The organism is Halorubrum sp. F4, assembly GCF_027257195.1.
GTDB lineage: Archaea > Halobacteriota > Halobacteria > Halobacteriales > Haloferacaceae > Halorubrum.
Genome location: NZ_JAPDFS010000003.1, coordinates 175,280 through 228,530, shown reverse-complemented (window position 1 = coordinate 228,530; position 53,251 = coordinate 175,280). Strand labels below are relative to the sequence as shown.

Genomic DNA, 53,251 nt, shown 5'->3' with positions numbered 1-53,251 from the left:
CCACTTCCCGATGCAGGTCGACGTGGACGGCGACGAGGTCGTCATCGAGAACTTCCTCGGCGAGAAGGCGCAGCGACGCACCCCGATCCGCGGGGACACGGACGTACAGATAGACGGCGAGACGGTCACGCTCTCGGGCTCCGACAAGGAGGCCGTGGGCCAGACCGCCGCCGACATCGAACAGCTGACCAAGGTGACCGACAAGGACACGCGCGTCTTCCAGGACGGCGTGTACATCGTCGAGAAGCCGACCGGAGGTGCCTGACATGGCCGAGGAACTCGAAGACATCAGCGGCGTCGGTCCCTCGAAGGCGGACGCCCTTCGAGCGGCCGGCTACGAGACGGTAGAGGACGTGAAGGCCGCCTCCCAGTCGGAGCTCTCCGAGGTCGACGGCGTCGGCAACGCGCTCGCCGCGCGTATCAAAGCCGACGTCGGCGGTCTGGAGGTCGACGAGGAGGCCGAAGCGGAGATCGAAGACGAGACCGACGAGGAGGCCGCGGAGGCCGAACCCGACGAGGAGGTCGAAACGGAGCTTCGTCCCCGCGGCCACGCCGACAAGACGCCGGAACTGGACGAGGAGACCGCTCGCGCGCTCGCACAGAAGCACCGCGAGGGGAAACCGCAGTTCAACCGGCAGGACTACCACAAGAAGAAGCGGATCCCGACGTCGTGGCGCAAGCCGCGCGGCGGGCTCTCCAAGCAGCGCCGCCGCATGAAGGCGAAGGGTCCCGTCGTCGAGGCGGGGTTCCGCTCGCCGACGGCGTCGCGCGACCTTCACCCGAGCGGCTTCGAGGAGGTCCGTGTCCACAACACGGACGACCTCGAGGGCGTCGACGGCGACACGCAGGCGGTGCGGATCGCCTCGAAGGTCGGCGGACGCAAGCGCGAACTGATCGAGGACGAGGCGGAGGAGCGCGACATCCGCGTGTTGAACCCGACCTACGTCGAGGTGGAGGTGGACGATGAGTGACCTGAAGGCCCAGAAACGGCTGGCTGCGGACGAACTCGACGTCGGCAAGGGCCGCGTCTGGCTCGACCCCGACGCCCAGGAGGAGATCGAGGACGCGATCACCCGCGAGGACGTTCGCGAACTCATCGACCAGGGCACGATCCGCGCGAAAGAGGCGAAGACGAACTCCCGCGGTCGGGCCCGCGAGCGCGCGGAGAAGCGCTCGTACGGCCACAAGACCGGTGCCGGCTCCCGGAAGGGGAAGGCCGGCGCGCGACAGAACACCAAGGACGACTGGAAGGCGCGGATCCGCGCACAGCGGGCGCGCCTGAAGGAACTCCGCGACGAGGAGGACGTCCTCGACGCCTCCGAATACCGCACGCTCTACAACAAGGCGAGCGGCGGGGACTTCGAGGACGTCGCCCGTCTGGAGGCGTACATCCGGACGCAGTACGGATACGAGGTGACGGAATAATGGCGACAGGACCACGATACAAGGTGCCGATGCGGCGCCGCCGAGAGGTCCGGACGGATTACCACCAGAGGTTGCGCCTGCTGAAATCGGGCAAGCCTCGCCTGGTCGCCCGGGTGAGCAACGCTCACGTCAGGGCGCAGCTGGTTACCCCCGGACCCGACGGCGACGAGACCCACGCGGCCGCCTCCAGCGAGGACCTCGCTGACTACGGCTGGGACGCCCCGACGGGCAACCTCCCCAGCGCGTACCTCACGGGGTACCTCGCGGGCGCCCGCGCCGTCGAGGCCGGCCTCGAGGAGGCCGTTCTCGACATCGGGCTCAACACGGCGACGCCCGGCAACAAGACGTTCGCGGTACAGGAAGGAGCGATCGACGCGGGCCTCGAGATCCCCCACAACGACGACGTGCTGGCCGACTGGTCGCGCACGCGAGGCGAGCACATCGCCGCGTACGCCGAGCAGCTCGACGAGCCGCTGTATTCGGGGGAGTTCGACGCCGGCGAGTTACCCGAGCACTTCGATTCCGTGCTCGACGAGCTACAGGAGGACCATGAGTAGACACAACGACGGCTGGGAACCGCGAACGCGGCTCGGCCGCAAGGTACAGGACGGCGACGTCACGTCGATGGAACAGGCGCTCGACTCCGGGCTCCCGCTGAAGGAGGCCGAGATCGTCGACCAGCTCCTTCCGGGGCTCGAAGACGAGGTGCTGGACATCAATATGGTCCAGCGCATGACCGACTCCGGCCGGCGCGTGAAGTTCCGGTGTGTCGTGGCGGTGGGCAACCGCGACGGCTACCTCGGCTACGCGCAGGCACGGGACGACCAGGTCGGCGGCGCGATCCAGAAGGCGATCGACGTCGCGAAGCTGAACGTCATCGAGGTCGACCGCGGCTCCGGGTCCTGGGAGGACCAGCCCGGCGGCACGAACTCGCTGACCCGGACGGCGAAGGGGAAGGCCGGCTCCGTCACCGTGGAGATCAAGCCCGCCCCGCAGGGACTCGGGCTGGCCGCCGCGGAGACGGTGCGGAACATCCTCGAGCTCGCGGGCGTCGAGGACGCGTGGACGAACTCCGACGGCAACACGCGAACGACGGTGAACCTCGCGAAGGCGACGTTCAACGCGCTGGAGAACGCGGCACAGTCCCGCACGCCCCAGCACGCACGGCAGGTCCACTACGACGAGGTGAGCGAGTGATGCAGGCGATCGTTCAGCTCCGCGGTGAGGTCAACGTGAACGAGGGCGTCGTCGACACGCTCGACATGCTGAACGTCGGGCGCGTCAACCACGCGACGTTCGTTCCGGAGACCGACTCCTACCGCGGCATGATCACGAAGGTGAACGACCTCGTCGCCTTCGGCGAGCCGACCGTCGAGACGGTGGCGGCCACCATCGAGCGGCGCGGCGAGCCCCTCGAGGGCGACGCCGACGTCGACGACGACTGGGTCGCGGAACACACCGACTACGACGACGTGGCGGCGCTTTCGGACGCGATCGTCGCCGAGGAGACGACGCTGCGCGAGCAGGGTCTCTCCCCGACGCTCCGTCTTCACGCCCCGCGCGGCGGTCACGACGGGATCAAACACCCGATCGTGGAGGGCGGCGAACTCGGTCGCCACTCCACCGAGGAGATCGACGCGCTTCTGGAGGCGATGCGATGACCGACAAGAAGCGCCGACAGCGCGGCTCCCGGACGCACGGCGGCGGCACGCACAAGAACCGGCGCGGTGCCGGTCACCGCGGCGGCCGCGGTGCCGCCGGTCGCGCGAAACACGAGTACCACAACTACGGACCGCTCGGCAAATACGGCTTCAAGCGCCCCGAGGACTCGCAAACCGCGGTCCTCGAGGTCAAAGCCCAGAAACTCGACGAGGACGCGGCGCTGTACGCCGCGGAGGGTCTCGCCGAGGAGGACGGCGACGCGTACGTCATCGACGCCCGCGACGTCGTCGACGACGGCTACGACGCGGACGTGGTGAAGGTGCTCGGCGGCGGACAGGTCCGCCGCGAGCTCCACGTCACCGCCGACGCGTTCACGGCCGGCGCGGTCGAGGGGATCGAGTCCGCCGGCGGCGAGGCGACGCTCTCCGAGCGCGCCGAGGAGGCGTCGGACGGATCAGAAAACACTTCCGACGACGAGACTGACGAGGCGTAACGATGAGTTGGAAGGAGGTCGCCGAACCGGTGCTCTCGCGGATGCCCGTCGTGGAGCGACCCGCGGGTCACGTCCCGTTCCGGCGCAAGCTCATGTGGACGGCGGGGATCCTGCTCGTCTACTTCTTTTTGACCAACATCAATCCGTTCGGCCTGGCGGCCGAACAGGGGAGCGACTTCTTCGGACAGTTCCGCTCGGTGTTGGCCGGGGAGTCGGGCTCGCTGTTACAGGTCGGTATCGGTCCGATCGTCACGGCGTCGATCGTGTTACAGCTGCTCGGCGGCGCGAACCTGCTCGGGCTCGACACGGACGACCCGCGCGACCAGGTCCTCTATCAGGGCCTCCAGAAGCTGCTCGTGATCATCGTCACCGCGCTCACGGCCGCTCCGATGGTGTTCACCGGCGAGTTCCTTCCAGCCGATCAGGCCGTCGGACAGGCGCTCGGGATCGGCGAGTTCGGCGTCGAGGTACTGATCTTCGCGCAGGTCTTCGTCGGCGGCCTCCTCATTCTGTTCATGGACGAGATCGTGAGCAAGTGGGGCGTCGGCTCCGGCGTGGGGCTGTTCATCATCGCCGCCGTGAGCCAGCAGATCGTCGGGGGCTTCTTCAGCTTCTCGGCGCTCGGCGCGCCCGGCTTCTTCGCGAGCTGGTACGGGATCGTCTTCGGTGACGTTCCCGTCTCACTGTCGCCGTTCACGGCCGAGGGGCTCCAGAACTTGCTTTTCGAGCCCGGAAACGTTCTGGCGCTCTTCACGACGGTGTTCATCTTCGGGATCGTCGTGTACGCGGAGTCGGTCCGCGTCGAGATCCCGCTGTCACACGCCCGCGTGAAGGGTGCCCGGGGCCGCTTCCCGGTGAAGCTCATCTACGCGTCCGTCCTGCCGATGATCCTCGTTCGCGCGCTCCAGGCGAACGTCCAGTTCCTCGGGCAGATCCTCTCCTCGCAGTGGGCGGGGATGCCGGCGTGGCTCGGTACCTACAGCGACCAGGGACAGCCTCTTTCGGGACTGTTCTACTACCTGAACCCGATCCAGTCGCGAACCGAGTGGATGTGGTTCCTCGGGGAGATCCCGGCGTCGGTCGAGCCGTGGATGATCGCCGTTCGGCTCGCCATCGACCTCACGTTCATGGTCGTCGGCGGGGCGATCTTCGCGATCTTCTGGGTCGAGACCACCGGCATGGGGCCGGAGGCGACGGCGAAGCAGATCCAGAACTCCGGGATGCAGATCCCCGGGTTCCGCCGGAACCCGCAGGTCGTAGAGAAGGTGATGGAACGATACATCCCGCAGGTGACCGTCATCGGTGGGGCACTCGTCGGGCTGCTCGCCGTGATGGCGAACCTGCTCGGCACCATCGGGCAGGTCTCCGGGACCGGCCTGCTGCTCGCGGTCTCGATCACGTACAAGCTGTACGAGGAGATCGCGGAGGAGCAGCTCATGGAGATGCATCCGATGATGCGCCAGATGTTCGGCAACGAGTAACGAACATCTACACTCCTTTACGTTCTTTCGCGGCACCGAGCAACCGCTTCGTCGTTGAGAGCCTCACCGGACTGGAGGGTCTTCGAACGGGGATCGGGTCGAAGACGAGGCGTGACTACGGACGTTCCAGAGATCCACGGGACCACCCGTGGAGGACGAATGACGCTCACCCGTCGAATCCGGAGCGCGGCCCTTTTGTCCCGCATCGACCAACTCGAAGTATGGACATCGAGGAGGGTGGGCTCACGGTGGAGGTCCCCGAGGCTCGCGACGGCGCGAGCGAGGGGACCGGCGGCGGCGTCTTCTTCAATCCCACACAGGAACTGAACCGCGACGTCACCGTCGCGACCCTCCGCGCCTACCGCGAGCGAGAGCCGCGCGCGGCGACGTATCTCGACGCGATGGCCGCCTCGGGGATCCGGGGCGTACGCGCGGCCGCCGAGGGGTACGACGTGACGTGTGCCGACGTCGACTCCGACGCGGTCGAGTTGGCCGACCGAAACCTCGCCGACAACGACCTCGAGGGCGAGGCCGTCCACCGCGACGTCAACGCGCTGTTGTACGACGACGGCCCGTTCGACGTGGTCGATCTCGACCCGTACGGAACGCCGATCCCCTTCGCCGACGCCGCGTTCGCGAACGCGCGGAACCTCGTCTGTGTCACCGCCACCGACACCGCGCCGCTCTGTGGTGCCCACCTGAAAAGCGGGATCCGCAAGTACGGCGCGGTACCGCGGAACACCGACTACCACCCGGAGATGGGGCTTCGAACGCTGATATCGGCGCTCGTCCGAACCGCCGCGCGGTACGACAAGGCCGCACGCCCGATCGTCTCGCACGTCTCGCGCCACTACGCGCGGACGTATCTCGAACTCGAGTCGGGCGCGCGCGCGGCCGACGACGCGATAGACGAGCTCGGGTACGTCGACGGCTGCGAGGACTGCCTCTGGCGGGAGCCGACGCACGGCCTGATCGCGGACCCGGTCGGGGAGTGTCCCGTCTGCGGGAGCGACCGCGTGCTGACGGCCGGGCCGCTCTGGCTGGGGCCGGTCGCCGACCCCGCGTTCGCCCGGTCCGTCCGCGAACACGTCACGGACGACATGGGCGAGGCGAAGCGCGCCCGGAAGCTGCTCGGAACCGTCGCGCGCGAACTGGACACGCCGACCCACTACGACCAACACCGCCTGTACAAGGAGTGGAGCGAGCCGGCGATCGGCATGGACGAGTTCGTCGACCGGCTTCGTGGAGCCGGGTACGAGGCGAGCCGCGCCCACTACCGCGGGACCGCCGTCAAGACGACGGCGTCGATCCCGGAGATGCGGGAGGTCGTGCTCGATAGCGAGACGTAGGTCCCGAAATCCCGCGCGTTTTTGTCTCCGTCGACCGAATCGATCCGCGTGACTCGACACCCGACATCCGGGCTCGCCAGGGCCCGTCTCGTCTTCGACGCCGCACGGGACCAGCAGGTGACGTTCCTGGCGGCCGGCGTCGCGTACTACGCGTTCGTCTCGCTCGTCCCGGCGCTGTTGTTGCTCCTCGTCGTCGCCACCACCGCTTTCGGGGACGCCCTCGCGACCGAGTTGCTCGAATCCGTGGGAGGGTTCCTGACCCCCGCGGGCGAGGAGGCGATCGGCGGTGCCGTCGCGTCCGCGCAGGGACGTGCGGGCGCCAGCCTCCTCGGGGTCGCCGTCCTGCTCTGGTCGACGCTGAAGGTGTTCCGTGGGCTCGACACCGCCTTCATCGAGGTGTACGGGATCGAAGAGCGGGTGGGCTTCCTCGAACAGCTGACCGACGCGGGGTCCGTCGTGATCGGGATCGGCGTCGGGATCACGGCCATGCTCGTGGTTGGAGCCGTCGCCGCAGCCGTCGACGTCCCGCTTCTGGCGTCCGCGAGCGTCCTCGCGCTGCCGGTGATACTCACCGTCGTCTTCCTTCCGATGTACTACCTGCTCCCGGACCCCGAGGTGACGCTCCGCGAGGCGCTTCCCGGCGCGGTCTTCGCCGCCGCGGGGTGGACCGTCCTCCAGGCCGGGTTCCAGGCGTACGCCGCGACCGCCGGGCAGTATCAGGTGTACGGCGTCGTCGGCGGGGTGCTCCTCCTCGTCACGTGGCTGTACGTCGCTGCGATCATCGTGATCGTGGGGGCGGTGATCAACGCCACGCTGGCGGACGGACCGACGGGGGGTCCGGCGGACGGTCGGGCCGCCGATTCGACGGACGGTTCGGCGGCCGGTTCGGCTCCCGACCGGAGCACGGACCGGCAGTTACAACACGGCCGCGGTCGACGCACGGATATGAACGGAGAGGCGGATCGCGGCGGGGGCGACGGCGGCGCGGAACGTTCCCCCGAGGAGTCCCGCGGCGACGGCGACGGGGACGAGGAGGAGTCTCCCCGCGGGGCGCCGGACGTCGCCGCCCTCGAGGCGGAGGTCGGTCGGCTTCGAGCGCGCCTCGAGGAGTTCGAGACCGACGTGGAGGAGCGCACGGTCGACAAGCCGGCACTGGAGTCGGAGCTGAAACGCTACGTCCGCTCGCGGATGCGGCGCGGCCACGCCCGCGGCTGGGGGCCGTACCTCGTCCTGCTGTACGGGACGGTGCTGACGCTCGGCGCGTTCACGTTCCTGAACGGGATCTACGCGATCGCCGCGATGATCGTCCTCGGGCTGTCGACGCTGGGGCTGTACACGCTCTTCGTCCTCGTCGGCGTCGGACTCAATCTGATCGAGACGCCCGGAAAGGCGCTCGACTACGCCCGTAACCGGGGGGACGACTGACCGGACCGTGACCGGGATCGTTCCCACGGAACGCGGCATCGGCGGGACCGCCGCCGCCGACGCGCTTCCCGAACTCGTCGTGGTGGTCTTCGCGGCCGTCACCCATCTCGCGGACCCGTGGTTCCTGTTCGCCGCCCTGGCGATCGCCTACTGGTTCGCGGGAGACCGGCTCGCGACCGCGCCGCGTCGGGCGGGCGCGGTCGCGATCGCGGCGGTCACCTGTGCGTACGCCGCGACCGCGCTCGGAAAGGCGTGGTTCGCGGTCCCCCGCCCGCCGGGCGCGATGCCCCCCGCGGACGTCCCCATCTGGCTCCCCGGACTGGTCGCCGGTTGGTACGAGGCGCAGGTGCTCTCCGACGGCTTCGGCTTCCCGAGCGGGCACGCGACGGGGGCGGCGGCGGCGTACGGCGCGCTCGCGTTGCTGTACGACCGGGTCTGGACCGCGAGGCGACGGCTGCTCGCGGGTGGCGGCGTCGCGGTCGCCGTGGCCGCCTCGCGGGTCGCCATCGAGGTCCACTACGTCGTCGACGTCGTCGCCGGCCTCCTCGTCGGCGCGGGCGTCGTCGTCGGGGTGCTGGGGCTCGCGGGCGACGCGCGGTTCCGTGGTTTCGGGGTCGACCGTGTAGTCGGCGGATCCGAAATCGACCCGACTCCGGCGTTCCTGCTGGCGGCGGCCCTCTCCGTCGTGGCGGCCGGGGTCGCGGCGGCGGGCGGTCACACCGGCGAGGTCGTCGAGGCCGGCATCGGGATCGCGACCGGCGTCGGCGGCGCGGTCGGCTGGCTGCTCGTCGACGGCGACGAGCCCGCGGTCCCCGTCCGGATCGCGGTCCCGGCGCTCGCCGTCACCGGGAGCCTGTGGGTCGGCGCGTACGCGCTCGCCGGTTCGCTCGCGGTCACGCTGATCGCGACGACCGCCGCCGTCGTCGCCGTCGTCGCGCTGCCGGCGCTCCCGGAACGGTTCGGCTGGACCGCTTAAGACGCCTCCCCTCGTCACACCGGACGATGGTCGGCTCATCCTTCGTCGACGTCGCGATCATCGCCGCCACCGTGTTCGGCCTGTGGGTCGGCGCACGGTCGCTCGTGGACGCGGTGGTCCGGCTCGCACGTCGGTTCGGCGTCTCCGAGCTGACGATCGGGTTGACGATCGTCGCGATGGGGACGTCGACCCCGGAGCTGGTCGTCTCGATCGACGCCGCGTTCGCGGGGCTCGGCGACGTCGCCGTCTCGAACGTGATCGGCAGCAACGTCTACAACCTCGCGTTCATCCTCGGCGTCGTCTCGCTCATACGGGTCGTCCCAGTCGAGCGATCGCTCGTCCACCGCGACGGGATCGCGCTGGTGATCGCGACGCTCGCGGGCGTCTGGGCCGTCGCCGACGGCGTCGTCACGCGTCCGGAGGGACTGGCGCTCGCCGTCGGGTTCGCCGCGTACACCGGCCATCTCCTCCGTGACGAACGGGGCGGTTCGTCGATCGACACGGTGTACCCGGACTCGCGCGTGACCGAGACGCTCGCCGGTCGCGCCCGCTTCCGCGGCCGCGACGCCGTTCTCCTGGTCGGCGGGCTCGCACTCGTGCTCGTCTGCGGTCACTTCATGGTTGAGGCGGCCACGTCGCTGGCGCGCGACGCCGGGATCTCGGAGTGGGTCATCGGCGGGACGGTCGTCGCCGCGGGGACCTCGACGCCGGAGCTCGCGGTGTCGCTCGTCGCGATGCGGGAGGGGCACGTCGGGATGTCCGTCGGCAACGTCGTCGGATCGAACCTGTTCAACGTCCTCGGAATCCTGGGCGTGGCGGCCGCGCTCCGGCCGTTGACGACGAGCGGTGCGGCCGTCGAGACCGGACTCTGGCTCGTGGTCGTGACGGTCCTGATGGTCGCCGCGCTGTGGACCGGCCGCCGACTCTCGCGGATCGAGGGCGCGCTGTTCGCGCTCTCCGAGGGTCTCCGATGGGTCCTCGGGCTACTGCGGATCTTCGGGTGACGCGGACGCGTCGCTGACGGGTCGAAAAAAGGAAAATCGGAGTCGGAGGTTCGACGCCCTCAGAACGTCTCCAGGTAGCGGTCCTCCTCCCACTCGGACACCTGGGTGAGGTACTCGCTGAACTCCTGGGATTTGGCCTCCGCGAACTTCTCGGAGACGTGCGGGCCGAGGGCGTCCTGGACGACCTCGTCGGCCTCCAGCGCCTCGACGGCCGCGCCGAGGTTCGGCGGGAGCGTCTCGATGCCGTACTCCTCGCGTTTGGCGTCGTCGAACTCGTAGATGTCCTCGCGCACCGGGTCGCCGGGGTCGGCGTCGGTCTCGATCCCGTGGAGTCCGGCGGCGATGAGCGACGCCATTCCGAGGTAGGGATTACACGACGGGTCCGGACTGCGGACCTCGAACCGGGCGGAGACGCCCGCGGCGTCGGGGACGCGGACGAGCGCCGAACGGTTCGTGTCGGACCACGCGACGTAGATCGGCGCCTCGTAGCCGGGCACCAGCCGCTTGTAGGAGTTCACGGTCGGGTTCGTGACGGCCGTGAACGCCTGTGCGTGGTTCAGGATGCCGCCCATGAACTGGTAGGCGGTCTCGCTCAGGTTGAACTCGTCGTCGTCGTCGGCGAAGGCGTTGCCGTCCTCGTCGAACAGCGAGATGTGGCTGTGCATCCCCGAGCCGTTGATCTCGGCGATCGGCTTGGGCATGAACGTCGCGTGGAGGTCGTGTTGGGCGGCGACCGCGCGGACGACCGCGCGGAACGTCGCGATGTTGTCCGCGGTGGTGAGCGCGTCGTCGTACTTGAAGTTGATCTCGTGTTGCCCCTCGGCGACCTCGTGGTGGGACGCCTCGATCTCGAAGCCCATCTCCTCCAGGGTGAAGATGATCTCCTTGCGGACGTCGCTCGCGAGGTCCTTCGGCGCGAGGTCGAAGTAGCCGCCGTTGTCGTGGGGGATCGTCGTCGCGTTCCCCTCGTCGTCGGTCTTGAACAGGAAGAACTCCGGCTCGGGACCGATGGAGACGGAGTATCCCATGTCGTCGGCCTTCTCGAGGACGCTCTTGAGCACCTGGCGTGGACCGCCGACGAACGGCTCGCCGTCCGTGTCGACGATGTCACAGATGAGGCGAGCGGCGGCGGAGTCGTCGTCGCCGTCGCTGCGCCACGGCAGCACCGTGAACGTCTCGGGATCGGGGACGAGCCGCATGTCGGACTCCTGGATGCGGACGAACCCCTCGATCGAGGAGCCGTCGAAGTAGATACCCTCGGTGAACGCCTTCTCGGCCTGGTGGGCCGGCACGGAGACGTTCTTGACGACGCCGAGGATGTCGGTGAACTGGAGCCGCAGGAAGTCGACGTTCTCCTCGTCGATCTCGTCGAGTACCGCCTGTTCTTCGGCCGTGAGGCCGCCGTCCGGTTTCGCGTGGTCGCCGGTCATGTTTTGGACAGTTACCTCGTTATCTGCCAGTATAAAGGCCTTGTCGCTTGACGCATGAACCGCCGAGTCCCCGAAAAGAGTGGACGTTCGTAAAATTCTAAACCCCCCAAACCGTGATCGAACCCAATGACGTACGAAAACCTCGACGCCAAACTCGTGAACTCGCTTCTCGGAAACGGCCGTGCCAGTCTCCGCAGCCTCGGTGACGAGCTCGACGTCTCCGTGACGACCGTCTCGAATCACCTCCGCGACCTCGAGGACGAGGGAGTCATCCGCGGGTACAGCCCGATCGTCGACTACGACAAGCTCGGCTTCGACGTGACCGCCATTCTCCAGCTGAAAGTGGAGGGAAGCGCGCTCCCGGACGTCACCGAGAAGCTGCGCAAGCAGAAACAGATGATAAGCGTCTACGAGGTCACGGGCGACTACGACGTGATCGCGATCGGGAAGTTCACCGACACCGACGGTATGAACGACCAGATCAAGGAGATCCTCACCGACGCCGACATCCGCGAGTCGAACACCAGCGTCGTGCTCAACGCGGTCACCGAGAACAAGCAGTTCGAACTCGACCTCAACGAGGAGTAGACGGACGATACGGACGGTAGACGCTCTTCGCGGGGCGCGATCGACGTGACGAAGCGGTCCGACCTAGCTCTCCGCGAGACGCCGGACCGCGTCCGTGATCACGTCGACGCCGAGATCGATACACGCCTCGTCGACGTCGAAGTACGCCGTGTGATGGCCGTCCGGGTTGCTCCCGCCGACGCCGAGGTACGCCGCCGTCCCGCCGCGCTCCTGGACGCGCCGGATCAGGTAGGAGGCGTCCTCGCTGCCGCCGAACTCCTTCGTTATCACCGACTCGACGCCGTCGGTCGCGTTCGCGGCCGACTCGACGACCTCGACGACCGCGTCGTCGTTCTCGAACGTCGTCGTCTTCCCGTAGAGGCTCGTCTCGTACGTCACGTCGTGCATCGTCGCCGCGCCGTCGACGACCTCGCGGGTCCGTCCGAGCATGTACTCGTTGAGGTCGTGGGTCTCGCCGCGGACCTCGACGCGCATCGTCGCCTCCTCGCAGATCACGTTCTGGGCGTTGTCGGCGTTGACCCGCCCGACGTTGATCCGCGTCGCGCCGTCGCCGTGTCTGGCGATGCCGTAGAGGTTGCCGATCGCCGCCGTGGCGGCCTGCAGGGCGTTCCGCCCCGCGTGGGGCTGGCCGCCGGCGTGGGCCGGCGCGCCCGAGAACGCCACGTCGAGCTTGGCGTTCGAGAGCGGTCCGTCGTAACTCGAGACGATCGTCCCGACGGACTCGTCGAGTCCGACGTGGACCGCGAGCAGGTGGTCGACGTCGTCGAGGTGGCCCGATTCGGCCATCGGCTTGCCGCCGCGGCCGCCCTCCTCGGCGGACTGGAAGAAGAGTTTGAGGGTGCCGTCGAAGTCGCCCTCGGTGAACGCGCGGGCGACGCCGAGCCCGATCGCGGCGTGGGCGTCGTGGCCGCAGGCGTGCATCTCGCCGGGATGGACGCTCGCGAACCCCTCGGCCGCCGGTCGGTGGTCGTCGTCCATCGCCTCCTGACGCTCCAGCGCGTCGATGTCCGTGCGGAGCCCGATCGTCGGTCCGTCGCCGAACGTCCGGGTCGCGATCACGCCGGTGACGTCGTCCATCCGATCGAGATACTCCTCGGGCGCGCCCTCCTCGCGTGCGCGCTCGCGAGCCGCGGCGACCTCGTCTGACGGGGGAACGCCCATCCGCGAGTCGAGGTCGACGGTCTCCTCGCCGAGGAACACCTCGTAGCCGAGCGCTTCGAGTTCGGCCGCGAGAAGCGCCGAGGTTCGGAACTCCTTCCAGCCGGCCTCCGCGTGTCGGTGGAGGTCTCGGCGGATCTCGGAAAGCGAACTGTCGGCGAACGTCGTCAGTGGCTCCATACCCGTCCCCTCCGGGCCGAGCGGAAAAAGCGTTGAGTAAACGGAGAAACGCGCCTCGGCGGGCGACGGCCGGCTCGCGGAAAGACGTTCTCGTAGAGAAAACGTTATGAAACGCTCGGAAGATCGATGTCGACGAATCCATGACACGCGCGCTGAAGGGTTCCGGATTTCTCGGACTGGCGGTCATGATGGCCGTCGGGTTACACCAGTTCGTTATCGTCGCGGGCGGCAGCCCCGTCCCGCCGTGGATGATCGGCGGACACGCCCACCTCGGGGTGCTCTCAATCCTCGCGATCGTGATGGGGTTCGCCGTCCCCGCGCTCGGCGTGACCGGGAACGTACGAACCGCCGTGACCGTGCTCTTCATCGCCGGCCAGTGGGGGATCCCCGGGATCGTCTGGCTCGGCGAGGGGTTCGGCCTGACGTTCCTCATGCCGACCGGGTTCCTCTGGGGCGGCGCGCTGATCGTCTCGATGCTGATCATGTTCTACTACTCGGTGACGGGGCCGGCCGACGCCGGGGGCGGCGGTTCCTCGAGCTTCGCGCCCGGGGACGACTGAAGCATCGGAAGAAGGGGATCGGTCGACTGCGGAGCCTCCGTCGAAACGACGTCAGGATCGCCGCGATTCGGGAGCGGACACGGAAACGACGAGTCCCATCGCCGTCAGGACGGTCGCATAGGCGAACGCGAGCAGGTACGACCCGGATAGTTCGATCAGTTCCCCCGCGACGATCGGTGCGCTGAACGCCCCCGAGATGCCCGCCGTCGTGACGAACGCCAGCGCCGTCCCGCTGACGTCGGCGTCGACACTCTCCTGAACGTAACTGTAGACGACGCCGAAGGTGAGTTGGATGACGAACCCCGCGACGACCAACGCGGCAACGATGAGCGCGAGCCATCGGGTTCCGGCGATGAGGACGACCAGCGGCAGGGAGACCAGGAACGCGGCCTGGAGGACGGGAACCCGCCGCTGGCCCAACAGTCGGTCGGAGATGAACCCGCCGCCGGCCCGCGAGAGAACGCCCATCGCGGGAAACACCGCCGCGAGGAGCCCACTCAGTTCGGCCGACAGAGCGAACTCCTCCGTCAGATACGAGGGCAGCCAGCTGTTCATGAACAGATAATACGAGTACGCTGCGAACGCCATCGCGGAGGCGTACCAAACGATCCGATGCTCCGAAACGATCGAGAAGTTGGCGCCGACCGAGGCGGTGTTCGTGGGTGGAGTAACCGGGAGCCCCCGTATCCCGACCGTAACGAGCGCGAACGCCAACCCCGCAGCGAGTCCCGTCAGGAGGAAGTTCGATTGCCATCCGACCGCCGCAGAGACGTGTGGGACGGAAAGCTGACCGAGAGCGAAACCCGCCGGCGCACTCGTGAGGAAGACGCCGATCGCCGTTCCGCGGTTCGCCGCCGACACCGCCCCTCCGATCAAGTTCGTTGACGCCGTCCAGATGACGCCGACGGCGACGCCGGCGGCCAGTCTCGTTCCCATGAGGGGAAGGAACGCCCCGTCCAGGGCCGTCCACCAACTTCCGATCCCGGCTAGGACGACGATGACGGTGCCGATCCCGATCATCCGGTAATCGCCGAGCCGATCGATCCACACGCCGAGCACGAAGTTGGTCACCGCCCAAGAGGCGGGAACGGCACTCACGAGCCAGATCGCTCGTGCCTCGCTCGTGCCGAGATCGCCGGCGACAACGCCGAGAACGCTCGCCGGCGTGATGACGTAATAGTGAGTCGCCGCGGTCAACAGCCACGTCCCGAGGAGACACCAAGCGAAGGGGCGATCGTCAGCGAACGAGCGGCGGGCCTTCATCGCCAATGCCGTTGATCCCATTGGAAGAGACCCGTCGAGTCGGTATATCAAGGAAACGGCATCGATCGGGTTCGCCGGCCACCCTGCCGGTACCCGTATCCGAGGGTCGTTTCCGATCCTATCGGTACGGTGTTCGTCGACGCCGAGCGCGCTACTCCCTCGCGTCGTCCGCCCGCCGGAGCAGTTCGATCGCGGGAAGCGGCTCGCCGGTGAGTGCCCGGATGTACGCGCCGCCGGCGATGGAGACGTGCGAGAAGTCGTCCTCGTCCAGCCCGTACATTCCGATCGCCCTGGAGGTGTCGCCGCCGCCGACGACCGAGAAGCAGTCGGTCTCGGCGATGGCCTCGAGGACGCCGACGGTGCCGTCTGCGAACCGTTCGTCCTCGAAGACGCCGAGCGCGCCCTTCACGAACACCGCGTCGGATTCGCGAATGAGGGGCTCGTAGTCGGTGACCGTCCCCGAGCCGACGTCGAGGTATGCGTCCGTTTTCTCGTCGATCTCCGCGACCGCGACCTCGGCTCGGTCGCCGTCGTCGCCCTCGTACGCCAGGTCGCTCGCGAGGTGGATCGCCTCGCCGCGCGCCTCGAGGACCGACTCGACCGTTCCGTGGTTCCGCTCCCACTGGTCGTCGAAGAGGTCCGTTCCCTCGAGGTCGTGGCCGACCGGGTGGCCGGCCGCACGCAAGAAGAGCTCGCCGGCGACGCCGCCGAGCAGGAACCGGTCGACGCGGTCCCCCAGGGCGTCCATCACGCCGATCACGTCGGTGGCCTTCGTCCCCCCGACGATCATCGTGACCGGACCGTCGAACTCCTTGCGGGCGATGGCGGTGTTGGCCTCGTACTCCGTCTCCATCACGCGGCCGGCGTAGGCGGGCAGCGCCAGCGGGAAGCCGACCAGCGAGGCGTGCTTTCGGTGGGCCGCCGAGTAGGCGTCGTTGACGTAGGCGTCGAAGCGCGGCGCGAGCGTCCGGACGAACTCGGTCGCCGCCTTGTCCGCGGGCGGCTCCTCGGGGAGCTCCTCGTCGCACATTCGGGTGTTCTCCAAGAGGAGCACCTCGCCCGCCTCGAGCGCCTCGATGGCCGCGAGCGCGTCCTCGCCGTAGGTGTCGGCGACGAAGTCGACGTCGCGGCCGACGTGGTCGGCGAGGATCGACGCGTGGCCCGAAAGCGACGTGAAGTCGTCGCGACCGGGACGGCCCTGGTGGGCCATGAGCACGACGCGGTGGCCGGCGTCGGCGAGCTCTCGAACCGTGCGCGCGTGTCGCTCGAACCGGCGGTTGTCCTGCGGTTCGCCGTCCTCGACCGGCGAGTTCAGGTCGAGGCGGACGAGGACGCGCGAGTCGGCCGGCAGGTCGTCGATGGTCTGGAACGTCGGCTTTGATGGAGTTGGCATGGGTGGGACTGGGATGTGTCGGGACGTGCGTCGGCGGTGGTTGTCAATTCCCGGGTCGGAAACGTCGAATGTTCGGGATCGAGAACCGGTTACGACTCGGCGTTGACGTACGCGGCCATGTCGAGCATCCGGCACGAGAAGCCGTACTCGTTGTCGTACCACGTGAGGACCTTGAGCAGTCCGCCGTCGGCGATGACGTTCGTCGATTGGAGGTCGACGTAGCTGGAGAACGGGAGGCCGGTGACGTCGCTGGAGACGACCTCGTCGTCCGTGTAGCCGAGCACGCCCGCGAGCGGCCCGTCGTCGGCGGCGGCGCGGAAGGCGTCGTTGACCTGTGACTCGGTCACGTCCGCCTCGAGGTCGACGACGAACTCCGTGATCGAGCCCGTCGGGACGGGAACGCGGATCGCCATCCCGTCGATCTTGCCGTCGAGCTGCGGGAGGACCTGCTGGGCCGCGCCGGCCGCGCCCGTGGAGGTCGGCACGATGTTCTCGGCGGCCGCGCGCCCGCGGCGGGTCTTCGCCTTCGGGCCGTCGATGAGCGCCTGCGAGCCGGTGTAGGCGTGGACGGTGGTGAGGGTGCCGGCCTCGATGCCGAACTCCGCGTCGAGGACCTTCGCGACGGGCGTGATGGAGTTGGTCGTACAGGAGGCGTTCGAGACCACGTCCTCGCCGTCGTACTCGTCGTGGTTGACGCCGTAGACGAGCTGTTTGACCGGCTCCTCGCCCTTCGGCGGCGCGGAGATGACGACGGTATCGGCCCCGCCGGCGAGGTGCGCGCTCGCGTCCTCCTTCGTCCGGAAGACCCCGGTACACTCGAGCGCGACGTCGACGTCGAGGTCGTCCCACGGAAGGTCGGCGGGGTCCTGGACGTTGAACAGCGGAACCGACGTGCCGCCGATGGCCAGCTCGTCGTCGACGAGTTCGACGCCGTCGAGCCGCCCCATGACGGTGTCGTACTTCGCGAGGTACCGCATGTCCTCGAACTCCATCACGTCGTTGATCCCGACGAGCTCGACCCGGGGATCGTCCAGTACCGCACGGAAGACGTTGCGGCCGATCCGGCCGAACCCGTTGAGCCCGACGCGAACGACCTCCTCGTCGGGTGCCTCGTCGCCAGCGGACAGATACGATTTACTCATATGCGAAAAAGCGGTGCGCAGACACTTAAATCCGCCCGAGTCACGCGAGCCCGCTGCGGAGCGGGTCTCTCACGGTCGATCCCCGAAAAATCCTCGGCCGACAGAAGGCTTATCGGCGAGACCGCCCTCACACGAAGCATGGACAGAGACGACCGCGACGATCCGTTCGGGGACTTCTTCGAGGAGATCGAACGGATGATGAACGAGATGGCTGGAAGCCAGCGGGACGGCGGCGACGCCGGGTTCGGCTCGGAGACCCACGTCGACGCGTACGCGACGGAGGAGTCCGTCCGACTCGTCGCCGACCTCCCCGCCGTCTCGAAGGAGCAGCTCTCCCTGCAGTGTGACGGGGAGGCGCTCACCATCTCGGCGGCCTCCGACCGACGCGAGTACGACGAGACCGTCGAACTCCCCGCGACCGTCGACGAGCGGTCCGGCGAGGCGACGTTCAACAACGGCGTGCTCGAGGTCGAGTTCGACCGCGACGACGACTCCGCCTCCATCGACGTCGTCTAGCGCGACCGACCCGTCTCACCGGCCGCGTCTCCCTCGGCGCCGGCCGGACGGTCCTCCGCGACCCGTCGGATCAACCCCGCGAGGCCGTCGTAGAACCCCGGCTCGTACTTCGTCGCCGCGTCGACCGTCGGACGGGCGTTCGTCTCGTTGACCACGAACCGGTCGTCGGTCTCGAGCAGGTCGACGCCGAGGTAGTCGATCCCGAGCGCCGCCGCCGTGCGCTCGGCCAGCTCGCGTCCCTCCCTCCCGAGTTCGACGCCGCGCGCGTCCGCGCCGCGGTGGACGTTGTGTTTCCAGCGGCCGGCCGCGAGCGCGTCCGCCGGAAGCTCGCGTCGGACCGTGCCGGCGTACGCGCCGTCGACGACCATCGCCCGGTAATCGCGGGCGTCGGGGAGGAACTCCTGGATCAGGTACGACTTGTCGCCGGTCGCGCGGTAGTCGTGGGCGAGGTTCAGGTAGTCGACGACCCCCAAAAGCGAGTCGAGGTCGGTCGCCTTCGCGACGCCGACGCCGCGAGTGGCCGAGTTCGGCTTGACCACGACCGGAAACTCGAAGTCCGTGGCCGCCTCGACGACGACCGACTCGTCGACCGGGTTCGAGACCAGCGTCGTCCGCGGAACGGGGAGGCCGGCGGCCGAAAGCGTCGCGAGCACGCCGGCCTTGTTCCGGGAGGTCACGACCGCGTCCCGATCGTTGACCCACGGGACCGACAGCCGACGGTCGACGACCGCACCCTCCATGAGCCGCGACGGGTAGACGAACCCGACGTCGAACTCCTCGGCGTTCGTCGTCGCGTCCGTGTCCGTCCCCGTCGCCTCCTCCGGATCGACGCCCGCCCCGTCGAGCCGAAACGTCCGCTCCTTCGCGCGGACGTGGCCGACGTCGATCCCGCGATCGGCGAGCGGCCCGCGAACGCGCTCGTACGTCTCCGAGGCGGTGGTCATCGCGAGCCGGATGCGATCGGTCACGGCTCCGACTCAGCGACGATCGCCGGCGACGATGGCGGCTCCGGAGCGATGACGAGGCCGGGATCGTCGCGACGGCGTGGCCGCGCTCACTGGAGGTGGCCCTCCTCGCGGAGCTGCTCGGCCTCGTTCTTCTCGTAGCGCCAGGAGATGTCGGCCTTCTCGTCCTGCCAGTCCCACGGCTCGACGAGGACGATGTCGTCCTCGCGGATCCAGACGCGCTTCTGCATCCGTCCCGGGATCCGGGCCGTCCGTTCCTTCCCGTCCGCACAGCGCACCTTCACGCGGTTGGCACCGAGCATCTCGACGACCTCCGCGAACACCTCGTCGTCGTCGGGCATTCGGAGGTCGCGCCGGCCCTGGCCGTCTCCGTCGGTCATGCGTGCCCGGTGATACGTGGCCCACCCGATAAAAGCCCCACCCTCCGGCGCGACGTTGGAGATCCGGGGCGACGCTCCCGAACCGCCCCGTTTAACCGGCGGCGGACGGAGGAGTCGGACATGCGAGACACGCTCGGACTGGAGGGGATCGTGGGGGTCCTCGTCGTGGTCCTCGCGGTCGCGGTCGTCACGCTTCGGGACCCCGTCATCGGCGGCGGATTGATGCTTTTCGTCGCCGGGCTCGCGTTGATCGCGAAGGGCGTCGCGGCGTCGACGATGCGCGCGTTCGGGTTGAAGTGATCCGGGCGGAGTCGACTCCGGCGGGACCTCACCGGCGACGATCGACGCGGAGGACCGACGCGGCCGAAAGGGCTATACACGGCCGTCGCCGCCCCTTCGATATGGCACGGATACCCGAGTTCGCGGTCGAACTGGTCGAACTCCTCGCGCTCGTCGTCGGGTCGGGCCTGGCGTCGCTCATCGGCGTCGAACTCGAACGCGTCGGCGTCGCCGGCCTCGCAGGCGGTGACTTCGCAGTCGGGCTCTGGGCGGTCGCGATGGGGCTCGTCGCGCTGTACGTCGGCGTCGTCGGCCTCGGTTACGAGCAGGTGATTCCCCGGATCCGCGCGCTCGTCGGCGGGACGTAGCTCCGGGAGGGAACACCCGCCTTTTTGAGTGGGCTCGACGAGGGGGAAGTATGGACGAGATCCTGACCAACTGGCTCCTCGGGCTGATCGCCGCCCTCCTGGCCGTCCTCGTGCTCGACTCGACCGGCCAACCCTTCCTCGACCCGCTCGCGCCCGTCGCGAACGTCCTCGCGCTCGTGACGTTCCTCGCGTTCGTCATCCTCACCGGCGCGTTCCTCGTGTACACCGCGTCGTTCCGGAACGAGTAGCGCGGCGGAGGCGCCTGACGACGATCCGCCCACGAACGCCGGCGACGATCCGCCCACGAAGACTTTTGCTCGCGGCCGCCCACGGCCGTTCCATGGAGTACACGACGCTCGGGAACACGGGCATGACCGTCTCGAAGATCTGTCTCGGCTGTATGAGCTTCGGCGACCCCGACTGGCGCGAGTGGGTGCTCGGCGAGGAGGAGGGTAAGGAGCTCGTCGAGCGCGCGCTCGAGCTCGGGATCAACTTCTTCGACACCGCCAACATGTACTCGAACGGCGAGTCCGAGCGGGTCCTCGGGGAGGCGCTGGAGGGACACCGCGAGGAGACGGTCGTCGCCACGAAGGGCTACTTCCGGATGGACGAGTCGAACCCGAACTCCGGCGGGCTCTCGCGCAAGGCGGTCGAACAGGAGTTGGAGCACAGCCTCGACCGGCTCGGGATGGAGACGGTCGACCTCTATCAGATCCACCGGCTCGACCCGGAGACGCCGATCGAGGGGACGCTCGCCGCCCTCGACGACGCGGTCCGTCGCGGGAAGGCCCGCTACGTCGGGGCGTCGTCGATGTGGGCCCACGAGTTCGCCGAGGCGCTGTACGCGAGCGACCGGCTCGGGCTCGACCGGTTCGCCACGATGCAGAACCACTACAACCTCGTCTATCGCGAGGAGGAACGCGAGATGCTCCCGCTCTGTGAGAAGGAGGGGATCGGCGTGATGCCCTGGAGCCCGCTCGCGCGCGGCTACCTCACCCGACCCGACGAGGAGATCGACGCGACGCTTCGCGGCCGGACGGAGGAGCACATGTACGAACACCCCTACCGCGAGGGGAACGGCCCCGCGGTCAACGAACGCGTCGAGGAGTTCGCCGACGAGAAGGGCGTCAAGATGGCGCAGATCGCGCTCGCCTGGCAGTTCCACAAGGACACGGTCGACGCGCCGATCGTCGGCACGTCCAGCATCGAACATCTCGAGGACGCGGTCGAGGCGCTCGACGTCGACCTCTCCGACTCGGACGTCGAGTGGCTCGAGGAGCCGTACGAGCCGGTCCGCGTCTCCGGTCACGACTGAACGCGGACGACCCCGCGATCCGCCGGCTGCTCGTTCGCATCCGTCCGACGTATTCGGTGTATTAGGACATATATAGCCGATCTATATACAGTGCGAGTGAATGACACGCATCTATGAGCGACGACGGGGACGAGTCCCGAGTCCGGTCGAGCACCGAGTACGCGCGCACACGGGTCCGGTGTCCGAACTGCGGCGACCACGTCCCGGCGGTCGGGCGGGACGCCGGGACGACCGAGTGTCCGAACTGCCGGATGCCGGTGCGAGCGTGAGGCGACCGCGGACCTTTTATAAACTCACGGTCGAGTCCGGAGCAACAACCCTTTTCGGACGGGCTACCGAATCCGGGCGTATGACCGACGACGAGACATCGGAGACGGACGACTCGGCGGGAGCCGACGAGGGCGAGAACGGATCCGACGAGGAGAAGTCCTTCCGCGAGCGCGTCGAGGAGATCCGCGAGCGACGAGAGAAGGAGCGCGAGGAGGGCGAGCGGCCCGACCCCGAGGAGATGATGGGCGGCGGCCCGGGCGGCGCGGGCGGCCCGCCGGGCATGGGCGGCGGTGGCGGCGGTAACCCCTTCGCACAGATGATGTCCGGCATGATGGGCGGTGGCGGCGGCCCGGGCGGTGCGGGCGGCCCGCCGGGCATGGGCGGCGGTCGACCGGGCGAGGGCGGCAGCGAGGACGCCGGCAACGAGGAACTCGTCCGGGAGGTCCGCCAGCTCCGCGACGAGGTCCGTGACGCGACCCGTCAGCTCCAGCGCATCGCACAGGCGCTCGAGGACGACTGACCGACCTCACGTATCCTTCTCGGGCGTCGTTCAGGTAACGAAAGTCGGGAGCGACAGTCGATCGCGGCGCGAGCGGGCGGGATTCAGAAGTGGTTCGAGGCGTCCGTCTCGTGGCGGAGCTCCCCGCCGCGGCCGCCCTCGACGGTCGAGGCTCCCTGGTCGCCGGAGGACGGAACCCGCACCGTGACGTCGGTGACCGCCTCGAAGTCGGTGATGAGGTCGCGGCGGATGTTCTCGGCGGTGATGTTCGAGACGCCACAGCCCGCACAGCCGCCGCCCAGCTCGACGACGACCTCGCCGGTCTCCGGGTCGGCCTCGCGCACGACGCTCGTGCCGCCGTGCATCTGGATGATCGGCATCTGGCCGACCATCCACGTCTCGATCCGTTCCGCGAGGCTCTCGTCGCTCATTACCTCCCCTTCGGGGTCGAGCCTTTGGAAGGTTGCGGTTTGGGACTCGTTGTCAGCGCCGAAACGAACTACGTCATCGTCGATGAAGCGGGACCGTCGGCCGCCCCTCGGACGTGCGTGGACTCGCTCACTGATCCCGTCCGTCGCCGGTTCCGGCAGGTTCGTCCCGTCCGTCGTCGGTCCCCGTCCGTCCCCGCCCATCGTCGGACGACGTGGAGGCGTCCCGCGTCGCGCTCGGAAGCCGCGTCGGATCCGGGTCGTCATCGCCGTGAAGCGAGTCGTCGCGCTCGAGCACGTACAGGAGCGGCCCCAAGGCGACCACCACGAGAACGCCCGGTAGCGGGGCGTCGGGAACGAGAAGCGCCGTGATCGCCCCGACCCCGCCGGTGAGGAGCACGAGTCCGGCCCACAGCGTCGGCGATCCCGAATCGACCCCGACCCGCGCCGCGTCTCGGTGGACGAGCCCGGCCGCGAGCGCGAGAAGGGCCCCGCCGGCGACGGCTGCCAGTGACATGGAGTACGTACGACGGAGACGGGAAAAAGGGTGTCGCGAGCGGGTCGTCGTCGGAACCGGATCAGGGGGCCTCGCCGGTCTCGATGGTGAAGGAGTCCCGGGGGTACGCGACGCAGGTGAGCGTGTAGCCGTCCTCGAGTTCGTTCTCGTCGAGCATCTGCTGGTTGTCGTGTTCGACGAAGTCCTCGGAGGGACCGTCGGCGATCCGCCCCGCACACGAGACGCACTGTCCCTGGCGGCAGGCGTACGGGAGGTCCCATCCCTGGTCTTCTCCCTGCTCGAGGATCGGCTCGTCGTTCGCGAGCTCGACGGTCTCGCCCTGTTTCGCGAACTCCACCTCGAAGTACTCGACTTCGTCCTCGGGGATGTCGCCGGGCCCGGAACTCGCCGATCCGCCCTCCTCGAGTTCACCCTCACCGCCCTCGCCGCCGGCCGGGATCGCGCCGCCACCGCCGCCTGCACCGATCGCGCGGTTGCCGGGCTCGGGAAAGCCGGTCTCCGGGAGCGAGTTGGCGCGCCGTTCGACGATCTCGTCGGAGATGTCCTCGGTGGGCTCCCACCCCGTCCCCTTCACCGTACTGACGAGAACGACCGTCAGCGTCGCGATCGCTGCGAGCGCGATCGGCAGTGGGTCAAGCATACCGACGACTATGGAGAGGTGGTTTAATACCGTTTTGATCGGGCCAACGCTCCGGGAATTCGCCCCACCGACGCCGTTCCGCGACCCGCGGCGTCCGCGGACCGGGCGAGTCGCCGCCACGGACCGGGCGGGTCGCCGCCACGAACCGAGCGAGTCGCCGTCGGGAGACGGTCAGCCGCCGGGGAACGGGCCCTTTATCGGCGCGCCGACCGATCGGGCGGTCATGCGAGTCAAATCCCGGCACCACCTCAGAAGCGACGAGATCACGGCGATCCGCGAGGCGGTCGCCGATCACCTCGGCGTCGACATCGACGGCGAGACGTTCGAGCTCGTCGAGTTCGTGGACGCGGACTACGAGTTAGTGCTCGTCGACGGCGATCCGGCGGTCTTCTACGTCGACGACGACGAACCGTTCCTCACCGTCCGGGGGGCGAACGACTACGACCCGGAAACGGGCGTCGTCACCGTCGACGCGGGGGCGATCTCGTTCGTTTCCGACGGCGCGGACGTGATGCGGCCGGGTATCGTCGAGGCGGACGACGCGATCCGCGAGGACGACCTCGTCGTGATCGCCGAGGAGACTCACGGGAAGGTGCTCGCGGTCGGGCGCGCGCTCGTCGACGGAGACGACATGCTCGGCGAGGGCGGCAAGGTCGTCTCCTCGATCCACCACGTCGGCGACGAGCTGTACGAGTTCTCGGCTTAGTCCTCCAGCTCGAAGGCGATCTCGACTTCGGCCTGGTACTCCCGTTCGGGTGCGTTCTTTATCTCCACGCCGAACTCCTTCACCTCGGCCCAGTAGACGTTCTCAAGGGTGTCCTCGGCCCGGTCGATCGCCTCGTCGGCGGCGGCGTCGAAGCTCTCCTCGCTCGTTCCGATCAGCGTGATCTTCTTGAACACCATACGTGGTGATTGATCACACGCCGTTATAAAACCGCCCGCGCCTTCGGGTCGGTCCCCCGGAGCGGGTCGCTCAGGGACTTCCTGGCGCGCCCTCCATCACGGAGAAGTCGTCGCCGTCGCGGTCGACGCCGATCACCGCCCAGTCGTAGGGCGGTTTCAGCGACGTGAGGTGTTGCTGGAGGTCGTCGGCGTTCGTCCGCCACGTGACGAAACAACGGAGTCGCGGCGTCTCCCCACCGTCCGCGAGATACGGATCCAGATCGTCGTCCTCCATACACAGCGCCGTGACGAGGACGCGTCGCCACTTTCGCTCCGCGACGAACTCGCGTCCGCCCTCGGAGACGCTGTATCCGAGCTCACGAAAGACGTCTCTGGCCTCCGTCGTCGGTGGGATGCTCGCAGTGGCCATCGATCCGACCGTTGATCGGGATCCGTGATAAACTTTCTCACGGTTCTCGAGATCGGACGGCGCTCCCCTCGGACCGAGCCCCGCCCGCGTTCACTCGTGGGCGGCGTCCCACTCGTCGGGCTTCCGGAGGTTGCCGCAGTCGGTACACTGGATCCGTCCCATCGTGTCCATCGCGGTATCGAGCGAGTCGCAGTTCCCGCAGGCGAAGCCCCATCGGTCGTCGGCGTCCGCGTCCGTGAACACGAGATAGAAGGGTCCTTCCGCCCCGCGTTCGGCGCGCTTTCGGTCGATGTACACCCGTTCGCCGTCCGCGGTCGTCGAGGCGTCGAGTTCCATACCGGAGGGTACTCGGCGAAGCGACTTAAGCGGGGAGACGCGTGGTCGGCCGGCAGGTCACGTCCGGAACGACTCGCCGCAGCCGCACTCGGAGACGACGTTCGGGTTCTCCACGTGGAAGCCGGCGGCCTGAAGGCCGCTCTCGTAATCGAGTTTGCTCCCGCCGATGTAGTTCCGGCTCGCGGGATCGACGAACACCCGCAGCCCGTGCCGTTCGACGACGAGGTCGTCCGACTCCGGCTCGGTGTCGAAGCGCATCCCGTAGGAGAGCCCCGCACAGCCGCCCTGCTGGACGAACAGCCGGAGCCCCGCCTCGTCGGTGTCGAGCTCTTCGCCCTCCAGAAGCGAGAGCGCCTCCGTGGCGGCGTCCGGCGTCACCTCGATCGCCGGGTCGTCGCCGCCTCCCTGAACCGATTCGGTGCTCATACTCTCCCGTACCCGTCGAAGGATGAAAACCCTGACGGTGTGAATACTTGACATGCACCGCCGGCCGGTTCGTTCGAGCGAGCGGACGACTCAGTCGGATCGGGCGTCGGACTCACCCGACCGTTCCGTCCGGACCGTTCCGGAGAGTCGCACGGAGCCCCACCTCGGCGACGTTGATCCCGTACTCGGCCGTGCGCGTGATGCTGTCGAGGACCGTCGCGAGCACGTATCCGTCCGCGAGGTCACGCTCGTAGAGGGTCCGATCGACCCGACGGATCTCCGCGATGAGATCGTCGGTATCGGCGACTATCGTGCCGAGCGTCCGCGGATCACAGTCCCCGACGGTCTCCGAGAACGCCCGGTCGACGACCGACCGCGCGTCGGTCGCGAGCCGGTCGAGGTCCGCGGCGACCGGATCCGCCGGCGGCTCCCCGATCGCCTCGGCGATCTCGGCGATCTTCTCGGCGTGATCGGCGACCCGCTCCAGCTGTCTGGCGACGGCGTAGTGGTCGAACGGCGTGAGCCCGTCGGCGACGGCGGGGATCTCGACGATGGAACGCTGGAACTCCCGCGAGAGGAGGCCGAACAGCCGGTCGACGTCGTCGTCCTGTTCGCGCACGCGGTCGCCGGCCTCGCCGTCTCCCGCGAGCGCGGCCGCGACGGCCTCCTCGTGCATCGTCAGGGTCCGGTCCGCCATCCGCTCGAGCGTCCGAGACGGCGGCAGGTCCGCGACGTCGAGCATCGTCCGAGCGATCACCGCCTCCGCCGTCTCCTCGGCGATCTCGATCCCGACGAGGCCGGCGACCGCGTCGCGGACGGCCGCCCGCTCGGCACGCTCCGGGGAGCCCTCCACGCGAACGACGTCGGCACCGGCGACGTACGCCGCGGCGACGAGCCGCTCGATCCCCGCCGGATCGTGTCGAGCCGCGGATATCGACACCGTTTGGCGACGCTCCTCCGTCTCCGGTCGCGCGAGAAGCAGGCGGCCGCCCCTCGGATACAGGTTGAGGGTGTCGCCGGTGTCGAGCGACCGATCGTTCGCCCACCCCTTCGGGAGCGAGATCGTGTACGTCGTCCCCCCGGTGAGCTGGACCTTCCGTTCGTACGGGTCCGTTCCGTTATTCATCTCGAGTCGATCCGCTCGGGTAGATCGATCCGTTCGAGTCGGTCGATCCGTCCTCACGTCGGCTCCGATCGGGTACGGGTACCATGTCGTCGAGTACCGAACCGACGATCATGTACCCTGCTATGTGGGTTACGTGCCGGTCCGTTCCCCGACCGAGTGCTCCCGTGACGTCATATCCGATCGAATACTTATATAGAAATATATATTCCCGCTTCGGCGTGCGTCATCGATCGGCGACGAGCGGGAGCAGCTCGTGGAGACTCCCGATCTCGACGGCCGGTTCGACGTCGAGTTCCAGTGACGCGTTGTGCTCGCGTCTGAGGAAGACGCCCTCGAGGCCCGCCCGCTCGGCGGCGATCACGTCGGTCGCGCGATCGCCCACGTAGATCCCGCCGGACGCGTCGAGCTCCTCGAGCGCCTCGTTCAGGTAGTACGGGTCCGGTTTCCGGCGCTCGAAGCCGTCCGGGCCGAGATCGCGCCCGCGGACGTACCCGAACTGGGTCAATCGGAAGTGGTCGACGACGAACTCCACGGTCGGGTCGTAGTTGTTGCTCACCAGCCCGAGCGTCGCGTGCTCGGCGAGCGTCTCCAGGGCGTCGACGTCGGGACACAGCGTCCGGATCCCTGCAGACAGCCGCGAGACGGTTCGTTTCGCGCTGCGCTCCTCCCGCGCCCGGAAGAACGCTGCCGGGTCGACGCCGAGCTCCGCACAGGCGGCCCGGAAGTCCTCGTCGTACTCGTACGTCTCCAGCGGTCGCCGGAGGTCGTCGGCGACCGTCATTCCGCGGTCGGCGAGCACGTCGTCGAGGGCTCGCCGATGGACGGTCCCGTCCGTTCCCCACCCCTCGAGAACGACGCCGTCCATGTCGAAGAGGACGACCTCGTCGATCGTTCGGTCGGTTCGCCGGTTCGGGTCGTGTGTCGTCGTCATGTGTAGTGTGTCTCCTCTCGGACCTCGATTCGAACCGCTCAGCGGACCTTCCTCCTCGCGTACGCGGAGATCCCCTCGCTCACGAGCACGACCGCGAGGATGGCGAAGAGCAGCGCCGACACCGTCCGCCAGGCGAACGAGTCGATCGCCTCGAACAGCTGGACGCCGATCCCGCCCGCTCCGACGAACCCGAGGATCGTGGCCGCGCGCACGTTGATGTCCCAACGGTACACCGACACGCCGACTAAGGCGGGCTTGATCTGTGGGACGATCCCGTAGACGAGGAGTTTGAATGGGCCCGCGCCCGTCGCGCGGACGCCCTCGACCTGTCCGAAGTCGATCTCCTCGATCTCCTCGCCCAGGAGCTTCGCCAGGAACCCGATCGACCTGACCGCGGTCGCGACCGTCCCGGCGAGCGCGCCGGGGCCGAACATCACGACGAAAAGCAGCGCCCAGACGATCGTGTGGACCGACCGCGAGACGGTGACGATGAGCTTGCCGAGCGCGTACGTCGCCCGGTTGGGCGTCGTGTTCTCGGCACTGATGTAGGCGACGGGTGCGGCCATCAGGACCGCGCCGATCGTCCCCACCACGGCGATCTGTATCGTCTCCGCCAGCGGGCCGACGGCGTTCGGGAGGTATCCCCAGTCGGGCGGGTACATCCGTCCGAGCAGGTCGCCGACCTGGAGCGGCGCGGAGCTCACGTATCGGAGGCTCATGTCGAGCCACTCCCACGATCCGATCACGACCGCGGCGGCGACGACGACGGAGCCGATCCGGAAGAGCCGCTCTCTCGTGTCGAATCGGGTCCAGTCGCGCGTGGTCCCCGCCATCACTGGACCCTCCGTCGGACGACCGCGCTGACGACCTCCGCGACGAGGACGACCGCGATGATGGCCATCAGGATCGAGGCCACGTAGTCGTACTCGTACCGGGAGTACGACCGCTGGAGGAGCACGCCGAGCCCGCCGGCACCCACGATCCCGACGATCGTCGACGACCGGATGTTGATGTCCCAGCGGTACACCGCCAGCCCGGCGAACCGCGGGACGACCTGCGGGACGACCCCGTAGACGAGCCGCTGGAACCGGGAGGCTCCCGTCGCCTCGATCGCCTCGACGCCACCCATGTCGACGTCCTCCAAGTCCTCGGCGAACAGCTTCGAGAAGAACCCGATCGTCTTGAAGCTGATCGCGACGATCCCCGCGAGCGGGCCGAACCCGAGCGCGATGACGGCGATGATCGCGACGATCAACCCGTCTATCGCCCGCGAGACGCTGATGATCCCGCGGGAGAGGTAGTACGTCGGCCGCGGCGAGAGGTTCTCCGCCGCCCCGAGCGCCACCGGTAGACTGAGGGCGATCCCGGACACGGTCGCGATCATCGCCATCGCGATCGTCTCGATCATGCGATCGACCAGCCTGGCGACGTTCTCGCTGCCGGTTTCGGGCGGCAGCATCGAGTCGATCAGATCGTAGCCGTAGCCGAGGCCCGAGAGGAACCGCCCCGGAGTGATCCGGAGGCTCGCCACCGACCAGACGACGAGCGCGAGAACGGCCCCGTACACCGCCCACTTCGTGTAGCGGTTTCGGAACGCCGTCGGCCGTCGCCACGTCCGTCGGTCGGTCGACGTGCCCGATCCGGTCGCCATCGGTCAGTCCTCCGCCGACAGCGGCTCCGGCTCGGCGCGTCGACCCGTCGCCTCGGCGTCGGTCGGCTCGCTCGTTCCGATCCTAGTCGTCGCCTCGGGCGGTTCCTCGCCCCGATAGATGACGCCCTTCGACTCCTCGGTGAGGTCTGCCGCCGGTCCGTCGAAGACGAGCTCGCCGTCGTGGAGTCCTAAGATTCGATCGGCGTATCGCTCGGCCAGGTCGACCTCGTGGATGTTGATCACCACCGGAACGTTTCGGTCGACGGCGATGTCGGTCAACAGCTCCATCACGTCCCGCGACGTCTCGGGGTCCAGACTCGAGGTCGGCTCGTCGGCGAGGACGATCTTCGGCTCCTGGACGACCGCGCGGGCGATGCCGACCCGCTGGCGCTGGCCGCCGGAGAGCTCGTCGACCCGCTTGTTCTCCATGTCGTCGAGGCCGACCAGCTCCAGCAGTTCGTAGGCGCGCTCCACGTCCTCGGGCGGGAAGTCTCGTCGCAGCGCGGCCCAGTTCGAGACGTAGCCGAGCCGGCCCGAGAGGACGTTCTCCATCACGGTGAGCCGCTCGACGAGGTTGTACTCTTGGAACACCATGCCGACGTCCCGCCGGGCGTTCCGGAGCTCGTCCTCGCCGAGCCCCGTCAGTTCGCGGTCGTCGAGGCGGACGCGCCCCGTCGTCGGCTCGACCAGCCGGTTGATACACCTGACGAACGTGCTCTTTCCCGCCCCGCTCGGCCCGATCATCGCGACGACCTCGCGGCCGCCGATCCTGACCGAGACGTCGCGGAGCGCCTCGTCGCCGGTCGGGTACGTCTTCCCGAGGTTCTCCGTTTCGAGCATCGGTTACAGGTTCCCGCTCTCGTACTCGACGCCGTTGTACCGCTGGATGACCAGGATGTCGTGGAACACCCTTTCGAAGTCGATCGGGATGTATTCGGCTTCACCGGTGTTCTCCGCGTAGTCGGTCCCCGTCCAGTCGGTCCCGATGGTCGCCTCCTTGATCCCCTCCACGATGTCCGGATGGAGGTCGTAGCGGTGGACGAGCGGACCCGGCGGGAACGGGTTGCTGCCCCAGACCACCTTGAAATCGTCGTAGCTCATGTCGTCGGTCGACTCGATGAGGTCCTCCAGACACGTGCTACAGATCGGGCCGGCGTCGTAGTCGCCGACGGCGATTCCGCGCCCGGTCTGATCGTGGCCGCCCGAGAAGTTGACCTCGTAGTCCTCATCGGGCGTCACGTCGAAGTACTGGTCGAACAGCGCCGACGGCGCCTGGTGCCCGGAGTTCGATGCCGGCTCGGAGTGCGCGACGCTGACGTCGTCGCGCGCGAAGTCCTCGACCGATCGGATGTCGTCCTCGTCGGCGCGGGTGATCGCCAGCAGCCGGTAGCCGAACTGACCCGAGGGACTGATCGGATCCGCGAACGGCACCACGCCGCCGAGGTTGACCCCGAACGCCGACGTCCCGGTCGAGATGTCGCCCAGGTGTCCGCGCCCCGCCCGGAACGACTCGACGGTCGCCGCGTTCGAGTCGACGGGTTGCCACTCGACCGACCGGCCGGTCGTTTCCTCGAGCCGGTCTAAAAGCGGCTGGATGTTCTCCTCGAACTGCGCCTCTCCGGACTCGCCGGGCTTGTCAACGTAGATGAGCGGATCGGGGTCGACCCACTCGCTCTCGTCGTCGGGGAGCTCCTGCGGCGGCTCGCCGTGGGCTATCTCGCCGATGTCCCGGTTCTGCATGTTCTCCAGGTCCGTCTTGCTTCCCTGGAAGTAGTCGTTCTCCGCGACGGCCGTCAGCAGGTAGTTGTTCTCCTCCCAGTTCGGGTCCGAGTATTCGAACGTCGAGTCGTCCGCAAGCATCGGATCGTCCGGCTCGCCGCCGCTGCCGCCGTCTCCGTTTCCGCTGCCGTCGTCGCCGCTCCCGTCGAGACCTGCGCCGGCCTCCTCGCTCCCGTCACCGCTCTCGCCGCTCCCGCCGGAACAGCCCGCCAGTCCGGCCATCCCGATCGCCCCGCCGGTCAGGATGAATTTGCGTCTCGAGTGCGTCTCCATCGGTCCACCGGTGTCGTTCACCATTACGGGCGAAACTGCCGTTCTCCGGCGTAAGAAGGCTTCTATGAGGGGTACGGTCGTCTCCGATCGGTCCGGATGGATCCCGAGCGATCGGGATCGGCTTCGGGCACTCCCGAGCGATCCGTTCCGTGTCGAGCGCTATATATCGCTCCGGAGCCGCCGCGTTCAGCGCCGCTCGTCCGCCTCAGCCCCGTCGCGACGGGCCGCGTCGACGGCCGACGACCGACCGTCCGCAACGACCGAAGCTCCCCCGGCGACCTCGGAATCGGCGGGATCGGTCGAGGGTGTGGTTTCGGTGTCGAACGCGCCCGAGACGGTCACGTCGCGTTTCGGGTACGGGATCTCGATGCCGGCCTCTCCGAGGGCCTTGTACAGCGCGCGGTTGAGCTCGTGTTGTGCGCGGCGGCGGCGCGTCGGCCCGTTCACCCAACAGAGGATCTCGTACTGGAGCGCCGAGTCGCCGAACGAACGGAGCCGGGCTCGAGGCTTCGGCGAGTCGAGGACCAGCGACTCGGCGAGCGCGACCTCGATCGCGAGCTCCTCGAAGGCGTCGACGTCGGTGCCGTACGCGACGCCGATCGGGATCCGGACTCGGCGGCGACGCCCCGGAGCGGACTCGTTCGTCACCTTCGACGCGTTGAGCACGGCGTTCGGAACGGTGACCATCACCTCGTCGCGGGTGAGAAGCGTCGTCGAGCGCACGCCGACCTTGATCACGGACCCCGCCGTGCCGTCGTCGAGGACGACGTAGTCGCCGATCTTGTAGGTGTCGTCGAAGTAGAGCGCGATCCCGCCGAAGAAGTTCGCGACCGTGTCCTTCGCGGCGAAGCCGACCGCGATGCCGGCGACGCCGGCCGCGCCGAGAAGCGGCGTGATCTCGATGCCCCACAGCCACAGCAGCGTCCCGGCGCCCCCGACGAGGACCGCGAGCGTCCAGACGTTCGAGAAGACGGGCGCGAAGTCGAATCGGCTTCCCTCGGCGTTGACGGCGGCGACGAGTCGGTTCACGACCGTGTTGGCGGCGTACGCCCAGACGAGAACGATGACCGACAGCGCCGGCCGCCCGAAGGCGTCGTCGAGCAGCTGCGGGTCCGCGAGGACCGACGACCGCACCGCCGGGATCTGCGTGAGTACGTACACCCCGACGAGCGCGGCGGTGACGACGAGCGGCGCCCGCAGCGAGGCGATGACGATGTCGTCGTAGGCGGTGTCCGTGTTCGAGACGTACCGGCGGGCGAGCCGGAGGACGACGAACTCCATTCCCACCGCGGCGACGACGGAGATCAACAGGACCGCGGCCGTCGCCTCGGCGGCGGTGAGGCCCTCGAACAGCACGGCGAGCGACGGTACCATGAGGTCCTCACGCCGCTGTGCGGGATAACCGTTGCTGCCGGAACCCGCGTCGTACGCTCACTCGAACCGCTTCCGGACGCTCTCCGCGTGCGCCTCCAACCCCTCCGCCTCCGCGAGCGTCGTGATCGTCTCCGAGAGGTCGGCGAGGGCGTCGCGGTCGAGCCGCTGGACCGTCGACGACCGGAGGAACGTGTCGACCGAGAGCCCGCCGTACCGTTTCGCGCCGCCGTTGGTCGGTAGCACGTGGTTCGGGCCGGCCGCGTAGTCGCCCGCGGCGACCGGCGAGTGCGCTCCGAGGAAGACGGAGCCCGCGTTCGAGATCCGGTCGAGCAGCGCCTCGTCGTCGTCGGCCATGATCGAGAGGTGTTCGGCGGCGTACTCCTCGGTGAAGAGCACGGCCTCCGACATCGAGCGGGCGTGGAGGACGCCCGAGGCGTCGCTCTCGAGAGCCGACCGGATCGTCTCCGCGCGCTCGCGCTCCTCGACGCCCGCCTCGACCGCTTTCGCGACCGCGGCCGCGAGGTCGGCGTCGTCCGTCACGGCGACCACGGAGGCGTTCGGGTCGTGTTCGGCCTGCGCGAGCAGTTCGGCTGCGACGTACTCGGGATCGGCGGTCCCGTCCGCGAGCACCAGTACCTCGCTCGGGCCCGCGAGGAAGTCGATCTCGACGTCGCCCTGGACGATCGCCTTCGCCGCGGTCACCCACTTGTTTCCGGGCCCGACGACCTTCTCCACGGTCGTCACCGTCTCCGTCCCGTACGCGAGCGCCGCGATCGCCTGTGCGCCGCCGACCTGGTACACCGCGTCGGCGCCCGCCTCGTGGATCGCCGCGAGCGTGACGGGGTTCGGGTCGTCCGCGGGCGGGGTCGCGACGGAGACGTGGTCGACGCCCGCCACGACCGCGGGGATCACGCCCATCAGCGCGCTGGAGGGGTACGCCGCCGCGCCGCCGGGGACGTACACGCCCGCCCGGTCGATCGGCCGGAAGCGGCGGCCAAGCTCGCGCCCCTCGAACGACTCCCGCCAGTCCTCCGGTCGCTGGCGCTCGTGGAACGCCCGGACGTTGTCCGCGGCCTCACGGACCGCCTCGAGCACCGGGTCGTCGGCGTCCTCGAGTTCGGCGTGCGCGCGGGCGGCCTCGTCGGTGATGTCGAGGTTGCCGACCGCCACGCCGTCGAACTCCTCGGCAAACTCGCGGACGGCAACGTCCCCTTCCCTGCGCACCCGATCGACGATCCCCTCGACGTCCCCGCGGACCGCCTCGATCCCCGCGTCGCGCTCGAAGAGGGCGCGCCGCTCCGCGGGCGAGAGGTCGGCGACGGCTCGTACGTTCATATCCTCGCTCCGGGACGACGGGAAAAGGGCGTTCCGGCTCGCGGCGGTCCATCCTCTCGATCCGCCGGCGTCCATCCTCTCGATCCGCCGCCCTACTCGGTGAGCGGGAGGAGGATCCCGAACACGAACGGCGAGAGCAGCGCGATCGCGGTTCCGAGGAACTCGAGATCGACCAGGAGCGTCTCCTCCCAGCCGGGAACCTGCGCCCCCGTCATGTGGATGGTCAACTCGCCGAGCGCCCCGATCAGGAACAGGGTGAGCCCGAACAGGAAGCTCCGTTTGGTGATCGTCGGGTAGTCCAGATCGCCGTACCGTCCAGTCATGGATCCTCGTCGTGGCGAGAGTCGCATAAGGATTTCTCCCCGACGGCGCCGGTCGAACGGATCCGCCAAGCGGATCGGCGGCTCGCTCCACCGGACGGGAACGACCTTGAGGACGGCTCACTCCACCGGACGGATCCCGGCCACGTCGAGCGTCGCGATCACCACGAGGCCGACGAGGAGCGTGACGGCGGCGAAAAGCAGCGGCGCGGAGAGCACGACGGCGACCTCGTAGGGCGCGAGCAGTCGCGTCGTCCCGCGGACGACGAAGGCGGCGATCCCGAGTCCGAACGCGAGGACGGCGAGCCGCACGAATCGTGCCCGATGCATCGACTCAGTCGGTCCGGACGGCCGTGTGATCGTGGCGGCCGTGACCGTGGCGACCGCGGTCGCGGTCGAAGCCGTGAGTCATCTCGTAGAAGACGGCCTCCGGGTCGGGATTCCACTGCCACTTCCAGCGGGTCCGGACGAGAAGCGAGAGCTTCCGGACGAACGAGAGTTCCGGCGTCGTCGAGACGGTGTCGTACCCGAGCTTCCTGATGAGCCGGTGATGGTCGGCGTACAACACCGCCGCCAGCAACACCGCGAGCTGGCAGTCCTGCGGGAGGTACTTGATCCCGGCGACGCCCTCCTCGTAGAGCCGCTCGGTCCGGACGAGTTCCTCGCGGATCGCGGCCTCCACGCCGTCGTCGAACTCCAACTCCAGGATCTGCTCCTCGCTCACTCCGTGTCGCCGAAGCGTCTCGAGCGGGAGGTAGACCCGGTCGCGTTCGATGGCGTCCTCGCGAACGTCCCGCAGGAAGTTGGTCATCTGAAACGCCTCGCCGAGCCTGGTGGCGTGCGGTAGTGCCGCCGCTTCCGCCTCCCGATCGAGGTCCATGATCGCGGTCATCATCCGCCCGACCGCGGACGCCGAGCCGTCCATGTACGTCTCCAGGTCGGCGTACGTCTCGTATCGGTCGGCGTCGATATCGCTCTCCATCGCGTCGATGAAGGCGTTCACGTCGGCGTCCGCGATGCCGCGTTCGGCCCGGACCGTCGAGAACGCCTCGAGGACCGGGTCGTCGGTCGACTCCTCGCCGAGGGCGGCCCGACGAAGTCGCTCGAGTTCCGCGCGCTGCTCGGCGGGCGGGGCGGTCTCCTCGGCGTCGACGATCTCGTCGGCGACCCGGAAGAACCCGTACAACACGTAGGTCGGGTGACGGATGTCCTCGGGAAGCAGGCGGGTGGCGACGTGGAACGTCTTTCCGGTGCGACGCTGGATCCGTTTGCCCCGGGCGACCTGGCGTTTCTCTACCATGTCGCCCCCGGTGACTCGCCGCGGAGGGTCGAGAGCGGGTCGCCCATCATGTACACCTATGGATCGGTCCGCAGAAGTATAACAGTTCCCACGAATATCGAGCACCGTCTCCGGGGTCGAACTCCGGCACCGGGACCGTCGCGATCCTACTTTTGCGTGCGGTACGACCCTACTCCTCCGTGCGGTACACGTCCTCGAGTTCCTCCTCGACGTGTGCGTGTTCTCCCGCCGGGAACTCGCCGGTCTCGACGGCGTCCCTGTACTCCTCGATCGCCCGGGTCATCTCGCCGCGAACGTCGCCGAACTGCCGGGAGAAGGGCGGCGACCACTCGCCGAGCCCGATCACGTCGTCGATCACGAGGACCTGTCCGTCGCAGTCGGGGCCCGCGCCGATCCCGATCGTCGGGGTCTCGAGGGCGTCGGTGACGGCGGCCGCGAGGTTGGACGGGACGTGTTCCAACACCAACGCGAACGCGCCCGCCTCCTCGTGGGCGCGGGCGAGGTCGAGGATCTCCGCCGCGGCCTCCTCGTCGGTGCCCTGCCGGGTGTACCCGCCGAGCCGGTTGACGTGTTGTGGCGTGAGCCCGAGGTGGGCCATCACCGGAATTCCCACCTCCGTCATCCGCCGCGTGGTCTCGACGGTGTGTGGACCGCTCTCGATCTTCACCGCGTCCGCGTCGGCCTCCTTGAGGAGTTCGCCGGCGTTTCGGACCGACTCGGCCTCCTCGACGCCGAACGAGAGGAACGGCATGTCGGCGACGACGAGCGCGTCCTCGACCGAGCGCGCGACGGCGGCGGTCCGTGAGCGCACGTCCGCCATCGTCACCGGGAGCGTCGAGTCGTAGCCCAGGGCGGTGTTGCCCATGCTGTCGCCGACGAGGACGACGTCGATCCCGGCCCGATCGACGACCGCCGCGGTCTGGGCGTCGTAGGCGGTGAGCATCGTGATCGGCTCCTCGCGGTCCCGGAGTCCCCGCGTCGTGGTCATCGATCGACGGTCGTCCCCCGTCCGATTAAAACCGACGGGATCCCGGGTGGGAGACGTCGATCGCTCCCGGAGACGGAACCGTGGACCGCCATCGATATGTCCGTTCGTCCCGGTAGCTCACCCGTGCAACCCGTCGAGCAGGTCGAAGTCGAGGGCGTCGACTACGGCTGGGTGATGCAGACGACGTTCGTCGTCACGATCCTCGTCGGCGCCCCGGTCGTCGCCGTCCTCTCCACGTTCGTCACGCTGGAGTCGTGGGGGGCCCGCGCCGCGTTCGCGGTCCGCGTCGGCGCGCCGATCTGGTTTCTCACCGCGGTCGCGGTCGCGGTCTACGCGAGGCGTACCGAGGCCGGCGACGGCTACTCGAGTTCGGACGACGAGGAGTGAGGGATCCGCGCTCCCTTCGTGGTCCGCTCTCTCAACGGCTTCGTTGCGATCCGATTTTTAGAGCATATCTGGGTGAAACAGCCGTTCTATCGCACTTGCTTACGTATCGTTTTGGAAGGCTCCTACTATCCTAACACCGACGAGACCGTAGAGGAGTCCGATAAGACCAAGATAGAACCCTATGTGAAAGGCCCATGTCTCGCCCATCATATCCGTGTCTAATAGCGTAAATCCCCCATACAGTACGAGTAAGATTGAGAACAATTCAAGGAGAAGTGCTTTTTGGACGGACATCTGCCTGTGTTTGTTCTTTTTATCATCAATAGATCTACGATGTCTGACTCACCTGTATTGACCGCGACCGGATCGGAATATATCACTTACTAATAAATTCATCAGATCTCCGGAGTGTACTTGACATAATTTATCACTAAATCATCAACTTGATCGTCGCTTCTATACTACATACACAGTACTAAGTATAAGGATAACAACCATAATTGTGAGTAATGGATGATCGTATCTCGGTCACGAGACGTTCACTTCTAGTTAGTTCTGCCGCACTAACTACAGCACTTGCCGGATGTTCCGGTAACGAAAGCGCAGAACCGTCTGACAACTCTGATGAGGAGGAAACATCAGGGGAGGAGGAATCGTCTGACCCCTCCGAACAAGAAGAGGAAGAAACGTCGGATGATTCTACCCCATCGCTGTCTGAGTTTGAGTACCCAGAAGGAGCGACACAGGACGGAATCGCCGGAGAACAGCTCTATGCTACTCACGAATCCACACTCACTGGTGCCGGTTCGTTAACACTCACTCGTGATCGAACTGATGTCTTCGATGGAAACGAGTTCTCTGAGACAAGTTCGAACAAGTTCGATTCGAACAGTATCTACAGAGAAGTTGAGCAATCCGATGGTACTGAGTACATCTGGGCACCTGAAAGCGAATCAGTGTCGTACGTTCAGGTTGAATCTGGGTTCGATCAAACCTATCGGATCGATAATCAGCAACCAGACACGAATGAGGTGACCGGCCTCCGTCAATTCAGACAGTATCTCACTGCGACGGAGTGGGGAGGGGCTGAGGAGATCGTTGAAACAGCGAATGGCTTCGCTGCAACGTACACGTCCACCGGTGTGCGTAATCCGGAGCGGATCAATTTCGGCGGAGAAATAGACGAATACGAAGCCTCCATCGCCGTCACAGACTCAGGATTTGTGACCGACCTAAGTTTTGATCTAACGGTCACGTTTGATGGGACCACGCAAGGACGACGCCTCACCGCAACTGTTGAGAACGTTGGTGAGACAACAGTGTCGGAACCTGATTGGGGTGATACAGCACGCGAGGATGGGTTTCAATTCGACATCAGCCTGATTGAGGGAGGGTCAGCATTCGAAATGGAACTCGTAAATGGTGGCGAGGTGCCATCCGATACGCGAATCAGACTGCGATCTGATCAAGGTGACGGAGGACAACGAGTCCCATCGGCGCTTTCCGTTGGTGACCAACTGTATCTTGGGCTGTCGGATACAAACGAATTGTTGATTGATACAGAACAAGTCCCCGACGGGGTGACCCAACTGAACGGTCGAACCACTGTTCGTCTGCGGTTATCGTCTCGCCTCCTCTTCGAACACGTCGAACGGCTCTAAGCACTCGAAATCTTCTTCTTTGTGATACCGTGAGTGTCAAGTCTCTCAGCAAACGCCGATGGGTGCGGCCTCTGTATTGACCGATTCGTGGGATCCCTGAACTGACCGATTCGTGAGACCTCCGTATTGATCGGCACGACCTACTCGTCGAGCGCGTCGGCGACGGAGACGAACGGGACGCCCGCGCGGTCGGCCGTGACCGCGTCGCTCTCGGAGTCGCCGACGAAGACGGCCCGGTCCGGTTCGCTTCCGAGCGCGTCGACCGCCGCCAGCAACGACTCCGGCTCGGGCTTGTGCGTCTCGACGGTATCGCGGCCGACCACGGCGTCGATCGCCTCCCCGAGTCCGTGGGTCTCGAGGGCGATCCGACAGGCGTCCTCGCAGTTGAGCGAACAGACCGCCGCGGGGCGGTCGTCGCCGGCGGCGAGCCGTTGGCCGAGCGGCAACAGCACTGACTCGCTCGCGCCGGTCCGCTCGTGTCCGGCGATCGTCTCCTCGACGGCGGTCTCGACGCCGTAGTCGGCGGCGGCGTCGAGCAGCGACCAGAGGTCGCCCGTCGGCGCGATCAGCGCGCGTTCGGCGTACGCGGCGACGACGTCGTCGGCGACGGCGTCCCAGTCGACCGCGAGTTCGAGGAGGGTGCCGTCGAGGTCGTACACGATCGCGTCGGCCGCGTCGAGGGCGGTGGTCATCGTGTGTCGAAGGTTCCCCGAGCGATGACTTCCTTTTGGATCTCCGTCGTCCCCTCGTAGATCTCCGTGACCTTCGCGTCGCGGTAGAACCGCTCGACGTCGAACTCGGTCGTGTACCCGTAGCCGCCGTGGATCTGGATCGCCTCGTTCGCGGTCGACATCGCGGCCTCGCTCGCCCGGAACTTCGCCTGCGCGGCGGCGACACGGGCGTCCTCCCCCGCGTCCACCTTCCGGGCCGCCTCGCGAACGAGCAGCCGCGAGGCGGCGACGTCCGTCGACATCTCCGCCACCTTGTGGCGGATCGTTCCGACCTCGGAGAGCGGCTCGCCGAACTGCTCCCGCTCGCTCGCGTACGCCGTCGCCGCCTCGAGGGCGGCCCGCGCGACCCCCACGGCCTGTGCCGCGATGCCGATCCGGCCGCCCGTCAGGGTCTCGAGCGCGGCCGAGAGCCCCCGTCCCTCCTCGGTCAGTCGGTTCGCCGCCGGGATCCGGCAGCCGTCGAAGGCGATCGGCGTCGTGTCGGAGGCGCGCAGGCCGAGTTTCTCCTCCTTCGGACCGACCGCGACTCCCTCCGCGTCCATGGGAACGAGGAACTGGGTGATCGAGTCGGCGTCGTCGGGATCGACCTTCGCGAAGACGACGGCGACGCCAGCCCGCGAGCCGTTGGTGATCCACTGCTTCTCGCCGTCGATGACGTACTCGTCCGCGTCCGGGTCGTACTCGGCGGTCGTCGACATCGCCGCCGGGTTCGACCCTGCGTGCGGCTCGGAGAGACAGAACGCCCCGACCGGGCGACCCTCGGCCATCTCGGGGAGCCACCGCTCCCGGTGGGACTCCGCCGCGAACTCGGCGAGACAGGACGTCACGAGACAGTGGACGGAGAGGGCGGTCGCGACCGCGAGCGAGCCGTGTGCCAGCTCCTCGTTGACGACCGCGTACGTCGTCGCGTCCGCGTCGAACCCGCCGTACGCCTCGGGGACGGTGAGCCCGGTCAGCCCGAGCTCGACGAGCCCGTCCCACACGTCCTCGGGGAACGACCCCGTCGCGTCGGCCTCCCGGGCGACGGGGCGGACCTCCTCGCGTGCGAACTCCCGGACGAGGTCGCGGACCGCCGCCTGTTCCTCGGTCAGCGCCGACCCGACGCGCGCGCCAGTCATGTCCCGAGGTTCGATCCCGTCCGGCAAAAGTGCGCGGGCGGACGGGCGCGGCGGCAGAGGGGGCGGGACCCTCTACTCACTCCCAGAGGCGGTACAGCTCGTCGCGCGGCGGCTCGCGGATCGCCTCGCCGTCGAGCCGGAGCGTGCCGGCCGGCTCCGCGTCCGAACCCGTTTCCGGTTCGCGGACCGTTCCGATCTCGGCGGCATCGATCCCGGCCGCCTCGAGCGCCTCGAGCGCCCCGTCGACTCGCTCGGGCGGGACCGCCGCGAGCAGCGCGCCAGAGCCGAACGCGCCGAGCGGGTCGATCCCGAGCGCGTCACAACAGGCCCGGGTCTCGGGCCGGACCGGAACCCGTTCACGGTCCACCTCCACGACGATCCCGCCGGCCGCGGCGAGCTCGACGAGCGCGCCGGCGACCCCGCCCTCGGTCGGGTCGTGGGCCGCGGTCGCGAACTCCCGAACCGCGGCGGCGTCGGGGACGACGCTCACGTCCGCGAGGAACCCCGCGGCCGACTCGAGCGTCGCGTCGTCGACGCCCGCGGCCGCACACTCGTCCCGGAAGTCGGTCGCGAGGATCGCGGTCGCCTCGATGCCCGCACCCTTCGTGAGCAGCAGCCGGTCGCCGGGCGTCGCCCCGCCGGTCGGGAGGAAGCGGTCCGTCGTCCCGAGCGCCGTCATCGAGAGCAGCGGGCGGTCCAGCGCGGGCACCGTCTCGGTGTGGCCCCCGACGACCGCCGTGCCGAGGTCCGTCGCCGTCTCGTCGACCTGGGTCGCGATCGTCCGCAGGCGTTCGGGATCGGCGTCGGGGACGAGGACGGTGTTCGTCAGCCACCGCGGGTCCGCGCCGCTCGCGGCGACGTCGTTGCAGGCGACGTGGACCGCGAGCCGTCCGACCGCCTCGGTCGCGAGCGACAGCGGGTCCGTGGCGACGACGAGCGTCCGGTCGCCGAGGTCGATCGCGGCCGCGTCCTCGCCGTGGGCGGGCCCGGTCGAGACCGCCGGGTCCGTCGCGCCCGTCGCAGCGAGGAGTTCCGTGAGCGCGTCCGGCGGGACCTTCCCCGTCATCGATCCCGGAGCCAGGCGACGACCTCGTCGGGGTCAGCGTCGAGTCCGCCGCCCTGCGCGAACGTCGGCCCGCCGCCCCCGCCGCCGCCGAACTCGTCGGTGGCCGCCTCGACGACCGCGCCGGCGTCCGCGTCCGCGTCGGGCGCGGCGGCGGCGACGACGAACGGCGCGCTCCCGCTCCCGACCGCCGCGAGCGCGTCGACGGCGGGGTCCGACTCGAGCAGCGCCGTCGCGGGCTCACGGAGGTCGTTCGGGTCGGCGTCCGCGAGCGACCCGATCGCCCAGGCCACCCCGTCGACTTCGATCGTCGGGAACTCGGCGAGCCGGGCGCGGAGCAGGTCGGATCGCGCGTCACGGAGCGCGGAATCGAGTCGGTCAACTTCCCCGCGGAGCCGCCGGACCTCCTCGGGGAGGTCGTCGACGTTGGTGTCGGCGGCCGCGGCCGACTCCAGCGCGGCCGCGTGTATCGCGGCCCCCCGGTCGACGGCGGTCGGGCCGACCGCGAACTCGACGCGGGTCACCCCCTCGCCGGGGTTCGAGCGATCGAGCGCCGTGATCTGACCGATCTCGGCCGTGTTCTCCACGTGAGTTCCCCCGCAGGCGGCCACGTCCCAGTCCTCGACGGTGACGACGCGGACCGACTCGCCGCCGCTCATCGCGCCCTCCTCGGTCTTGGTGTTGAACGCGATCCCGTCGCGGTCGCGCGCCTCCGCCTCGGGGAGCACCTCCCAGGAGACCGATCGGGAGTCCCACACCGCCCGGTTCGAGAGCCGCTCGAGCTCGACGAGGTCCGCGTCGTCGAGCGGTTCGGCGGTCGTGAGATCGACGCGAACCTTCTCGGGGGAAATGTCGAAGCCGGCGTAGCCGAGGTCCTCGCAGGTCCGGCGAGCCGCGCCGTAGAGGACGTGTGAGGCGGTGTGTGCGCGGGCACAATAGGTCCGGAAGTCGTCGTCGACGACGCCCGTCACGGTGTCTCCCGGCTCCACGTCGCCCGCCGTTCCGGCGGCGGGGTCCTCCGCGAGAATGTGGACGACCTCGCCGTCGCGCTCGAACACGTCGTCGACGAGGACGCCCCCGAGGGTCCCGCGATCGGCCGGCTGGCCGCCCGACTCGGCGTAGAAGTACGTCTCCGCCAGCACGACCTCCCGGCCGTCGATCCGTTCGACCGTCGACTCGAACTCGCGGACCGCCGGCTCCGCCGGCGCGCGTGATGCCGTCATGGAGGGGACCTCGTCGCGGTCAGGTAAATAGGTGATCGGTGGCGACCGCTCACGACGCCGCGAGCAGCTTCAGCTTGAGCTCCCGCTCGTCGACCTCGTATTTGAACGCCGGGGTGCCGTCGACGAACACGTACGGGACGCGCTCGCCGTACTCGTCGGCGAGCTTGGGGTCCTCGTCGACGTCGACGAGCTCGAGGTCGATATCGACCGCCAGCTCCGACGCGACCCGTTCGATCGTCTCGCGGGCGACGACACACGGTGAGCAGTCCTCGCGGGTGTAGATAGTGACCGGGACCGGACCGGACTTCTCGACGTCGCTCATGGTCGGACGGTGGGTCGCGACGGTTCAGAGGGTTTCGGTCCCGTTCGCTCGATCGCTCACTCGCCGTCGACGTCCACCAGAAACTCGACGTCGCCGGCGATGACCGCGCTGGCGACGACCGCGCCCCCGACCAGGAGCGCGACGACCAGCGTGATCAGCGTGACTCGAATCGGGTCCCCGCCGATCGCGACGCCGACGAACGCGCCGACGGAGCCGCCGACCCCGCCCGCAAGCACCGCGAGCGTGTTGGCTTCGCCCATGCCGTGGGATCGTCCGATACGGCTTATAAGCGTTCGTGCCGGATTCTCCCGGCTGATAACGTGAAACGGCTGACGTGTCTCGGCGGAGCCTCCTCGACCTCGCTCGGCCTCGTCCGACGTCGTCAGCGCGGGTACCGTCGGTCGAGATCGAGCGCGTCGCCCTCGTCCGCGTCGTCGCTCTCCTCCGAGTCACCTTCGCCCGTCCCGTCGTCGACGCTTCCGACCGTCCCGTCATCGGTGTCGCCGCCGGGACTCACGCTACCCGTTCGGTAGCCCGCCATGTCGAGGGTGACGTACTCGAAGCCCACGTCGGTGAGGTGCTCGTGGACCGCGTCGGCGAAGGCGGGATCGAGCGCGCGCTCCAGCTCGTCGGGGGCGATCTCCACCCGCGCGAGCCCGTCGTGGTCGCGCACACGGAACCCCTCGAACCCCCACTCGCGGAGGATAGTCTCGGCCCGTTCGACCCGCGAGAGCCGCGCTTCCGTCACCTCGAGTCCGGTCGGGATCCGCGAGGAGAGACACGCCATCGACGGCTTGTCCGCGACCGACAGACCGTACGCCTCGGCTATCTCACGGACCTCCGGCTTCGTGATCCCGGCGTCGAGGAGCGGCGAGGACACGTCGAGCTCCTCGACCGCGCGCAGGCCGGGTCGGTGGCCCTCCCCTGGATCGTCGGCGTTCGTCCCGTCGCAGACGGTCCCGATCCCGAGCTCGCGGGCCCGGTCGTACATCCGGCCGAGCCGCATCGTTCGGCAGTGATAACACCGGTCGCCGTCGTTGGCGACGAAGTTCGGGTCGTCGAGCTCCGAGAAGGTCACCGTGTCGTGGCGGATCCCGATCTCCCCGGCGACCCGTTTCGCGTCGTCGAGTTCGGCCGCCGGCAGGGTCTCGCTGCGGGCGGTACACGCGACCGCGTCCTCGCCGAGGGCGTCGTGTGCGAGCGCCGCCACCACCGAGGAGTCGACGCCGCCCGAGAAGGCGACGAGAACCCCGTCACGGGCCGCGAGATCCTCGCGAGCGGCTCGCGCCTTCTCCGCCGTTTCGGGGTCCAGTCGGTCGGTTCCCGTCGCGATGGGGTCGTCGATCCCGACCGCGGGAGCGTCCTGGTCCATGGCCGCGCTTCGTCGTCGTCGGGAAAAAGGTCGTCGGCGTCGGCCGGGGGCGACCGCGGCTCCACCGTGACGATCTCCATCGGGACGTCCTTCATCGGGATGGTCTCCATCCTGATGCCCTCGGACCGCCGACACCCGCATCCTTTTGCGGGTTGCCGCGATATGAGGGGTGAATGGAGTTGGAGGCGATCCCCGGCGTGGGAGAGAAGACCGCGCGGGCGCTCCGCGAGCTCGAGGACCCCGCCGTGACCGTCGAGTCCGGCGACGTGGCGGCGATCGCCCGCGCGCCGGGGGTGAACGAGGCGCGGGCGGCCCGCGTCGCCCGCGGCGCGATCCGCCGTCGCCACGACGACGCGAGCCGCGTGCTGGCGACCGACCGGGCCCGGGAGGTGTACCGCGACGCCCTCGGCCTGCTGAAGGAGCGCACGGTGACCGACTACGCCGAGAAGCGTCTCGAGACGTTCTACCCGAGCGCGTCCGCCTCGCGGATCGCGGAGGCGCAGGCGTTCGCCGCCGCGGCGACGGAGCGCGATCCCGACCCGGCGGTCCTGGACGCGCTCGCCGGCGTCGAGCCGCTCGCGGACCCGCCGACCGTCAGGGTTCGCGACCGCTGTCTGGCGACCGCCGACGCCGAGGTGTACGCCCGCGCCGAGGCCCGCGTGCCCGAGCTGTCGGTCGAGACCGTGGAGGACACTCGGGACGTCGCGGAACTCGCGCGGTCGTACGCGAGCGTGATCGTCCTCGACGAGACGTTCGCGGGGATGGACGTCGATGGCGACGTCCACGTGCGGCCGGACGCGCTCTCGACGCCCGCCGAGACGGTGCCGGAGCGCCTGCTCGCCTTCTTCGCCGAGAACCGCGACCGGCTGGAGGCGGCCGCGGCGGTCCACGAGACGGTGGGTGCGGCCGACCGGACGGGAGACGCCGACGGCGACGCCGCCCCCGAGCCCGCGGCCGACCTCGACGCGCTCCGGGACGCCCTCTCGCGGCTCGACGACGACGGGACGATCGTCGGCGACGCGGAACTCGAGCGGCTGACCGCCGCCGTCGACGACCTCGACGCGGCGGTGTCGACCGCGGAGTCCGTCGCCGACGACCACCTCCGCGAGGCGATCCGCGAGCGCGACGTCACCATCGAGGGAACCGACTTCCTCTCGCTCGTCGAGCAGGGCGCCCGCGTCGATTCGCTTCTCGACCGCGAGCTCGCGGACGAGTACGACACCGCGATGGGGCGCGCCCGCGAACACCTCGTCGACGCGCTCGAGCTCACATCCGAGGAGGTCGACCTCGCCGAGCGCGTCTTCGACGACGACCCCTCGTTTCCGGTCGAACGCGACGAGTCGGCCGTCTCGCGGCTGCGGACCGAGCTGGCCGCCGGACGGGACCGGCGGGCTGCCCGGCTGAAAGCCGATCTCGCGGCGGACCTGGGCGAGCTCCGCGAGCCCGTCGAGGCGCTCGTGCGGGACGCCCTGGAGCTCGACGTGGAGCTCGCGATCGCCCGGTTCGCCCGCGACTTCGACTGCGTCATTCCCGAAGTCCGCGATCCGGACGGGAGGGACGAAGGCGACGCCGGCGGCGAGGGCGACGGGGGCGTGGGCGGCGCGGACGACGGAAGCTCCAGCGGCTTCCGGATCGAGGGCGGCCGCTCGCCCCTTCTCGACGTGGACTTCGCCGACGTCGAACCGGTCGATTACGCGGTCGACGGGGTTCGACTGCTCTCTGGCGTGAACTCCGGCGGGAAGACCTCGACGCTCGATCTGGTCGCGCTCGTGGTCGTCCTCGCACAGATGGGGATGCCCGTCCCGGCCGAGGACGTGGAACTCGACCGCTTCGAGGAGGTCCACTACTACGCCAAATCACAGGGTACCCTCGACGCGGGGGCGTTCGAGGCGACGCTGCGGGACTTCGGCGACCTCGTCGAGGGCGCGGACGGGCGGCTCGTGTTGGTCGACGAGCTGGAGTCGATCACGGAGCCGGGCGCGTCCGCGAAGATCATCGCGGGCATCCTGGAGGCGCTCTCCGAGCAGGACGCGGTCGCCGTCTTCGTCTCGCATCTGGCCCGCGAGATCCGCGAGGCCGCCGACTACGACGTCGCCGTCGACGGGATCGAGGCGGTCGGGCTCGTCGACGGCGAGCTCCGCGTGAACCGCTCGCCGCGGGAGGGGCACCTCGCGCGGTCGACGCCGGAGCTCATCGTCGAGAAGCTGGCCGACGACCGGGGCGGCGAGTTCTACGAGGACCTGCTGGTGAAGTTCTGAGATCGGGAGGAAACGCCGTTCTCAGCGTCGTTAGCTGCCGTTCTCCGCCTCACTCGTCGCCGTCGAGCTCCGCGTCGACGGTGATCTCGACGTCGAGCGGCGCGGGGAGCCGCGACACCTCGACGCAGGTCCGGGCGGGATACGGCTCGGAGAGGTACGCTCGATACGCCTCGTTCACCTCGTCGTAGTCGTCCATGTCGGTGAGGTAGACGGTGGACCGGAAGATCGCGTCCGCGTCCGTGCCGGCCGCCTCCAGGATCCGCTCGACGTTCGCGAGCGTCTGTGTGGTCTGTTCGCCGACCGACTCGGGAGCCTCGTCGGTCTCGGGGTCGACGCCGGTCTTCCCCGAGACGTGGACCGTGCCGTCCGAGACGATCGCCTGCGAGTACGGGCCCAGCGCGTCCGGAACGTCGTCGCTCGTGATCTCTCTCATCGTCGATAGCGACGGCGGGCCGGCATATCAAGCTGCGGGTCGGTGGAGGACGTGGGGATCGACCCGGCCGGGCCGTGAGCCGGCCGAGCCGCGACGCCGACCTGCGTTTGAACGACCGAATCAGTCGTCGTCGGCCGCCTTCGCGGGCTTCCGCCGGTCGCTTCGGGGACCCTCGATGTCGACGGCGGGGAGGAGGTCGCGCAGGTACCGACCCGTGTGGGAGTCGTCGTCGCGGGCGACCGCCTCCGGCGTCCCGCTGGCGACGAGCTCGCCGCCGCCCTCGCCGCCCTCGGGGCCGAGGTCGATCACGCGGTCGGCGTTCTTCACGAGGTCCAGCTCGTGTTCGATGACGACCACCGTGTTGCCGGCGTCGACGAGGCGGTGGAGCACCTCGATCAGCTTGCGCTCGTCCTCCTTGTGGAGCCCGGTCGTCGGCTCGTCGAGCAGGTAGAGGGTGTCGCCCGTGGCCTTCTTGCCCAGCTCCTCGGCGAGTTTGACGCGCTGGGCCTCGCCGCCGGAGAGCGTGGTGGAGGGCTGGCCGAGCTCCATGTAGCCGAGCCCGACGTCCTTCAACAGCTTCAGGCGACGCTTCAGTCCTCCGTGGCTCTCGAAGAAGTCGTACGCCTCCGCGACGCTCATCCCGAGCACGTCGGCGATCGTCACGCCCTTGTACGTCACCTCCAGCGTCTCGTCGTTGTAGCGCGCGCCGCCACACTGCTCGCAGGGGACGTGGACGTCCGAGAGGAAGTTCATCTCGATCTTCACGGTGCCCTGTCCGCCGCACTCCTCACAGCGACCGCCCTTCACGTTGAAGGAGAACCGGCCCTTCTCGTAGCCCCGGCGCTTCGCGAGCTTGGTCTCCGCGAACAGCTCGCGGACGTGATCGAACACGTCGGTATACGTCGCGGGATTCGACCGGGGCGTCCGACCGATCGGCGACTGGTCGATGAGCCGCACGGTCTCGATCCCCTCCATCCCCTCGATCGCGTCGTGCTCGCCGGGGTCGACGCTCGTGTTGTCGTTCATCTCGCGGGCGAGCCCCTTGTAGAGGACGTCGTTGACGAGCGTCGATTTCCCGGAGCCGGAGACGCCGGTGACGGTCGTGAGGGTGCCGAGTTCGATCGACACGTCGAGGTCCTTGAGGTTGTGCTGGCGTGCGCCCCTCACGGCGAGCTCGCCCTCGGGGTCGCGCCGCTCCTCGGGCACCGGGATCGACTTCCGGCCCGCGAGGTAGTCCGCGGTGACGGAGTCGTCGGCCGCGACGATGTCGTCGAAGTCGCCCTGTGCGACCACCTCGCCGCCGCGCTTTCCGGGACCCGGGCCCATGTCGACGATCTCGTCGGCCCGCCGCATCGTCTCCTCGTCGTGTTCGACGACGATCAGGGTGTTCCCCAGGTCGCGAAGCCCCTCGAGCGTGTTCAACAGTCGGTCGTTGTCGCGCTGGTGGAGCCCGATGGAGGGTTCGTCGAGCACGTACAGCACCCCGACGAGCCCGGAGCCGACCTGCGTCGCCAGCCGGATGCGCTGGCTCTCGCCGCCGGAGAGGGTCGAGGCCTCCCGGTCGAGCGTGATGTACTCCAACCCGACCTCCTCCATGAAGCCGAGTCGGGCACGGATCTCCTTGAGGATCTCCGTGGCGATCTTCGTGTCGCGCTCGCCGAGGTCGTCCTCCATCCCCTCGAAGTGCTCGCGCGCCTCGGCGATCGACAGCCGGTTGACCTCGGTGATCGGCGCGCCGGCGACGCGGACGTGTCGCGACTGCTCCTTGAGCCGCGTCCCCTCGCACTCCGGACAGGTCGTCACGGCCATGTACTCCTCGATGTGGTCGCGGGCGCGCTCGGAGTCGGTCTCGACGTGGCGACGCTCCAGGTTCGGAATGACGCCCTCGAAGCGCTCGGTCTTCTCCCTGGTGCCGTTCTTCGTGGTCCACTCGAAGTGGACGACGTCGTCGGTGCCGTAGAGGAACTGGCGTCGGATCGACTCGTCGAGCTCCTCGAACGGCGTCTCGAGGTCGACGTCGAAGTGATCGGCGACGTTGTCGATCTGTCTGGAGTAGTACGTCCGGTTGTAGCTCCACGGCTCGAAGACGTGTTTCAGGGGTTTTCCGGGATCGACGACGACGAGCTCCTCGTCGACCTCCTTCGTCGACCCGATCCCCTCGCACTCGGGACACGCGCCGTACGGGCTGTTGAAGGAGAACGAGCGCGTCTCGATCGCCGAGAACTGGAAGTCGGAGTTCGGGTTCCCCAACTCCTCGGAGAACTCGACGACGAGCCGGTCGTCGCCCTCCGAATCCGCCGCCAGCGACCCGGTCGATCGGGCGTTCGAGGCGAACGGCGTGTCCGCGGGCGGGTCCGGAACGATGAGCTTGAGCGCGCCGCCGGCCTCCTCTAAGGCGGTCTCGACGGAGTCCGTGATCCGCGAGCGGGCGTCGGAGCTCACCTTCACGCGGTCGACGATCACGTCGATCGTGTGGTCGTAGTTCTGGTCGAGATCCGGGTCGTCGAGCGTCAGGTCCATCGGCTCGCCGTCGACCTCGACGCGGGCGTACCCCTCCGACACCAGGTCCTCGAAGAGGTCCTCGAAGGCCCCCTTCTGGTCGCGAACGACCGGCGCGGCGACCTTCGCGCGGGTGCCCTCCGGCAACTCGAGGATCTGGTTCACCATGTCCTGGGCGGACTGCTCGCCGACCTCCTCGCCGGTGATCGGGTCGTGTTGGACGCCGACCCGGGCGTACAGGAGCCGGAGGTAGTCGTGGAGTTCCGTGACCGTACCCACCGTCGACCGGGGGTTGTTGGCGGCGTTCTTCTGGTCGATTGAGATCGCGGGCGAGAGTCCCTCGACCGACTCGACCTGCGGTTTGTCCATCTGTCCGAGGAAGTTGCGGGCGTACGCCGACAGTGACTCGATGTACCGGCGCTGCCCCTCGGCGTAGATCGTGTCGAACGCGAGCGACGACTTGCCCGACCCCGAGAGGCCGGTGACGACCGTGAACTCCTCGCGCGGGATCCGGACGTCGAGGTCCTTGAGATTGTGCTCCTCCGCGCCGCGGACCTCGATGTAGTCCTTGCTCATTCTGCTTGACGCGTAACGCCCGCGCGCGGGAATACCCGTCGGTTTCGGTGATCGGAGGCGTCATCCCGATCTCGGCGAGCGGGAGCGGGAGCGTCACCGCGGCGGCGTCGATCCGGGGAACGTCACCGCCCGACGATCTCGGCGGGCGGCGAGAGGTTCCGTCGGCCGCCGAGCGTGACGAGGAACAGGACGCCGAGTCCGACGCCGTACGCGAGCATGAGCGGGATCGTCACGAGGAACATCGTGATCACGTCCGCGGGGGTGAACACCGCCGCGAACAGCATGATCCCGACGGTGACCTCCCGCCAGCGCCCGCGGAAGCCGTCGTAAGGGACGCCGGCGTTGTTCAGAAGCACCATCGCGACCGGGATGTCCGCGAGGAAGCCGATCCCGATGGTGGTGAAGATCACGAGCCACATGAAGTCGCTCACCTGGTAGGTGATGATCATGTTCGCGTTCGCGGCGTCGGTGACGAGCCAGCCGATGATCCAGGGGGCGATGTACGCGTACCCGAGCGCGAAGCCGCCGATCAGCCCGCCGAAGAGCGCGCCCGTCCAGAGGTACACCTGCCGGAGCCGTCCCGCGACGAACCCGCGATCGCGAAGCGCCGGCCACGCCGAGTACAGGAGGACGGGGAACACCGCGATCCCGCCGAGCAGGAGCGAGAACTTCACCATGAAGATCAACGCCTCGACGGGGTGGAGCGTGATGATGTTGATCCCGCCGCCGACCTCCGCCGGAACCCGCCGTTGGAGGTCCGCTCTCACCGCCGCCAGCCCGCCGAGGTACAGCCAGGTGAACGCCGCGCCCATCACGCCGCCGAACACCACGAGGAGGATGAACGACTTCGAGCGGACCGAGTCGAAGATGAACTTGAGGTCGGTGTAGTAGCCGCCGATGTCCTCCTCGGCCTCGTCGTCGCCGGTGAGCTCGGAGAGGAACGTCGAGGAGGCACGCGAGGTGCGGTCGCCGACCGACCCGGCGAGCCCGCCGGCCGCGGCGCCGCCTCCCGCGCCGGCCGACCCGTCGTCTCCCGTCCCCGCGGCGTCGCCGTCCTCGCCGCCGTCGTCGGCGTCCGCCGTCACCTCGTCGAAGCGGTCGAGGATCGCCTGTGCCTTCTCGGGGTCGTCGTCGTCGATCGCCGCCTGCGCCCGCGCGAGCGACTCCTCCTCGGACATCTCGAGGAACGGCTCCTCGGGGGCGGCGCGGACCCCGGCGGCGTCGAGGTCGTCGAGGTCGATGGCGGTCGGATCGCCGTACTGGTATCCCGCGCTAGTGGTGTCGAGGTCGGTGTAGACCGCCCACAGCGTCGCGACGGCCGCGAACCCGAGCGCCCACGCCGCGGCGTAGAGCGCGGCGGCGGTCACCGGATCGAGCCCGAGCCCTTCCCCGGGAACGAGAAAGCGCCAGTCGCTACCGACCGCACGGAGGAGGCCGTTGGCCGCGGTTCGGCCGCCGTACTCGTAGAAGGCGTACACGAGGCCGCCGCCGAGGACGGCCGCGCCGCCGACGACGTTCCAGTGGTTCCGGATCGCCCCGAGCACGCGGATCCGGTCGGAGCTCCGCTTCGCGGTGACGACCAGCTTCGCGAGATAGAGGCTGAAGCCGTACAGCGCGACGAGCGGAAACGCCCACATCAGCTGGGTGAAGGGATCCGGCGGCGAGAACACCGCGCCGAAGACGAAGATGGCGACGACGGCGTAGCGCCACTTGTCGCGGAACGTCTCGTACTGGACGACCTCGGCGTACGAGAGCCCGGTGATGAGAAGCGGCATCTGGCCGGCGAGCCCGAAGGACAGCGAGAGGAAGACGATGAACTCGGTCCACATCACGATGCCGTAGGTCGGCTGGATGCCCGCTTCGAGCCCGAACCCGGCCAGAAACGAGAACATGATCGGGAAGAAGGCGTAGACGCCGTAGGCGACGCCGACGGCGAAGAGGACGAACCCGAGCAGGCCGATCGTCGCGAGCTTCCAGCGGGGAACGGGCGACTGCGGCCACATCCCGCGTGCGCGCAGTTCGTCGCGGGCGAAGTAGATCAACGCGGGCAGACAGACGATCGCGCCGACGACGAGGCCGATCTTCGCCTGGAGGAGGATGACCTCGAAGGGCGTGGTCGCGATGACGTCGGCCTCGGCGGCGACGTCGGGGGACATGTTCGCCAGCGTCATCGAGAAGAGGTAGTCCCACACGTGTACGCGGAGTGCCCAGAACGTGCCGACGAAGCCGATCAGGAAGACGACGAACACCTTCTGGAGGTCCTTCTGGATGGATCGAAGGAACGCCCGGGCCGACTCGCGGCCGGCCGCGAGCGACTGTTGGGTGTCCTCGTCGAGGGCACTCGCCATACGGCGGCAGAGGACCGTCGTCGTTATCAACCTTTTCGACCGCGCCCGCGGAACGCCCCGTCCCGGCGACGCCATCCGAAAAGGCCTATAATCACCCGGTTGCGTACCTAAGATGAATGGAGGACGACGACCGGCCGAGCGACGAGCCGTCGGACCCCGAAGACCCGTCGCCGTCGGTCGAATCGAACGAGTCGACCACGCTCGACGAGGAGGTCGGCGGGGGGGACGTCGAATCGGAAGGGAAGGACGCCGAGGAGGTCGGTGAGACCGAGGGGGTTGGTGACACCGACGGCGACGACACCGCCGACACCGACGGTAGCGAAGATGTCGACGGCGACGACACCGACGGTAGCGAAGATGTCGACGGCGACGACACCGACACTGACGACGCCGATACCGCCGG

The 53,251-nt window shown here is 68.5% G+C and carries 60 protein-coding genes and 2 pseudogenes (1 of these 62 only partly in view); 26 read left to right on the top strand and 36 right to left on the bottom strand.

All coding sequences use genetic code 11. The features are described from left to right. From OKW78_RS09525 to OKW78_RS09470, 12 genes are all read left to right on the top strand, one after another. A protein-coding gene (locus OKW78_RS09525; protein ID WP_281194945.1) for a 50S ribosomal protein L6 crosses the window boundary here: on the top strand, nucleotides 1–265 show its final stretch. 269 nt of this gene lie to the left of the window's left edge; 265 of the gene's 534 nt are visible here — the last part of the coding sequence; the start codon falls outside the window, past its left edge; its stop codon occupies nucleotides 263–265. 1 nt (nucleotide 266) lies between these two features. Next, the gene (locus tag OKW78_RS09520) at nucleotides 267–971 is read left to right on the top strand and encodes a 50S ribosomal protein L32e (protein WP_281194944.1); all 705 of its coding nucleotides are present in this window, start codon (nucleotides 267–269) and stop codon (nucleotides 969–971) included. Continuing rightward, complete coding sequence (locus tag OKW78_RS09515; RefSeq protein ID WP_281194943.1) at nucleotides 964–1,425, top strand: 50S ribosomal protein L19e; 462 nt, start codon at nucleotides 964–966, stop codon at nucleotides 1,423–1,425. Before OKW78_RS09520 ends, OKW78_RS09515 begins: the two co-directional genes overlap by 8 nt. Continuing rightward, nucleotides 1,425–1,982, top strand: a complete 558-nt coding sequence (locus OKW78_RS09510) for a 50S ribosomal protein L18 (RefSeq protein ID WP_122106341.1) — start codon at nucleotides 1,425–1,427, stop codon at nucleotides 1,980–1,982. Before OKW78_RS09515 ends, OKW78_RS09510 begins: the two co-directional genes overlap by 1 nt. Beyond that, nucleotides 1,975–2,622, top strand: a complete 648-nt coding sequence (locus OKW78_RS09505; RefSeq protein ID WP_122106342.1) for a 30S ribosomal protein S5 — start codon at nucleotides 1,975–1,977, stop codon at nucleotides 2,620–2,622. Before OKW78_RS09510 ends, OKW78_RS09505 begins: the two co-directional genes overlap by 8 nt. After that, complete coding sequence (locus OKW78_RS09500; protein WP_281194942.1) at nucleotides 2,622–3,086, top strand: 50S ribosomal protein L30; 465 nt, start codon at nucleotides 2,622–2,624, stop codon at nucleotides 3,084–3,086. The genes OKW78_RS09505 and OKW78_RS09500 overlap by 1 nt, the downstream gene beginning before the upstream one ends. Further along, nucleotides 3,083–3,580, top strand: a complete 498-nt coding sequence (locus OKW78_RS09495) for an uL15m family ribosomal protein (RefSeq protein ID WP_281194941.1) — start codon at nucleotides 3,083–3,085, stop codon at nucleotides 3,578–3,580. Before OKW78_RS09500 ends, OKW78_RS09495 begins: the two co-directional genes overlap by 4 nt. A 2-nt stretch (nucleotides 3,581–3,582) precedes the next feature. After that, nucleotides 3,583–5,061, top strand: a complete 1,479-nt coding sequence (secY, locus tag OKW78_RS09490; protein WP_281194940.1) for a preprotein translocase subunit SecY — start codon at nucleotides 3,583–3,585, stop codon at nucleotides 5,059–5,061. Nucleotides 5,062–5,282: 221 nt separating this feature from the next. Further along, complete coding sequence (locus OKW78_RS09485) at nucleotides 5,283–6,410, top strand: tRNA (guanine(26)-N(2))-dimethyltransferase (RefSeq protein WP_281194939.1); 1,128 nt, start codon at nucleotides 5,283–5,285, stop codon at nucleotides 6,408–6,410. A gap of 48 nt (nucleotides 6,411–6,458) precedes the next feature. After that, complete coding sequence (locus tag OKW78_RS09480) at nucleotides 6,459–7,835, top strand: YihY/virulence factor BrkB family protein (RefSeq protein ID WP_281194938.1); 1,377 nt, start codon at nucleotides 6,459–6,461, stop codon at nucleotides 7,833–7,835. Between the two features lie 7 nt (nucleotides 7,836–7,842). Beyond that, nucleotides 7,843–8,811, top strand: coding sequence for a phosphatase PAP2 family protein (locus tag OKW78_RS09475; RefSeq protein WP_281194937.1), 969 nt, complete (start codon nucleotides 7,843–7,845; stop codon nucleotides 8,809–8,811). Nucleotides 8,812–8,837: 26 nt separating this feature from the next. Further along, nucleotides 8,838–9,815, top strand: coding sequence for a calcium/sodium antiporter (locus tag OKW78_RS09470; protein WP_281194936.1), 978 nt, complete (start codon nucleotides 8,838–8,840; stop codon nucleotides 9,813–9,815). Between the two features lie 59 nt (nucleotides 9,816–9,874). Here OKW78_RS09470 and glnA read toward each other — a convergent pair whose 3' ends face one another. Beyond that, nucleotides 9,875–11,245 (bottom strand): type I glutamate--ammonia ligase, encoded by a 1,371-nt coding sequence (gene glnA / locus OKW78_RS09465; protein WP_281194935.1) that lies wholly within the window; start codon nucleotides 11,243–11,245, stop codon nucleotides 9,875–9,877. Nucleotides 11,246–11,371: 126 nt separating this feature from the next. Between glnA and lrp the strand changes: the two genes are divergently transcribed. After that, nucleotides 11,372–11,833 (top strand): HTH-type transcriptional regulator Lrp, encoded by a 462-nt coding sequence (gene lrp / locus OKW78_RS09460; RefSeq protein WP_122106361.1) that lies wholly within the window; start codon nucleotides 11,372–11,374, stop codon nucleotides 11,831–11,833. A gap of 63 nt (nucleotides 11,834–11,896) precedes the next feature. Here the strand turns inward: lrp and OKW78_RS09455 are convergent, their stop codons facing one another. Then, nucleotides 11,897–13,171, bottom strand: a complete 1,275-nt coding sequence (locus OKW78_RS09455) for an amidohydrolase (protein WP_281194934.1) — start codon at nucleotides 13,169–13,171, stop codon at nucleotides 11,897–11,899. 140 nt (nucleotides 13,172–13,311) lie between these two features. Between OKW78_RS09455 and OKW78_RS09450 the strand changes: the two genes are divergently transcribed. Beyond that, nucleotides 13,312–13,731, top strand: a complete 420-nt coding sequence (locus OKW78_RS09450) for a hypothetical protein (protein ID WP_281194933.1) — start codon at nucleotides 13,312–13,314, stop codon at nucleotides 13,729–13,731. A gap of 51 nt (nucleotides 13,732–13,782) precedes the next feature. On the opposite strand, the gene OKW78_RS09445 is transcribed toward OKW78_RS09450, so the two are convergent. The 3 genes from OKW78_RS09445 to gap all read right to left on the bottom strand — a co-directional run bounded on the left by OKW78_RS09445 (nucleotide 13,783) and on the right by gap (nucleotide 17,529). Then, on the bottom strand, nucleotides 13,783–15,015 hold the full coding sequence (locus OKW78_RS09445) for a nitrate/nitrite transporter (RefSeq protein ID WP_281194932.1): 1,233 nt from the start codon (nucleotides 15,013–15,015) through the stop codon (nucleotides 13,783–13,785). 130 nt (nucleotides 15,016–15,145) lie between these two features. Next, nucleotides 15,146–16,387: a phosphoglycerate kinase gene (gene pgk, locus OKW78_RS09440; RefSeq protein WP_281194931.1), complete on the bottom strand. Its 1,242-nt coding sequence runs from the start codon at nucleotides 16,385–16,387 to the stop codon at nucleotides 15,146–15,148. A gap of 89 nt (nucleotides 16,388–16,476) precedes the next feature. Then, on the bottom strand, nucleotides 16,477–17,529 hold the full coding sequence (gene gap, locus OKW78_RS09435) for a type I glyceraldehyde-3-phosphate dehydrogenase (RefSeq protein ID WP_281194930.1): 1,053 nt from the start codon (nucleotides 17,527–17,529) through the stop codon (nucleotides 16,477–16,479). Nucleotides 17,530–17,667: 138 nt separating this feature from the next. Between gap and OKW78_RS09430 the strand changes: the two genes are divergently transcribed. Next, the gene (locus OKW78_RS09430; protein ID WP_281194929.1) at nucleotides 17,668–18,045 is read left to right on the top strand and encodes an Hsp20/alpha crystallin family protein; all 378 of its coding nucleotides are present in this window, start codon (nucleotides 17,668–17,670) and stop codon (nucleotides 18,043–18,045) included. Here OKW78_RS09430 and OKW78_RS09425 read toward each other — a convergent pair. Both OKW78_RS09425 and eif1A read right to left on the bottom strand, forming a co-directional pair. Then, entirely contained in the window at nucleotides 18,042–18,989 is a 948-nt protein-coding gene (locus tag OKW78_RS09425; protein ID WP_281195205.1) for a RimK family alpha-L-glutamate ligase, read from the bottom strand. The genes OKW78_RS09430 and OKW78_RS09425 overlap by 4 nt on opposite strands. Nucleotides 18,990–19,099: 110 nt before the next feature. After that, on the bottom strand, nucleotides 19,100–19,390 hold the full coding sequence (eif1A, locus tag OKW78_RS09420) for a translation initiation factor eIF-1A (RefSeq protein ID WP_094531098.1): 291 nt from the start codon (nucleotides 19,388–19,390) through the stop codon (nucleotides 19,100–19,102). Between the two features lie 120 nt (nucleotides 19,391–19,510). On the opposite strand from eif1A, the gene OKW78_RS09415 reads away from it, so the two are divergent. From OKW78_RS09415 to OKW78_RS09390, 6 genes are all read left to right on the top strand, one after another. Next, nucleotides 19,511–19,690, top strand: a complete 180-nt coding sequence (locus tag OKW78_RS09415) for a hypothetical protein (protein WP_281194928.1) — start codon at nucleotides 19,511–19,513, stop codon at nucleotides 19,688–19,690. Nucleotides 19,691–19,791: 101 nt separating this feature from the next. Then, complete coding sequence (locus OKW78_RS09410; RefSeq protein ID WP_281194927.1) at nucleotides 19,792–20,037, top strand: hypothetical protein; 246 nt, start codon at nucleotides 19,792–19,794, stop codon at nucleotides 20,035–20,037. A 50-nt stretch (nucleotides 20,038–20,087) separates the two neighbouring features. Further along, nucleotides 20,088–20,285: a hypothetical protein gene (locus OKW78_RS09405; RefSeq protein ID WP_122106368.1), complete on the top strand. Its 198-nt coding sequence runs from the start codon at nucleotides 20,088–20,090 to the stop codon at nucleotides 20,283–20,285. Between the two features lie 92 nt (nucleotides 20,286–20,377). Beyond that, nucleotides 20,378–21,352 carry an aldo/keto reductase gene (locus OKW78_RS09400; protein WP_281194926.1) on the top strand — a complete coding sequence of 325 codons (975 nt, stop codon included), beginning with the start codon at nucleotides 20,378–20,380 and terminating at the stop codon, nucleotides 21,350–21,352. Nucleotides 21,353–21,465: 113 nt separating this feature from the next. Then, nucleotides 21,466–21,621, top strand: a complete 156-nt coding sequence (locus OKW78_RS09395; RefSeq protein ID WP_203227888.1) for a hypothetical protein — start codon at nucleotides 21,466–21,468, stop codon at nucleotides 21,619–21,621. A gap of 80 nt (nucleotides 21,622–21,701) precedes the next feature. Then, nucleotides 21,702–22,142, top strand: a complete 441-nt coding sequence (locus OKW78_RS09390; protein WP_281194925.1) for a hypothetical protein — start codon at nucleotides 21,702–21,704, stop codon at nucleotides 22,140–22,142. Nucleotides 22,143–22,225: 83 nt separating this feature from the next. On the opposite strand, the gene OKW78_RS09385 is transcribed toward OKW78_RS09390, so the two are convergent. The 3 genes from OKW78_RS09385 to OKW78_RS09375 all read right to left on the bottom strand — a co-directional run bounded on the left by OKW78_RS09385 (nucleotide 22,226) and on the right by OKW78_RS09375 (nucleotide 23,706). After that, nucleotides 22,226–22,552 carry a NifU family protein gene (locus OKW78_RS09385; protein ID WP_066413205.1) on the bottom strand — a complete coding sequence of 109 codons (327 nt, stop codon included), beginning with the start codon at nucleotides 22,550–22,552 and terminating at the stop codon, nucleotides 22,226–22,228. Nucleotides 22,553–22,679: 127 nt separating this feature from the next. Further along, complete coding sequence (locus OKW78_RS09380; RefSeq protein ID WP_281194924.1) at nucleotides 22,680–23,066, bottom strand: hypothetical protein; 387 nt, start codon at nucleotides 23,064–23,066, stop codon at nucleotides 22,680–22,682. 61 nt (nucleotides 23,067–23,127) lie between these two features. Next, nucleotides 23,128–23,706 carry a 2Fe-2S iron-sulfur cluster-binding protein gene (locus tag OKW78_RS09375; RefSeq protein WP_281194923.1) on the bottom strand — a complete coding sequence of 193 codons (579 nt, stop codon included), beginning with the start codon at nucleotides 23,704–23,706 and terminating at the stop codon, nucleotides 23,128–23,130. Nucleotides 23,707–23,929: 223 nt separating this feature from the next. Here OKW78_RS09375 and OKW78_RS09370 point away from each other — a divergent pair, with 223 nt between their 5' ends. Next, nucleotides 23,930–24,412 carry an RNA-binding protein gene (locus tag OKW78_RS09370; protein WP_281194922.1) on the top strand — a complete coding sequence of 161 codons (483 nt, stop codon included), beginning with the start codon at nucleotides 23,930–23,932 and terminating at the stop codon, nucleotides 24,410–24,412. On the opposite strand, the gene OKW78_RS09365 is transcribed toward OKW78_RS09370, so the two are convergent. The 16 genes from OKW78_RS09365 to panB form a co-directional block, all read right to left on the bottom strand. Further along, nucleotides 24,409–24,609: a dodecin gene (locus OKW78_RS09365; protein ID WP_281194921.1), complete on the bottom strand. Its 201-nt coding sequence runs from the start codon at nucleotides 24,607–24,609 to the stop codon at nucleotides 24,409–24,411. The two genes, OKW78_RS09370 and OKW78_RS09365, sit on opposite strands and share 4 nt — an antisense overlap. Before the next feature lie 70 nt (nucleotides 24,610–24,679). Continuing rightward, entirely contained in the window at nucleotides 24,680–25,018 is a 339-nt protein-coding gene (locus tag OKW78_RS09360; protein ID WP_281194920.1) for a hypothetical protein, read from the bottom strand. 90 nt (nucleotides 25,019–25,108) lie between these two features. After that, nucleotides 25,109–25,354 (bottom strand): DUF5816 domain-containing protein, encoded by a 246-nt coding sequence (locus OKW78_RS09355; RefSeq protein ID WP_281194919.1) that lies wholly within the window; start codon nucleotides 25,352–25,354, stop codon nucleotides 25,109–25,111. Between the two features lie 57 nt (nucleotides 25,355–25,411). Further along, a complete protein-coding gene (locus tag OKW78_RS09350; protein ID WP_281194918.1) occupies nucleotides 25,412–25,780 on the bottom strand; it encodes an iron-sulfur cluster assembly accessory protein in 369 nt (122 codons plus the stop codon). Nucleotides 25,781–25,892: 112 nt separating this feature from the next. After that, a complete protein-coding gene (locus OKW78_RS09345; protein WP_281194917.1) occupies nucleotides 25,893–26,906 on the bottom strand; it encodes a phosphate uptake regulator PhoU in 1,014 nt (337 codons plus the stop codon). 223 nt (nucleotides 26,907–27,129) lie between these two features. Continuing rightward, on the bottom strand, nucleotides 27,130–27,837 hold the full coding sequence (locus OKW78_RS09340) for an HAD family hydrolase (RefSeq protein ID WP_281194916.1): 708 nt from the start codon (nucleotides 27,835–27,837) through the stop codon (nucleotides 27,130–27,132). 38 nt (nucleotides 27,838–27,875) lie between these two features. Then, nucleotides 27,876–28,670: a phosphonate ABC transporter, permease protein PhnE gene (gene phnE / locus OKW78_RS09335; RefSeq protein ID WP_281194915.1), complete on the bottom strand. Its 795-nt coding sequence runs from the start codon at nucleotides 28,668–28,670 to the stop codon at nucleotides 27,876–27,878. Further along, nucleotides 28,670–29,488: a phosphonate ABC transporter, permease protein PhnE gene (gene phnE / locus OKW78_RS09330; protein ID WP_281194914.1), complete on the bottom strand. Its 819-nt coding sequence runs from the start codon at nucleotides 29,486–29,488 to the stop codon at nucleotides 28,670–28,672. Before phnE (OKW78_RS09330) ends, phnE (OKW78_RS09335) begins: the two co-directional genes overlap by 1 nt. Nucleotides 29,489–29,491: 3 nt before the next feature. Beyond that, nucleotides 29,492–30,328 carry a phosphonate ABC transporter ATP-binding protein gene (gene phnC / locus OKW78_RS09325; protein ID WP_281194913.1) on the bottom strand — a complete coding sequence of 279 codons (837 nt, stop codon included), beginning with the start codon at nucleotides 30,326–30,328 and terminating at the stop codon, nucleotides 29,492–29,494. 3 nt (nucleotides 30,329–30,331) lie between these two features. Then, the gene (phnD, locus tag OKW78_RS09320) at nucleotides 30,332–31,564 is read right to left on the bottom strand and encodes a phosphate/phosphite/phosphonate ABC transporter substrate-binding protein (protein ID WP_281194912.1); all 1,233 of its coding nucleotides are present in this window, start codon (nucleotides 31,562–31,564) and stop codon (nucleotides 30,332–30,334) included. A 162-nt stretch (nucleotides 31,565–31,726) separates the two neighbouring features. After that, nucleotides 31,727–32,914 (bottom strand): mechanosensitive ion channel family protein, encoded by a 1,188-nt coding sequence (locus tag OKW78_RS09315; RefSeq protein ID WP_281194911.1) that lies wholly within the window; start codon nucleotides 32,912–32,914, stop codon nucleotides 31,727–31,729. A gap of 57 nt (nucleotides 32,915–32,971) precedes the next feature. After that, nucleotides 32,972–34,249, bottom strand: coding sequence for a histidinol dehydrogenase (gene hisD, locus OKW78_RS09310; protein ID WP_281194910.1), 1,278 nt, complete (start codon nucleotides 34,247–34,249; stop codon nucleotides 32,972–32,974). A 92-nt stretch (nucleotides 34,250–34,341) separates the two neighbouring features. Beyond that, nucleotides 34,342–34,572: a hypothetical protein gene (locus OKW78_RS09305; RefSeq protein WP_281194909.1), complete on the bottom strand. Its 231-nt coding sequence runs from the start codon at nucleotides 34,570–34,572 to the stop codon at nucleotides 34,342–34,344. Nucleotides 34,573–34,689: 117 nt separating this feature from the next. Then, nucleotides 34,690–34,899 (bottom strand): hypothetical protein, encoded by a 210-nt coding sequence (locus OKW78_RS09300; protein WP_281194908.1) that lies wholly within the window; start codon nucleotides 34,897–34,899, stop codon nucleotides 34,690–34,692. Nucleotides 34,900–34,903: 4 nt separating this feature from the next. After that, nucleotides 34,904–35,869 (bottom strand): phytoene/squalene synthase family protein, encoded by a 966-nt coding sequence (locus tag OKW78_RS09295; protein ID WP_281194907.1) that lies wholly within the window; start codon nucleotides 35,867–35,869, stop codon nucleotides 34,904–34,906. A 169-nt stretch (nucleotides 35,870–36,038) separates the two neighbouring features. Continuing rightward, a complete protein-coding gene (gene panB / locus OKW78_RS09290) occupies nucleotides 36,039–36,857 on the bottom strand; it encodes a 3-methyl-2-oxobutanoate hydroxymethyltransferase (protein ID WP_281194906.1) in 819 nt (272 codons plus the stop codon). A gap of 123 nt (nucleotides 36,858–36,980) precedes the next feature. On the opposite strand from panB, the pseudogene OKW78_RS09285 reads away from it, so the two are divergent. After that, nucleotides 36,981–37,238: pseudogene (locus OKW78_RS09285) on the top strand (DUF5822 domain-containing protein); the annotation flags it as partial. A gap of 515 nt (nucleotides 37,239–37,753) precedes the next feature. Continuing rightward, on the top strand, nucleotides 37,754–38,905 hold the full coding sequence (locus OKW78_RS09280) for a hypothetical protein (RefSeq protein ID WP_281194905.1): 1,152 nt from the start codon (nucleotides 37,754–37,756) through the stop codon (nucleotides 38,903–38,905). A gap of 140 nt (nucleotides 38,906–39,045) precedes the next feature. Here OKW78_RS09280 and OKW78_RS09275 read toward each other — a convergent pair whose 3' ends face one another. The 7 genes from OKW78_RS09275 to larE all read right to left on the bottom strand — a co-directional run bounded on the left by OKW78_RS09275 (nucleotide 39,046) and on the right by larE (nucleotide 44,734). After that, nucleotides 39,046–39,597 (bottom strand): HAD family hydrolase, encoded by a 552-nt coding sequence (locus tag OKW78_RS09275; RefSeq protein WP_281194904.1) that lies wholly within the window; start codon nucleotides 39,595–39,597, stop codon nucleotides 39,046–39,048. Continuing rightward, nucleotides 39,594–40,754, bottom strand: a complete 1,161-nt coding sequence (locus OKW78_RS09270) for an acyl-CoA dehydrogenase family protein (RefSeq protein WP_281194903.1) — start codon at nucleotides 40,752–40,754, stop codon at nucleotides 39,594–39,596. The genes OKW78_RS09275 and OKW78_RS09270 overlap by 4 nt, the downstream gene beginning before the upstream one ends. A gap of 76 nt (nucleotides 40,755–40,830) precedes the next feature. Then, the gene (locus OKW78_RS09265) at nucleotides 40,831–41,820 is read right to left on the bottom strand and encodes an AIR synthase family protein (RefSeq protein WP_281194902.1); all 990 of its coding nucleotides are present in this window, start codon (nucleotides 41,818–41,820) and stop codon (nucleotides 40,831–40,833) included. Beyond that, entirely contained in the window at nucleotides 41,817–43,040 is a 1,224-nt protein-coding gene (locus OKW78_RS09260; RefSeq protein ID WP_281194901.1) for a DHHA1 domain-containing protein, read from the bottom strand. The genes OKW78_RS09265 and OKW78_RS09260 overlap by 4 nt, the downstream gene beginning before the upstream one ends. Before the next feature lie 49 nt (nucleotides 43,041–43,089). After that, nucleotides 43,090–43,362 carry a glutaredoxin family protein gene (locus OKW78_RS09255; RefSeq protein ID WP_281194899.1) on the bottom strand — a complete coding sequence of 91 codons (273 nt, stop codon included), beginning with the start codon at nucleotides 43,360–43,362 and terminating at the stop codon, nucleotides 43,090–43,092. A 56-nt stretch (nucleotides 43,363–43,418) separates the two neighbouring features. Further along, nucleotides 43,419–43,622, bottom strand: a complete 204-nt coding sequence (locus OKW78_RS09250) for a hypothetical protein (protein WP_281194898.1) — start codon at nucleotides 43,620–43,622, stop codon at nucleotides 43,419–43,421. A 122-nt stretch (nucleotides 43,623–43,744) separates the two neighbouring features. Then, the gene (gene larE / locus OKW78_RS09245; RefSeq protein ID WP_281194897.1) at nucleotides 43,745–44,734 is read right to left on the bottom strand and encodes an ATP-dependent sacrificial sulfur transferase LarE; all 990 of its coding nucleotides are present in this window, start codon (nucleotides 44,732–44,734) and stop codon (nucleotides 43,745–43,747) included. A 173-nt stretch (nucleotides 44,735–44,907) separates the two neighbouring features. On the opposite strand from larE, the gene OKW78_RS09240 reads away from it, so the two are divergent. Continuing rightward, nucleotides 44,908–46,992, top strand: coding sequence for a helix-hairpin-helix domain-containing protein (locus tag OKW78_RS09240; RefSeq protein ID WP_281194896.1), 2,085 nt, complete (start codon nucleotides 44,908–44,910; stop codon nucleotides 46,990–46,992). Nucleotides 46,993–47,041: 49 nt separating this feature from the next. Here the strand turns inward: OKW78_RS09240 and OKW78_RS09235 are convergent, their stop codons facing one another. The 3 genes from OKW78_RS09235 to OKW78_RS09225 form a co-directional block, all read right to left on the bottom strand. Continuing rightward, nucleotides 47,042–47,425 (bottom strand): RidA family protein, encoded by a 384-nt coding sequence (locus OKW78_RS09235; RefSeq protein ID WP_281194895.1) that lies wholly within the window; start codon nucleotides 47,423–47,425, stop codon nucleotides 47,042–47,044. Nucleotides 47,426–47,545: 120 nt separating this feature from the next. Then, complete coding sequence (uvrA, locus tag OKW78_RS09230; protein WP_281194894.1) at nucleotides 47,546–50,500, bottom strand: excinuclease ABC subunit UvrA; 2,955 nt, start codon at nucleotides 50,498–50,500, stop codon at nucleotides 47,546–47,548. A gap of 122 nt (nucleotides 50,501–50,622) precedes the next feature. Then, nucleotides 50,623–52,848: a twin-arginine translocase subunit TatC gene (locus tag OKW78_RS09225; protein WP_281194893.1), complete on the bottom strand. Its 2,226-nt coding sequence runs from the start codon at nucleotides 52,846–52,848 to the stop codon at nucleotides 50,623–50,625. A 116-nt stretch (nucleotides 52,849–52,964) separates the two neighbouring features. Between OKW78_RS09225 and OKW78_RS09220 the strand changes: the two are divergent. Beyond that, nucleotides 52,965–53,251 (top strand): annotated as a pseudogene (locus OKW78_RS09220) (hypothetical protein); the annotation flags it as partial.

Coding starts and splice junctions, on each gene's coding strand:
- OKW78_RS09520 (WP_281194944.1), top strand. CDS start 267: ATGGCCGAGGAACTCGAAGACATCAGCGGCGTCGGTCCCTCGAAGGCG.
- OKW78_RS09515 (WP_281194943.1), top strand. CDS start 964: ATGAGTGACCTGAAGGCCCAGAAACGGCTGGCTGCGGACGAACTCGAC.
- OKW78_RS09510 (WP_122106341.1), top strand. CDS start 1,425: ATGGCGACAGGACCACGATACAAGGTGCCGATGCGGCGCCGCCGAGAG.
- OKW78_RS09505 (WP_122106342.1), top strand. CDS start 1,975: ATGAGTAGACACAACGACGGCTGGGAACCGCGAACGCGGCTCGGCCGC.
- OKW78_RS09500 (WP_281194942.1), top strand. CDS start 2,622: ATGCAGGCGATCGTTCAGCTCCGCGGTGAGGTCAACGTGAACGAGGGC.
- OKW78_RS09495 (WP_281194941.1), top strand. CDS start 3,083: ATGACCGACAAGAAGCGCCGACAGCGCGGCTCCCGGACGCACGGCGGC.
- secY (WP_281194940.1), top strand. CDS start 3,583: ATGAGTTGGAAGGAGGTCGCCGAACCGGTGCTCTCGCGGATGCCCGTC.
- OKW78_RS09485 (WP_281194939.1), top strand. CDS start 5,283: ATGGACATCGAGGAGGGTGGGCTCACGGTGGAGGTCCCCGAGGCTCGC.
- OKW78_RS09470 (WP_281194936.1), top strand. CDS start 8,838: ATGGTCGGCTCATCCTTCGTCGACGTCGCGATCATCGCCGCCACCGTG.
- glnA (WP_281194935.1), bottom strand. CDS start 11,245: ATGACCGGCGACCACGCGAAACCGGACGGCGGCCTCACGGCCGAAGAA.
- lrp (WP_122106361.1), top strand. CDS start 11,372: ATGACGTACGAAAACCTCGACGCCAAACTCGTGAACTCGCTTCTCGGA.
- OKW78_RS09455 (WP_281194934.1), bottom strand. CDS start 13,171: ATGGAGCCACTGACGACGTTCGCCGACAGTTCGCTTTCCGAGATCCGC.
- OKW78_RS09450 (WP_281194933.1), top strand. CDS start 13,312: ATGACACGCGCGCTGAAGGGTTCCGGATTTCTCGGACTGGCGGTCATG.
- OKW78_RS09445 (WP_281194932.1), bottom strand. CDS start 15,015: ATGGGATCAACGGCATTGGCGATGAAGGCCCGCCGCTCGTTCGCTGAC.
- pgk (WP_281194931.1), bottom strand. CDS start 16,387: ATGCCAACTCCATCAAAGCCGACGTTCCAGACCATCGACGACCTGCCG.
- gap (WP_281194930.1), bottom strand. CDS start 17,529: ATGAGTAAATCGTATCTGTCCGCTGGCGACGAGGCACCCGACGAGGAG.
- OKW78_RS09430 (WP_281194929.1), top strand. CDS start 17,668: ATGGACAGAGACGACCGCGACGATCCGTTCGGGGACTTCTTCGAGGAG.
- OKW78_RS09425 (WP_281195205.1), bottom strand. CDS start 18,989: ATGACCACCGCCTCGGAGACGTACGAGCGCGTTCGCGGGCCGCTCGCC.
- eif1A (WP_094531098.1), bottom strand. CDS start 19,390: ATGACCGACGGAGACGGCCAGGGCCGGCGCGACCTCCGAATGCCCGAC.
- OKW78_RS09415 (WP_281194928.1), top strand. CDS start 19,511: ATGCGAGACACGCTCGGACTGGAGGGGATCGTGGGGGTCCTCGTCGTG.
- OKW78_RS09410 (WP_281194927.1), top strand. CDS start 19,792: ATGGCACGGATACCCGAGTTCGCGGTCGAACTGGTCGAACTCCTCGCG.
- OKW78_RS09405 (WP_122106368.1), top strand. CDS start 20,088: ATGGACGAGATCCTGACCAACTGGCTCCTCGGGCTGATCGCCGCCCTC.
- OKW78_RS09400 (WP_281194926.1), top strand. CDS start 20,378: ATGGAGTACACGACGCTCGGGAACACGGGCATGACCGTCTCGAAGATC.
- OKW78_RS09395 (WP_203227888.1), top strand. CDS start 21,466: ATGAGCGACGACGGGGACGAGTCCCGAGTCCGGTCGAGCACCGAGTAC.
- OKW78_RS09390 (WP_281194925.1), top strand. CDS start 21,702: ATGACCGACGACGAGACATCGGAGACGGACGACTCGGCGGGAGCCGAC.
- OKW78_RS09385 (WP_066413205.1), bottom strand. CDS start 22,552: ATGAGCGACGAGAGCCTCGCGGAACGGATCGAGACGTGGATGGTCGGC.
- OKW78_RS09380 (WP_281194924.1), bottom strand. CDS start 23,066: ATGTCACTGGCAGCCGTCGCCGGCGGGGCCCTTCTCGCGCTCGCGGCC.
- OKW78_RS09375 (WP_281194923.1), bottom strand. CDS start 23,706: ATGCTTGACCCACTGCCGATCGCGCTCGCAGCGATCGCGACGCTGACG.
- OKW78_RS09370 (WP_281194922.1), top strand. CDS start 23,930: ATGCGAGTCAAATCCCGGCACCACCTCAGAAGCGACGAGATCACGGCG.
- OKW78_RS09365 (WP_281194921.1), bottom strand. CDS start 24,609: ATGGTGTTCAAGAAGATCACGCTGATCGGAACGAGCGAGGAGAGCTTC.
- OKW78_RS09360 (WP_281194920.1), bottom strand. CDS start 25,018: ATGGCCACTGCGAGCATCCCACCGACGACGGAGGCCAGAGACGTCTTT.
- OKW78_RS09355 (WP_281194919.1), bottom strand. CDS start 25,354: ATGGAACTCGACGCCTCGACGACCGCGGACGGCGAACGGGTGTACATC.
- OKW78_RS09350 (WP_281194918.1), bottom strand. CDS start 25,780: ATGAGCACCGAATCGGTTCAGGGAGGCGGCGACGACCCGGCGATCGAG.
- OKW78_RS09345 (WP_281194917.1), bottom strand. CDS start 26,906: ATGAATAACGGAACGGACCCGTACGAACGGAAGGTCCAGCTCACCGGG.
- OKW78_RS09340 (WP_281194916.1), bottom strand. CDS start 27,837: ATGACGACGACACACGACCCGAACCGGCGAACCGACCGAACGATCGAC.
- phnE (WP_281194915.1), bottom strand. CDS start 28,670: ATGGCGGGGACCACGCGCGACTGGACCCGATTCGACACGAGAGAGCGG.
- phnE (WP_281194914.1), bottom strand. CDS start 29,488: ATGGCGACCGGATCGGGCACGTCGACCGACCGACGGACGTGGCGACGG.
- phnC (WP_281194913.1), bottom strand. CDS start 30,328: ATGCTCGAAACGGAGAACCTCGGGAAGACGTACCCGACCGGCGACGAG.
- phnD (WP_281194912.1), bottom strand. CDS start 31,564: ATGGTGAACGACACCGGTGGACCGATGGAGACGCACTCGAGACGCAAA.
- OKW78_RS09315 (WP_281194911.1), bottom strand. CDS start 32,914: ATGGTACCGTCGCTCGCCGTGCTGTTCGAGGGCCTCACCGCCGCCGAG.
- hisD (WP_281194910.1), bottom strand. CDS start 34,249: ATGAACGTACGAGCCGTCGCCGACCTCTCGCCCGCGGAGCGGCGCGCC.
- OKW78_RS09305 (WP_281194909.1), bottom strand. CDS start 34,572: ATGACTGGACGGTACGGCGATCTGGACTACCCGACGATCACCAAACGG.
- OKW78_RS09300 (WP_281194908.1), bottom strand. CDS start 34,899: ATGCATCGGGCACGATTCGTGCGGCTCGCCGTCCTCGCGTTCGGACTC.
- OKW78_RS09295 (WP_281194907.1), bottom strand. CDS start 35,869: ATGGTAGAGAAACGCCAGGTCGCCCGGGGCAAACGGATCCAGCGTCGC.
- panB (WP_281194906.1), bottom strand. CDS start 36,857: ATGACCACGACGCGGGGACTCCGGGACCGCGAGGAGCCGATCACGATG.
- OKW78_RS09280 (WP_281194905.1), top strand. CDS start 37,754: ATGGATGATCGTATCTCGGTCACGAGACGTTCACTTCTAGTTAGTTCT.
- OKW78_RS09275 (WP_281194904.1), bottom strand. CDS start 39,597: ATGACCACCGCCCTCGACGCGGCCGACGCGATCGTGTACGACCTCGAC.
- OKW78_RS09270 (WP_281194903.1), bottom strand. CDS start 40,754: ATGACTGGCGCGCGCGTCGGGTCGGCGCTGACCGAGGAACAGGCGGCG.
- OKW78_RS09265 (WP_281194902.1), bottom strand. CDS start 41,820: ATGACGGGGAAGGTCCCGCCGGACGCGCTCACGGAACTCCTCGCTGCG.
- OKW78_RS09260 (WP_281194901.1), bottom strand. CDS start 43,040: ATGACGGCATCACGCGCGCCGGCGGAGCCGGCGGTCCGCGAGTTCGAG.
- OKW78_RS09255 (WP_281194899.1), bottom strand. CDS start 43,362: ATGAGCGACGTCGAGAAGTCCGGTCCGGTCCCGGTCACTATCTACACC.
- OKW78_RS09250 (WP_281194898.1), bottom strand. CDS start 43,622: ATGGGCGAAGCCAACACGCTCGCGGTGCTTGCGGGCGGGGTCGGCGGC.
- larE (WP_281194897.1), bottom strand. CDS start 44,734: ATGGACCAGGACGCTCCCGCGGTCGGGATCGACGACCCCATCGCGACG.
- OKW78_RS09240 (WP_281194896.1), top strand. CDS start 44,908: ATGGAGTTGGAGGCGATCCCCGGCGTGGGAGAGAAGACCGCGCGGGCG.
- OKW78_RS09235 (WP_281194895.1), bottom strand. CDS start 47,425: ATGAGAGAGATCACGAGCGACGACGTTCCGGACGCGCTGGGCCCGTAC.
- uvrA (WP_281194894.1), bottom strand. CDS start 50,500: ATGAGCAAGGACTACATCGAGGTCCGCGGCGCGGAGGAGCACAATCTC.
- OKW78_RS09225 (WP_281194893.1), bottom strand. CDS start 52,848: ATGGCGAGTGCCCTCGACGAGGACACCCAACAGTCGCTCGCGGCCGGC.